General features: G+C 64.9%; 50 protein-coding genes and 1 tRNA gene (1 of these 51 cut by a window edge). 10 read left to right on the top strand and 41 right to left on the bottom strand.

The annotated features are described in order from the left end of the window. The 3 genes from PP1Y_RS10010 to PP1Y_RS09995 all read right to left on the bottom strand — a co-directional run. Positions 1–1,379 carry the 5' portion of an O-antigen ligase family protein gene (locus PP1Y_RS10010; protein WP_013832124.1) on the bottom strand. 19 nt of this gene lie to the left of the window's left edge, so 1,379 of the gene's 1,398 nt are visible here — the first part of the coding sequence; the start codon lies at positions 1,377–1,379; its stop codon lies beyond the left edge, outside the window. A 32-nt stretch (positions 1,380–1,411) separates the two neighbouring features. Then, entirely contained in the window at positions 1,412–3,586 is a 2,175-nt protein-coding gene (locus PP1Y_RS10005; RefSeq protein WP_013832123.1) for a polysaccharide biosynthesis tyrosine autokinase, read from the bottom strand. A 683-nt stretch (positions 3,587–4,269) separates the two neighbouring features. Further along, positions 4,270–5,763, bottom strand: a complete 1,494-nt coding sequence (locus PP1Y_RS09995; RefSeq protein WP_013832122.1) for a globin-coupled sensor protein — start codon at positions 5,761–5,763, stop codon at positions 4,270–4,272. Between the two features lie 597 nt (positions 5,764–6,360). On the opposite strand from PP1Y_RS09995, the gene PP1Y_RS09990 reads away from it, so the two are divergent. From PP1Y_RS09990 to PP1Y_RS09970, 5 genes are all read left to right on the top strand, one after another. After that, on the top strand, positions 6,361–8,304 hold the full coding sequence (locus PP1Y_RS09990; RefSeq protein WP_013832120.1) for a PrkA family serine protein kinase: 1,944 nt from the start codon (positions 6,361–6,363) through the stop codon (positions 8,302–8,304). Positions 8,305–8,339: 35 nt separating this feature from the next. Further along, the gene (locus tag PP1Y_RS09985) at positions 8,340–9,650 is read left to right on the top strand and encodes a YeaH/YhbH family protein (protein ID WP_013832119.1); all 1,311 of its coding nucleotides are present in this window, start codon (positions 8,340–8,342) and stop codon (positions 9,648–9,650) included. Then, positions 9,647–11,185 (top strand): SpoVR family protein, encoded by a 1,539-nt coding sequence (locus tag PP1Y_RS09980; protein WP_013832118.1) that lies wholly within the window; start codon positions 9,647–9,649, stop codon positions 11,183–11,185. The genes PP1Y_RS09985 and PP1Y_RS09980 overlap by 4 nt, the downstream gene beginning before the upstream one ends. A gap of 186 nt (positions 11,186–11,371) precedes the next feature. Further along, positions 11,372–11,590: a hypothetical protein gene (locus PP1Y_RS09975; RefSeq protein WP_007012043.1), complete on the top strand. Its 219-nt coding sequence runs from the start codon at positions 11,372–11,374 to the stop codon at positions 11,588–11,590. A gap of 232 nt (positions 11,591–11,822) precedes the next feature. Next, positions 11,823–12,302 carry an aminoacyl-tRNA deacylase gene (locus tag PP1Y_RS09970; RefSeq protein ID WP_013832117.1) on the top strand — a complete coding sequence of 160 codons (480 nt, stop codon included), beginning with the start codon at positions 11,823–11,825 and terminating at the stop codon, positions 12,300–12,302. Between the two features lie 115 nt (positions 12,303–12,417). Here PP1Y_RS09970 and PP1Y_RS09965 read toward each other — a convergent pair whose 3' ends face one another. The 32 genes from PP1Y_RS09965 to ddmB all read right to left on the bottom strand — a co-directional run bounded on the left by PP1Y_RS09965 (position 12,418) and on the right by ddmB (position 46,275). Continuing rightward, complete coding sequence (locus PP1Y_RS09965) at positions 12,418–14,268, bottom strand: methyl-accepting chemotaxis protein (RefSeq protein ID WP_013832116.1); 1,851 nt, start codon at positions 14,266–14,268, stop codon at positions 12,418–12,420. Positions 14,269–14,665: 397 nt separating this feature from the next. Continuing rightward, positions 14,666–15,601 (bottom strand): NAD(P)-dependent oxidoreductase, encoded by a 936-nt coding sequence (locus tag PP1Y_RS09960; protein ID WP_013832115.1) that lies wholly within the window; start codon positions 15,599–15,601, stop codon positions 14,666–14,668. Continuing rightward, positions 15,598–16,728, bottom strand: coding sequence for a glutamate 5-kinase (gene proB, locus PP1Y_RS09955; protein WP_013832114.1), 1,131 nt, complete (start codon positions 16,726–16,728; stop codon positions 15,598–15,600). The genes PP1Y_RS09960 and proB overlap by 4 nt, the downstream gene beginning before the upstream one ends. A gap of 106 nt (positions 16,729–16,834) precedes the next feature. Beyond that, positions 16,835–17,317, bottom strand: a complete 483-nt coding sequence (locus PP1Y_RS09950) for a GNAT family N-acetyltransferase (protein ID WP_041558741.1) — start codon at positions 17,315–17,317, stop codon at positions 16,835–16,837. 11 nt (positions 17,318–17,328) lie between these two features. Beyond that, the gene (gene obgE, locus PP1Y_RS09945) at positions 17,329–18,384 is read right to left on the bottom strand and encodes a GTPase ObgE (protein ID WP_013832112.1); all 1,056 of its coding nucleotides are present in this window, start codon (positions 18,382–18,384) and stop codon (positions 17,329–17,331) included. A 167-nt stretch (positions 18,385–18,551) separates the two neighbouring features. Next, positions 18,552–18,627 (bottom strand) — tRNA-Ala (locus PP1Y_RS09940). Positions 18,628–18,756: 129 nt separating this feature from the next. Beyond that, positions 18,757–19,479 (bottom strand): hypothetical protein, encoded by a 723-nt coding sequence (locus PP1Y_RS09935; RefSeq protein ID WP_038577668.1) that lies wholly within the window; start codon positions 19,477–19,479, stop codon positions 18,757–18,759. 171 nt (positions 19,480–19,650) lie between these two features. After that, a complete protein-coding gene (locus tag PP1Y_RS09930; RefSeq protein WP_007012052.1) occupies positions 19,651–20,391 on the bottom strand; it encodes a Bax inhibitor-1/YccA family protein in 741 nt (246 codons plus the stop codon). A gap of 145 nt (positions 20,392–20,536) precedes the next feature. Then, positions 20,537–21,358 carry a pyrroline-5-carboxylate reductase gene (locus tag PP1Y_RS09925; RefSeq protein WP_013832110.1) on the bottom strand — a complete coding sequence of 274 codons (822 nt, stop codon included), beginning with the start codon at positions 21,356–21,358 and terminating at the stop codon, positions 20,537–20,539. Positions 21,359–21,476: 118 nt separating this feature from the next. Beyond that, entirely contained in the window at positions 21,477–21,995 is a 519-nt protein-coding gene (locus PP1Y_RS09920) for a YbjN domain-containing protein (RefSeq protein ID WP_138921304.1), read from the bottom strand. 196 nt (positions 21,996–22,191) lie between these two features. Then, the gene (locus PP1Y_RS09915; RefSeq protein WP_232512600.1) at positions 22,192–24,093 is read right to left on the bottom strand and encodes a lipopolysaccharide assembly protein LapB; all 1,902 of its coding nucleotides are present in this window, start codon (positions 24,091–24,093) and stop codon (positions 22,192–22,194) included. Between the two features lie 224 nt (positions 24,094–24,317). After that, complete coding sequence (ftsZ, locus tag PP1Y_RS09910; protein WP_013832107.1) at positions 24,318–25,859, bottom strand: cell division protein FtsZ; 1,542 nt, start codon at positions 25,857–25,859, stop codon at positions 24,318–24,320. A 159-nt stretch (positions 25,860–26,018) separates the two neighbouring features. Next, positions 26,019–27,299 carry a cell division protein FtsA gene (gene ftsA, locus PP1Y_RS09905; RefSeq protein WP_013832106.1) on the bottom strand — a complete coding sequence of 427 codons (1,281 nt, stop codon included), beginning with the start codon at positions 27,297–27,299 and terminating at the stop codon, positions 26,019–26,021. Further along, entirely contained in the window at positions 27,299–28,231 is a 933-nt protein-coding gene (locus tag PP1Y_RS09900) for a cell division protein FtsQ/DivIB (RefSeq protein WP_013832105.1), read from the bottom strand. The genes ftsA and PP1Y_RS09900 overlap by 1 nt, the downstream gene beginning before the upstream one ends. Beyond that, on the bottom strand, positions 28,228–29,199 hold the full coding sequence (locus PP1Y_RS09895; protein WP_083835191.1) for a D-alanine--D-alanine ligase: 972 nt from the start codon (positions 29,197–29,199) through the stop codon (positions 28,228–28,230). The genes PP1Y_RS09900 and PP1Y_RS09895 overlap by 4 nt, the downstream gene beginning before the upstream one ends. Further along, positions 29,196–30,122, bottom strand: coding sequence for a UDP-N-acetylmuramate dehydrogenase (gene murB / locus PP1Y_RS09890; RefSeq protein WP_041558739.1), 927 nt, complete (start codon positions 30,120–30,122; stop codon positions 29,196–29,198). The genes PP1Y_RS09895 and murB overlap by 4 nt, the downstream gene beginning before the upstream one ends. Continuing rightward, positions 30,122–30,346, bottom strand: coding sequence for a hypothetical protein (locus PP1Y_RS09885; RefSeq protein WP_041558738.1), 225 nt, complete (start codon positions 30,344–30,346; stop codon positions 30,122–30,124). Before PP1Y_RS09885 ends, murB begins: the two co-directional genes overlap by 1 nt. Continuing rightward, positions 30,343–31,752: a UDP-N-acetylmuramate--L-alanine ligase gene (gene murC / locus PP1Y_RS09880; protein WP_013832103.1), complete on the bottom strand. Its 1,410-nt coding sequence runs from the start codon at positions 31,750–31,752 to the stop codon at positions 30,343–30,345. Before murC ends, PP1Y_RS09885 begins: the two co-directional genes overlap by 4 nt. Next, entirely contained in the window at positions 31,749–32,933 is a 1,185-nt protein-coding gene (murG, locus tag PP1Y_RS09875) for an undecaprenyldiphospho-muramoylpentapeptide beta-N-acetylglucosaminyltransferase (RefSeq protein WP_013832102.1), read from the bottom strand. Before murG ends, murC begins: the two co-directional genes overlap by 4 nt. Beyond that, on the bottom strand, positions 32,930–34,126 hold the full coding sequence (locus PP1Y_RS09870; protein ID WP_013832101.1) for an FtsW/RodA/SpoVE family cell cycle protein: 1,197 nt from the start codon (positions 34,124–34,126) through the stop codon (positions 32,930–32,932). The genes murG and PP1Y_RS09870 overlap by 4 nt, the downstream gene beginning before the upstream one ends. After that, complete coding sequence (gene murD, locus PP1Y_RS09865; RefSeq protein WP_013832100.1) at positions 34,126–35,460, bottom strand: UDP-N-acetylmuramoyl-L-alanine--D-glutamate ligase; 1,335 nt, start codon at positions 35,458–35,460, stop codon at positions 34,126–34,128. Before murD ends, PP1Y_RS09870 begins: the two co-directional genes overlap by 1 nt. A gap of 10 nt (positions 35,461–35,470) precedes the next feature. Beyond that, positions 35,471–36,541 (bottom strand): phospho-N-acetylmuramoyl-pentapeptide-transferase, encoded by a 1,071-nt coding sequence (mraY, locus tag PP1Y_RS09860; RefSeq protein WP_007012066.1) that lies wholly within the window; start codon positions 36,539–36,541, stop codon positions 35,471–35,473. 16 nt (positions 36,542–36,557) lie between these two features. Then, positions 36,558–38,054, bottom strand: coding sequence for a UDP-N-acetylmuramoyl-tripeptide--D-alanyl-D-alanine ligase (gene murF / locus PP1Y_RS09855; RefSeq protein ID WP_013832099.1), 1,497 nt, complete (start codon positions 38,052–38,054; stop codon positions 36,558–36,560). 6 nt (positions 38,055–38,060) lie between these two features. Continuing rightward, a complete protein-coding gene (locus tag PP1Y_RS09850) occupies positions 38,061–39,524 on the bottom strand; it encodes a UDP-N-acetylmuramoyl-L-alanyl-D-glutamate--2,6-diaminopimelate ligase (RefSeq protein WP_013832098.1) in 1,464 nt (487 codons plus the stop codon). After that, positions 39,521–41,296, bottom strand: coding sequence for a penicillin-binding protein 2 (locus tag PP1Y_RS09845; protein WP_013832097.1), 1,776 nt, complete (start codon positions 41,294–41,296; stop codon positions 39,521–39,523). Before PP1Y_RS09845 ends, PP1Y_RS09850 begins: the two co-directional genes overlap by 4 nt. Continuing rightward, entirely contained in the window at positions 41,293–41,844 is a 552-nt protein-coding gene (locus tag PP1Y_RS09840; protein ID WP_013832096.1) for a hypothetical protein, read from the bottom strand. Before PP1Y_RS09840 ends, PP1Y_RS09845 begins: the two co-directional genes overlap by 4 nt. Beyond that, the gene (gene rsmH / locus PP1Y_RS09835; protein WP_148274934.1) at positions 41,841–42,860 is read right to left on the bottom strand and encodes a 16S rRNA (cytosine(1402)-N(4))-methyltransferase RsmH; all 1,020 of its coding nucleotides are present in this window, start codon (positions 42,858–42,860) and stop codon (positions 41,841–41,843) included. Before rsmH ends, PP1Y_RS09840 begins: the two co-directional genes overlap by 4 nt. Then, positions 42,857–43,354 carry a division/cell wall cluster transcriptional repressor MraZ gene (locus PP1Y_RS09830; RefSeq protein WP_007012071.1) on the bottom strand — a complete coding sequence of 166 codons (498 nt, stop codon included), beginning with the start codon at positions 43,352–43,354 and terminating at the stop codon, positions 42,857–42,859. Before PP1Y_RS09830 ends, rsmH begins: the two co-directional genes overlap by 4 nt. Positions 43,355–43,684: 330 nt before the next feature. Beyond that, a complete protein-coding gene (locus PP1Y_RS09825) occupies positions 43,685–44,470 on the bottom strand; it encodes a GldG family protein (protein ID WP_232512599.1) in 786 nt (261 codons plus the stop codon). Further along, positions 44,460–44,846 carry a hypothetical protein gene (locus PP1Y_RS09820; RefSeq protein ID WP_051010006.1) on the bottom strand — a complete coding sequence of 129 codons (387 nt, stop codon included), beginning with the start codon at positions 44,844–44,846 and terminating at the stop codon, positions 44,460–44,462. The genes PP1Y_RS09825 and PP1Y_RS09820 overlap by 11 nt, the downstream gene beginning before the upstream one ends. A gap of 16 nt (positions 44,847–44,862) precedes the next feature. Next, positions 44,863–45,873, bottom strand: coding sequence for a cysteine synthase A (locus PP1Y_RS09815; RefSeq protein WP_013832092.1), 1,011 nt, complete (start codon positions 45,871–45,873; stop codon positions 44,863–44,865). 84 nt (positions 45,874–45,957) lie between these two features. Beyond that, positions 45,958–46,275 (bottom strand): dicamba O-demethylase ferredoxin subunit DdmB, encoded by a 318-nt coding sequence (ddmB, locus tag PP1Y_RS09810; RefSeq protein ID WP_013832091.1) that lies wholly within the window; start codon positions 46,273–46,275, stop codon positions 45,958–45,960. A gap of 105 nt (positions 46,276–46,380) precedes the next feature. Here ddmB and PP1Y_RS09805 point away from each other — a divergent pair, with 105 nt between their 5' ends. Next, on the top strand, positions 46,381–46,998 hold the full coding sequence (locus PP1Y_RS09805) for a DNA-3-methyladenine glycosylase (protein WP_013832090.1): 618 nt from the start codon (positions 46,381–46,383) through the stop codon (positions 46,996–46,998). Here PP1Y_RS09805 and PP1Y_RS09800 read toward each other — a convergent pair whose 3' ends face one another. Next, positions 46,999–48,105, bottom strand: a complete 1,107-nt coding sequence (locus PP1Y_RS09800; protein WP_013832089.1) for an acyltransferase — start codon at positions 48,103–48,105, stop codon at positions 46,999–47,001. Between the two features lie 18 nt (positions 48,106–48,123). After that, positions 48,124–48,423 (bottom strand): 4a-hydroxytetrahydrobiopterin dehydratase, encoded by a 300-nt coding sequence (locus tag PP1Y_RS09795; RefSeq protein WP_007012079.1) that lies wholly within the window; start codon positions 48,421–48,423, stop codon positions 48,124–48,126. A gap of 47 nt (positions 48,424–48,470) precedes the next feature. On the opposite strand from PP1Y_RS09795, the gene ccmA reads away from it, so the two are divergent. The 4 genes from ccmA (at position 48,471) to PP1Y_RS09780 (ending at position 50,477) form a co-directional block, all read left to right on the top strand. Then, positions 48,471–49,049: a heme ABC exporter ATP-binding protein CcmA gene (gene ccmA / locus PP1Y_RS09790; protein ID WP_013832088.1), complete on the top strand. Its 579-nt coding sequence runs from the start codon at positions 48,471–48,473 to the stop codon at positions 49,047–49,049. Then, a complete protein-coding gene (locus PP1Y_RS09785; protein WP_013832087.1) occupies positions 49,046–49,705 on the top strand; it encodes a heme exporter protein CcmB in 660 nt (219 codons plus the stop codon). Before ccmA ends, PP1Y_RS09785 begins: the two co-directional genes overlap by 4 nt. A 322-nt stretch (positions 49,706–50,027) precedes the next feature. Beyond that, the gene (locus PP1Y_RS26345) at positions 50,028–50,168 is read left to right on the top strand and encodes a hypothetical protein (protein ID WP_232512598.1); all 141 of its coding nucleotides are present in this window, start codon (positions 50,028–50,030) and stop codon (positions 50,166–50,168) included. Positions 50,169–50,171: 3 nt separating this feature from the next. Then, a complete protein-coding gene (locus tag PP1Y_RS09780) occupies positions 50,172–50,477 on the top strand; it encodes a hypothetical protein (RefSeq protein WP_013832086.1) in 306 nt (101 codons plus the stop codon). A gap of 20 nt (positions 50,478–50,497) precedes the next feature. Here PP1Y_RS09780 and PP1Y_RS09775 read toward each other — a convergent pair whose 3' ends face one another. Genes PP1Y_RS09775 through PP1Y_RS09760 form a run of 4 tightly spaced genes read right to left on the bottom strand, consistent with a single transcriptional unit; the run spans position 50,498 to position 57,566 of the window. Beyond that, positions 50,498–50,791: a DUF1294 domain-containing protein gene (locus tag PP1Y_RS09775; RefSeq protein WP_007012083.1), complete on the bottom strand. Its 294-nt coding sequence runs from the start codon at positions 50,789–50,791 to the stop codon at positions 50,498–50,500. 13 nt (positions 50,792–50,804) lie between these two features. Then, positions 50,805–51,686 (bottom strand): transglutaminase family protein, encoded by an 882-nt coding sequence (locus PP1Y_RS09770; RefSeq protein ID WP_013832085.1) that lies wholly within the window; start codon positions 51,684–51,686, stop codon positions 50,805–50,807. Further along, positions 51,686–54,175, bottom strand: a complete 2,490-nt coding sequence (locus tag PP1Y_RS09765; protein ID WP_041558737.1) for a circularly permuted type 2 ATP-grasp protein — start codon at positions 54,173–54,175, stop codon at positions 51,686–51,688. Before PP1Y_RS09765 ends, PP1Y_RS09770 begins: the two co-directional genes overlap by 1 nt. Next, a complete protein-coding gene (locus tag PP1Y_RS09760; RefSeq protein ID WP_013832083.1) occupies positions 54,165–57,566 on the bottom strand; it encodes a DUF2126 domain-containing protein in 3,402 nt (1,133 codons plus the stop codon). The genes PP1Y_RS09765 and PP1Y_RS09760 overlap by 11 nt, the downstream gene beginning before the upstream one ends. Positions 57,567–57,671: the final 105 nt, after the last annotated feature.

Here is a 57,671-nt window from a genome sequence, read left to right as displayed (position 1 = left end):
CGCCCGTAACGTTCCTCGCCCACCGGGAAGTGCACGGTCACCGGCTCTTCTTCCTCGACATAGGGATCGGACCAGTCATAAGTCGGCGCGCGGGCGCTGAACAGCGTATAGCCGCACAGCACGGCATAGAGCGCCAGGCCTTCCAGCTGCCAGAACGGCATCGTGCCCATGTTCAGGATGAGAAAGCTGAGATGGGCCGCTATCAGCATCGGCAGGTCATGGCTGCGCGCGCGCAGCGCGGTGACCGCCATCGTCGCCCAGAACAGGAGCATGACGAACACGCCAACGGCGCCCAGCTCGTAAAGCGTGCCGATGATCGTGTTGTGCGGGTAGACGTCGAAGCCCTTGGACCATGATTCCGGTCCGAACCCGAACAGGTGCTGCAACGGCGTGCCATCCTTGTAGGCAAATATGTATTCGCTCCAGATCAACGGGCGGGCCGAAAGGATCTGGCGTTCGACCTGCGTGAATTCCCGCGGCGGCTTGATCAGCGCATCGGGATTGCTGAGGAAGGTGCCGAGATCGATGAAGCGGTCGTAATTGATCACCGCCACGGCCAGAACTGCCACGAACGCCACGACCAGTGCCGTTGCCGCCACGACCCGGCGCTGGGTCGGACTGACGTGCTGGGTGATCGAGGCCCAGAACACCGTCGCCACCAGCGGAACCGAAGCCATCAGCGTCGTGCGGTAACCGGCAAGGAAGATACCGACAGCGACCAGGGCCAGGTAAGCCAGACGGATGAACGGGTTAAGGCGATGCGCGAAACAGCCCACGAGGAAGGCAAGCAGGAGCGCGACGGAGAAGGCGGCCTCGTGGTTATAGCCGCCAATCCACACCAGCCCGTCCGCCATTTCCGACCCCTTGGGCAAGTTGAGCGCAACCGACAGCCACTGGAACAGCAGCAAGGGTGAAAAGGCCCAGATCATCAGCGGCATCAGCGTCTGATCGCGGTCCTGCCGCAAGGCCTCGAAGGTCGCAATCAGCAGCACGACGAAGTAGCCGTACTTGACTGTCACCGTCATCACGCCCGGAATGTCGGAATTGAGCGCCCCGCTAATCGCGACCAGGAACATGATCAGGTAGGTCGGCACCAGCACCTTGAGCGCCAGGTGCGATGGCCGGATGACCAGGAAGGCCAGCCCGGTGACGAGGATGGACACCAGCGCATTGCCGGACATCCCTGCGAACATCGGCTGGAACATGTAGACGTGGTAGGCACCCAGAATCATGCGCAGCCAGATGGCCAGGAACAGGAACCGCCCCGGCAGGCCATGGATGCGGCGGCCCGCCAATATCGCGATGATCACCAGTACCAGCGTTGCCGGCACCAGGATGGGCAGTCCGAAATGCGGACCGGTGGCGCCCAGTTCATCCATGCCGGTTCATTTCTTCTCGAACCCGATCAGGCTCACGCATAATAGGTCTTGTACGCACCGTAATAGTAGCTGGCATCCTCGTAGCCGATGCTGGCCTGTGCCGAAACGTCGACCATCGAGAGGCTCGCACCGATCACGTTCGCGCCCACCGTCTCAAGCTGGCGAAGCGCCAGTTCGGCTGCGCGTATCGGCGTCTTGCGCCAACGCACCATCAGGATCGTGCTGTCCGCCTTGGCCGCGATCGAGCGGCTGTCATCGATCGTGAGAACAGGCGGCGTGTCGAGGACGATGAAGTCGAACTGCGCGCGCAGGGCCGCAATGATATCGGCGAACTCCTGGGTATCGGCGAAGGGCTGGATATGCTGCTCGTCGTTGCGACGCGGCAGGATGAACAGGCCCGTTTCCGGATCGACGTAGAGCGCCTGGTTCAGCTCGCCCTCGTTCGCCAGCAGCGCGCGCAGGCCAATCGAGCCCTCGAAGCTCGAGCCCGGATTGGATACCCGGCGCCGCAAGTCGCAATCGACGAGGACGGCCCGCTTGCCCGCCATCGCCGCGGAACGCGCCAGCGAGAGGGCAACGGTCGTCTTGCCTTCGCTGGGCAGCGCGGACGTCACGGCCACGACCACCGGGCCGCGCTTGGGCTGGCTGATCTGAATCGAGGTCTGCAACCAGCGGAAGGCTTCCGCGAACGAGGATTGCGGGCGCTCGACCACGAGCTGCGTCGGATGGATCGGCTCGCTCAGGTCTGCCAGCTCGGGCAGGTGCTTGGTGTCCGGAATGGAGTTGAGCACGGTGACGCCCAGCCGCTTTTCCAGGTTGCTGGTCGTTTCCACGCCCCGGTCGAGCAGCTGCATCACGGCGACGACGACAGTCGACGTGGCTATGGCACCGATCAGGCCGATGAGGGCGAAGACGATCACGTTCGGGAAAGCCGGCATGCCCGGGACGCGTGCCAGGGCGACGATGTAGGAATTGCTGCGCTCCAGACCCTTCTGCGCCTGGGTCTGCTTGTAGCGGTCAAGCAGCGTGAGATAGAGCGTGCGAGCGGACTCCGCCTTGCGCTCCAGCTCAGACAGGCCGACCGACGCCGCATTGTCGCTTGCCAGCGTGCCTTCCGCACGGCTCAGCGAGCCCTGGATCGAAGCCGTCCGCTGATGCGCTGCATTAGCTTCGTTGCTCAGGTTGGCGACGATGCGCCTGACTTCGGACTCGATCTGCTCGTCGATGTCGGCCAGTTCCTGTTTGGCTGCAGCAAGCTCGGGATACTTCGGACCGAACTGCTGGCGCAGCGAAGCGACGCGGCCGCTCAGCTTGGCGCGCTGGGCGCGCAAGTTGCTGACCACCGGGGAATCGAGGGACTCGCCCAGCTCCTGCCCGTTGCTGCCGCGCGCAAGCTGCGCCCTGGCCGTGGACAGGCGGGCGTCGGCTTCGGCCTGATCGGCCCGCAACTGCGCCAGCTGACCGTTGAGGCTGGAAAGTTCCGCCTGCGTCACACTGCTGTTCTGACCGATGTCGAACAATCCATGCTGCGCGCGGTAGCGGGCCACGTCAGCCTCGGCACTTTCAACCTGCCCGCGCATCTTCTCGAGCTGCTTTTCGAGGAAGGTACTGGCCCGGCTAGTCGCGCCGGCCTTCGATTCCTTCTGGTTGTCGATGTAGGTCTGCGCCAGCGTATTGGCGACCTTCGCCGCCGTAGCAGGCGATTCCGACTGGTAATTGATGTCGATCGCGTAGGAGAAGCCGTTGCGCTTTACGCCCAGATTGCTGAGCAGTTGGGCGATTGCCCAGTTGCGCTGCGTTTCGACCGGCGCCTCCTCGCTATCGCGCAAGGAGGGATTGAACTCCGGATCCTTGGTGAGATGGAGCTTGTCGACGACCTCGCCCGCAAGTTCGGGAGACTTGAGCACCTCCACTTCGGTATCGACCGAAGCGGAGTCCGGATCGACGTTGGGCACGACCTGATCGACCTTGAGGACCTGTTCAGCCCCACGCTCCAGCGCCACGGTCGTAGTCGCGACATAGCGCGGCGGGATCATGAAGTAGATTGCAGCGACGATCGCGAAAACAATCAGGCTGACAATCATGACCAGCTTCTTGCGCCGCCGCAGGACCTGCATGAAGGCGCGCAAATCGATCAATGCACCCTGATCTACGGGCGCATCGGGGCGAGGCTGATATTTGGCAAGTGGCTGTGGTCTGGCGTACATCAGAGCATTCCCGGGGTCATGCGCAACAGAAAAGTCAAATCTCACGAAGTGGCGAATGGTTCCGCCCGTTCGAAGCTGCAATCTTTGGCTATTCTGATCGCTTAAGTGCTAGCTGTTTCAAGCGACCCGGCAACGCATTGCCTGACGGCATTAAATCAGCAATTCCGCAGTGCAGCAAGCCGGTGCTCGTTGGGGCGTGCGAAACGCGCGGCCTGCAGTAGGGAAGCTTCCCAATGATGTTGCCGAGGCACTAACCCAAAAGGAACATGCGCCCGGGCGTGACGTCAGCGGTCCGCCATGCAATTGCGGAAAGCACACCCCGGCCAAGGTGCACTGTGCGACGCGCGCGCCCGGAGAACTCATCTGTCCGATATATAACCTCCGAAAATACCGCAGGAATCCGCGACCGGCCGGCGACAGGATCCGGCTTCGGGCTGGAGTAGGACATCCCTCTGGCGAACGGAGACGGGCGGTCATTGCAGCGCGGGATCTGACCCCCACCGACCGCCATGGGCCATGCCTGTAACGGGCGCGGCGAAGTGGTCGCTAAGGCCCTAGTATACCCCGATTAATCCCGATGCTTCGCCTAACAGCCCCTCGGGGTAATACCGAATTGTCGGGGCACACGCACTACACTCGACCGACGAAGCGGAAAGCTCTTTGAGCGGCGGCGCTCGATGCCATCAACCGTAGCGACGGTGCAGCGCGAGGCCCTCGTTCTCGGCATGCTCCTGCGCCACGAAGGCCTGCACGGCACTATCGTTCTCATCGCGAACCTTGCTGCGTCTCTCGAGGCGGAAGCGGCCGACGATCTCGGTCAGGCGGCTGGCCTCCTGCGAAAGCGTGCGGGTGGCCGCATTCGATTCCTCGACCATCGCCGCGTTCTGCTGCGTCGAGGTCTCCATGCGCTGCACCTCGTCGTTGATCTCCTGCAGGCTGTCGGCCTGGGTCGAGGCGCTTGTGGCGATGTCGCGCGCCTCGCTGCGGGCAACGGCAAGCCGCGAGATGATCACTTCGAGCGCGGACTTGGTCTGCGCCACGAGATCGACTCCTGCCAGGACATCGCCATTCGACTTGGAGATGAGTTCCTTGATGCTCTTGGCGGAATCGCTGGTGCGATGCGCCAGGGCACCGACTTCGCTGGCAACGACCGCAAAGCCCTTGCCAGCCTCTCCGGCGCGCGCGGCTTCGACCCGGGCGTTGAGCGCCAGCAGGTTGATCTGGAACGCGATGTTCTCGATCACTTCGCTGATCTGGCCGATCTCCTCGGACGAGTGCTTGATCTTGTCCATGGCGCCGATCGCGTCGGTGACGATCTGCCCACCGGCCACGGCCTGGTTGTCGACCTCGGCAATGGATTCATTGACGCGCTTGACGCTCGACACGGTCGACTGGATGCCCAGGTTGACCTCGCTCATCACTTCGGCGGTGCGCGAGATACCGGCGGCCGAACGCTCGGTGCGATCGGCCAGATCGTTGGCGGCCGCACTGATTTCACGCGAGCCGGTGTCGATGTTTCCGGCCGCGTCCGAAATGTCGACGATGATCGAGCTCAATTCGCGGCGCATCTCGTGGAAATCATGGGTGATTTCCTGGTATTCCTCGGGCAGGTCGGAAAGCTGCGCCTGCAGGTTGCCGTCCTTCATCGCCTGGAGGGCCTCGCCCATCGACGCGATGACGGCGCGCCGAGCCCGCTCTTCTTCGCGGAAATAAGCCGACATCGCGGCCTCCATGTCGACGAGGGCGACTTTCACCAGGGTCGCGATCGTCTTGCCGGTCTTGCGCGCGCTGAGCGGATTGTGCAGGCCCGACGTCATCGCCCGCTCGATCATTTCCTCGAGAACGAGAGCATAGCCGCCGATATAGAACGAAGGGTCCAGGCCGACTTCCGAGTGAACGCGCCCGATCTTCTCCGAGCGCTGTACCTGCTCGTCGTCGAAGCGGTGCGAAAAGAGCGCCTTCCAGTGCGCAAGCTGGGCGCTGGCCGCGTGATCGCGGATCTGCTGGTTGGGCAGCAGGCTGCTGGCCTGCTCGTCCGTGGCGATGCGCGCATAAAGCTTCTCGAGCGCCTTGGGCGCGTGCTTCTCCACGATCGCCTTGATCGCAGGATAGCTGGCGTAGTTCTCGCCATCGAGCTGTGCGAAGTCACGGCACTTGTAAGCCTTCTCGTTCGCCATGGTAAATGCATCTCCAGTCATCGCCGCGGCACGGTGTCGCGCATCTCGGATGCTTTGCTTGGCGTACATTCGTTAGCATCGCATTGCGTGACCCCCGAGCAATTGACCAGATATGGCCGATGCCAATGCTGAACGCGGGAAAGGGTCAAGCACGCCCAATGCGCTGTGATGCTTGAAAAAAAGCCTGCCTGAACGTGGTTAAGGAATTCTTCGCGTCTGCCTGTGTGGCATACGAAATCATGGCGTTGGTATCGCCGCCCCGATTGCCGACATGCTCCTGGAAGCGACTCAGCGATGCCACTCGAGCCTTTCGAGGCAGCATATGACGGCGCGGTGATTCGGCACGAAAAACGGCCCGTTTACATCGGAGGAATATATATTTGCAGGCCCGCAGAAATAGTTTCCACAACTATTTGGAAAGCCGAAAACACCCCCGACGGGCCGCGGGAATGGCCGAGTTTCACTGGCTTGCACCGTGCAGCAAGGGCAGCTCCGGCCCCTCAGAGACACCCCGGCACCACATCTAATTACTGGTACGCAAAGGCTAAATTTGTTACTCTTCGATTCTGAAAAGCTGGGGCAGGAGAGGTATTCTCGATGGCCACGAATGATCTCTTTTCGAAGTTCATGCGCTCTTACGAAGCACACCGGGAAACCGAGTGGACGCTGGAGCAATACCTGAGCAAATGTCGCGATGACCCCATGCTCTATGCAGGCTCGGCAGAGCGTCTGCTGGCAGCGATCGGCGAGCCGGAACTCGTCGATACCGCCAAGGATGCAAGGCTCGGCCGCATCTTCATGAACCGGACGATCCGGGTCTATCCCAGCTTCTCCGAATTCTACGGCATGGAAGACACGATCGAACGGATCGTGTCGTTCTTCCGCCATGCCTCGCAGGGGCTCGAGGAGCAGAAGCAGATCCTCTACCTGCTCGGCCCGGTCGGCGGCGGCAAGTCCTCCATCGCCGAGAGAATCAAGGCGCTCATGGAAGCCTATCCGATCTACGTGCTCAAGGCCGGCGACGAAGTGAGCCCGGTGTTCGAAAGCCCGTTGGCGATTTTTGATCCGGACATCGACGGCCCGGAAATCGAGGAAACCTACGGCGTCCCGCGGCGCTACCTCTCCCGCCTGATGAGCCCATGGGCGCGCAAGCGGCTCGACGAGTTCGGGGGCGATGTCTCCCGTTTCACGGTAGCGAAGATGATGCCGTCGCGCGTGCGCCAGATCGCCATTTCCAAGACCGAGCCGGGCGACGAAAACAACCAGGACATCTCCTCGCTGGTCGGCAAGGTCGACATCCGCAAGCTCGAACTGCTCTCGCAGAACGATCCGGACGCCTACAGTTACTCGGGCGGGCTCAACCGCGCCAACCAGGGCGTTCTCGAATTCGTCGAGATGTTCAAGGCGCCTATCAAGATGTTGCACCCGCTGCTGACGGCAACGCAGGAAGGCAACTATATCGGCACCGAGAATATCGGCGCAATTCCCTTCTCGGGTGTGATCCTGGCCCACTCGAACGAATCCGAATGGCAGAACTTCAAGAACAACCGCAACAATGAAGCCTTCATCGACCGCATCTACGTGATCCAGGTTCCCTATTGCCTGCGCATCGACGAAGAGCGGAAGATCTACGAGAAGCTGCTCCAGAATTCCCAGCTGGCCGAAGCGCCCTGCGCACCAGGCACGCTCGACATGCTGGCGCGCTTTTCGGTGCTGACCCGGCTCAAGGCGCCGGAGAACAGCAGTATCTATTCGAAGATGCGCATCTACAACGGCGAGATGCTGCGCGACATCGATCCGCACGCCAAGACGATGCAGGAATACAAGGACAACGCCGGGGTCAACGAAGGCATGAACGGCATGTCCACGCGCTTTGCCTTCAAGGCGCTGGCGGCCACCTTCAACCACGACACCGAAGAGATCGCCGCCGATCCGGTGCACCTGATGTACGTGCTGGAATCGATGGTACGGCAAGAACAGCTCCCGGCCGAAACCGAGGCCCAGTACCTGGAATTCATCAAGGGCGAACTGGCGCCGCGCTTTGCCGAATTCATCGGCAACGAGATCCAGAAGGCCTACCTGGAATCCTACGAGGACTACGGGCAGAACCTGTTCGACCGCTATGTCGCCTATGCCGATGCCTGGATCGAAGATCTCGACTTCAAGGATCCGGACACCGGTCAGATGCTGGACCGCGACGTCATCAATCAGGAGCTGACCCGGATCGAGAAGCCTGCCGGGATCGCCAACCCCAAGGACTTCCGCAACGAGGTGGTCAAGTTCGCTCTGCGCATGCGGGCGAACAACAACGGCCGCAATCCGAAGTGGAATTCCTACGAGAAGATCCGCGAAGTGATCGAGAAGCGCATGTTCAGCCAGGTCGAGGACCTGCTGCCGGTCATCGGCTTCTCGTCGAAGCGGGACAGCGAGACCGAGCGCAAGCACGACGAGTTCGTCACCCGGCTCGTCGAACGCGGCTACACGCCCCGCCAGGTCCGGCGCCTCGTCGAATGGTACATGCGCGTCAAGCAGGCGGAGTAGCGGGAGCGGGAGCGAAGGAGGTGTGCTGACCCGACATGCATATCATAGACAGACGCCTCAACCCACGCGGCAAGAGCCTGGTCAATCGCCAGCGTTTCCTGCGTCGCGCGCGCGATTCCGTGCGCGGTGCGGTCCGGGACTCTCTGACCTCGCGCAAGATCCGGGAAGTTGAGAGCGAAGGCGAAGTCAGCATCAAGACCGGCGGCATCAACGAACCGACTTTCCGCCGCGACAGCCACAGCGGCAACCGCGATCACGTTCTTCCCGGCAACCGGGTCTTTCGCACCGGCGACCGGATCAAGCGCCCCCCGGGCGGCAGCGGTGGCGGCGGCGACGAGGCAGGCACCGGCGATGGCGAAGACGAGTTCCGCTTCGTCCTCAGCCGCGAGGAATTCCTCGACCTGTTCCTGGAAGACCTGGAGCTCCCCGACCTCGCCAAGCGGCGGCTGACCGGCAGCGATTCCTTCGACATCCGCCGCGCCGGCTATACGACGTCGGGATCGCCTTCTTCGCTCTCGGTCCCGCGCACGATGCGCAACGCGATGTCGCGCCGGCTAGCCCTGCGGCGCCCGACCACGGCGGAGATCGAGGAGCTGGAAAAGGATATCGCCCGGCTCGAGGCCAAGACCCGCCCTACAGAGAAGGATCGCGCCACGCTCGATGCACTGCGCGAACGGCTGGTGGTTCTCAACCGGCGCCGGACGCTGATCTCCTACATCGACCCGATCGACTTGCGTTATCGCCGCTTCGAGCAGGAACGCAGGCCGATTTCCCAGGCCGTCATCTTCTGCCTGATGGACGTTTCGGGATCGATGAACGAACACATGAAGGAGCTGGCGAAGATCTTCTTCATCCTCCTCTACCTCTTCGTCACCCGCTGCTACCGCCACGTCGAGATCGTCTTCATCCGTCACACGGATTCGGCGCAGGAGGTGGACGAGGAGACCTTCTTCTACAGCACCGAAACCGGCGGGACGCGCGTCTCTTCCGCGCTCGAGGAGATGCTGGCCGTGGTAAAGGACCGCTACTCTCCACTCGACTGGAACATCTACCTTGCGCAGGCCTCGGACGGAGACAATTTCACCCGCGACAATCCGCAGACCACGGCGCTGATGCGCGACGAGATCCTGCCAATCGTGCAATACGCGGCCTATCTCGAAGTCTCCAACCCGCCCTCCAGCGGCGTCACGGGCGAAGAACGCGCGACGAACCTGTGGCAGGCCTATGCCGAGATCGGCGGTTCCGGCGGCAAGTTCGCGATGCGCCGGGTCCATTCACGCAAGGATATCTACCCCGTGTTCCGCGACCTGTTCAGCCGCCGAAGTGCCACGGCGCGCGCCTCATGAACGCGCCTGCCTCCACCTTGCTCTACTCCGGAAGCGACTGGAACTTCGACACGCTCCAGCGCATCTACGAAGCCTGCGAGACCATCGCCATCGGCGAGCTGGACCTCAACGTCTATCCCAACCGCATCGAGGTCATCACTTCGGAACAGATGCTCGATGCCTATGCCTCCACCGGCATGCCGATCTTCTACAAGCACTGGTCGTTCGGGAAGCAGTTCCTCGCCAACGACCTGCTGTACCGCAAGGGCCTGCGCGGGCTCGCCTATGAACTGGTGATCAATTCGGACCCGTGCATCAGCTACGTCATGGAAGAGAACAGCGCGACGATGCAGACGCTGGTGATCGCCCATGCCGCCTTCGGCCACAATCACTTCTTCAAGAACAACTACGTGTTCAGGCAATGGACCGATGCGGAAGGCATCCTCGACTACCTGGAGTTCGCCCGCCACTACATCGCCCGCTGCGAGGAACGCCACGGTCAGGCCGAAGTCGAGCGGGTTCTCGATTCCGCCCATGCCCTGATGCAGCAAGGCATCCACCGCTATCCGCGCGCGGCACCGCTCAACCTCAATGCCGAAAGACGGCGCGAGGAGGAACGGCGTGCCTATGAGGAATCGAACTACAACGCCTTGTGGCGCACCCTGCCCAACAAGAAGCCGACGCACCGTGAATCGCGTGACATGCGCCAGAAGTCACTCGGCCTGCCGCAGGAAAACCTACTCTACTTCCTTGAGAAGAGCGCGCCGCGCCTGCGCGGCTGGCAGCGGGAAATCCTGCGCATCGTCCGCCTGATCGCCCAGTACTTCTATCCGCAGCGCCAGACCAAGGTGATGAACGAGGGCTGCGCGGTCTGGGTCCATTACAACATTCTCAAGCGGCTTCACGAAACCGGACAGATCACCGAAGGGGCCTTCCTCGAATTCCTGCATTCGCATTCGAACGTGCTCTATCAGCCGACGTACGATTCAGGGCACTACTCGGGCCACAACCCCTACGCGCTGGGCTTCGGGATCATGGAGGACATCGAACGGATCTGCCGCGATCCCTCGGACGAGGACTGCAGGTGGTTCGCGGAATTCGCCGGCTGCGGCGACCCCCTGAACGTCCTCAAGGACGCCTGGGCCAATTACCGGGACGAAAGCTTCATCGCCCAGTTCCTCAGCCCGCACCTGATCCGGAAGTGGCGCCTGTTCAAGCTGGACGACCGCGAGAAGGACGAAGAAGTCGAGGTGGCGGCCATTCACGACGAACAGGGCTATCAGGAGATCCGGCGCACTCTGGCGCGGCACCATGACGTCGCCGGCATCGATCCCGACATCCAGATCGTCGACGTCGACTTCGACAGCGACCGCAAGCTGATGCTCGAGCACAACGTACGCGACCGCGTCCTGCTTCAGCGCGAGGAAGCGCGGCAGGTCCTGCAGCACCTTGCCGACTTGTGGGGGTATCAGGTGATCCTCACCGAAGTTGACGCCGCTGACAGAAAGACACTTAACAGTTATGCAATCGACCCCCGCCCTGGAATATTCTACTAGGCGCGCCTTAGAAGCGATCAAATGTAGCGGTATCGGTTTCCATCGGGGCAATTGTGGCGTAACTTGCCTTTTTTAAGTTGCCGGAAAGATCGCGCAGGCGTAATGCCGCTTGAGTTCCGGCGTGTCCGCCCTCGTTCGACTTACGAGTGACGCCCGGGCGGTAATGATGGATCCGGAGGATGACGAATGGAAAGTAATCTTTCGTCGGCCGAATATATTGAGCGCGCACAGATGCACGATGGGCTTGCCAATTCCACGGCAGACCCGGAAGCCCGCAAGATGCACCGCGCAATGGCAGCCGCCTATCGACGCAAGGCTGAACGTACCGGTATCGAGATGACGGAAACGCCCATCGCACGGGGTCCCGTTCTCGAAGCGGCGATTCCCGTCGGCGCGCGCGCCTGAGGCGCCAGGCCGACCAGCTCACATAACCTGACGCCGTGCCCGGCCACCCCGGCCGCGTTGGCGCGTGCCTTTTTCACGCCAGGCTCTGATTGGCCGAATCGGCGGATTTTGTTATTGTGCTGCATGGAAAGCGCTGGTCCGACCTGGCGCTTCGTACGGCCCCCTGCCCCCGTTTGCCGTACCAGCTATGATCAGGCCGCCCCCGCGCTTCCGCGACACGCAGGAGGACGCCATGGCCATCTCACCCAACTTACGCACATATCTCAGGTCTTGCGGCACGAGCTACGACGAGATCCCCCACTCGCGCACGTTCGCTTCGGGTCGGGCCGCGCATGCTGCCCACGTCTCTGGCAAGAACGTGGCCAAGGGTGTGATGATGCGCGCCGGCGACGATTACGTGCTGGCGGTGCTGCCGTCCTCCCGCCATGTCGATCTCGACCGCCTGGGCGCCAACCTCGGCTGCGATGTCAGGCTGCTGAGCGAAGCCGAGGCGGCCATGAGCTTTCCCGACTGCGAATTCGGCGCAATCCCGCCAATGGGCGAGGCCTATGGGCTGGACTTCGTCATCGACGACGACCTGCTCGACAGACGCCTGCACGAGGATGACGAGATCTACTTCGAGGGCGGCGACCACCGTACTCTCATCGCCATCGAAGGCACCGACTGGCTGCGCATGATGAGCGAGGCACGCCACTGCGCCTTCGCCATCTGAACCGAAGCTGTGAGGCGGCAAGGCTGCGCCACAAACGAAACGCCCCACCCTGCCGGGTCGCAGGATGGGGCGCAGGAGACCGACCGGTGACCGTCTTCGGCCACCGCTCGTATTCCTAGAACTCGGACCAGTCCGCGTCGTCAACGACCTGGGCGACGGCGGTGTTGCCCACGGTCATCGGAGCGCTTGCCCGTCGCGGTGCCGGGGTGGCCGCGCGAGCGGGGCTGGACCTGCCTTCCGATGCCTTGAACGAGACCACGCTGGCATCGCCGATACGGAACGTGCCGACGAGTTCGGCCAGGTTGTCCGCCTCGGTCGCCAGGCTGCGCGCGGCAGCGGTCGATTCCTCGACCATCGCTGCATTCTGCTGGGTGACGACGTCCATCTGGCTGATGGTGTCGTTGGTCTGGCGCAGCTTTTCCGATTGCTCGGACGAGGCATTGCTGATGCGGGTGACGACTTCGGTGGTGTTGTCGATGCGCGCGATGATCGAATCGAGCGCCTCGCCGGTGCGGCGCACCATGTCCACGCCAACCGCAACCTGCGACGAGCTGGTCTCGATCAGCGTGCGTACGTCCTTGGCCGCCTCGGCGGAGCGCTGGGCAAGCCCGCGAACCTCGTTGGCAACGACCGCGAAGCCCTTGCCCGCATCGCCCGCACGCGCCGCCTCGACGCCCGCGTTGAGGGCAAGAAGGTTGGTCTGGAAGGCAATCGAGTCGATGACGGCGATGATGTTGCCGATCTCGGCCGTCGACTTCTCGATCTGCTCCATCGCGCCAACGGCCTGGCCGACGACCTCGCCGCCACGGCGCGCTTCGTTGACCGCGGCATCGACCCCGCGATGCGCTTCGGCAGCACTCTGCGCAGTGTCCTGCAGGGCACGCGACAGTTCGCTCACCGCACCTGCGGCCGTACCGATCTCACTGGCGTGATGTTCGGTGCGCTGGGCCAGATCGTCGGAAGCCTGGCTGATTTCCATCGAACCGGTGCGGATCGCATGGGTCGAGCGCGACACCGACTGCATGGCTTCGCGCAGGCGCACCACCGTCTTGTTGAAGTCCGCACGCAGCGCGGCATAGGACGCGCCCAGTTCCGGAACTTCGATAGTGAGGTCGCCGCTGGCAAGACGGCCCAGGTTATCGCCGACATGCTTGATCATGTCGCGCGCCTCTGCATCGCTGCGCTCCTTGGCCTTGACGGTATCGCGCAGCCGGGCGGCCGCACGAGCCAGTTCGCCGATTTCGTCCTGACGCTCGAGGTGCTCGATATGGCCATTCAGGCGACCCGCCTCGATCTCCGCGATGGAATCGCGCACGGTGCCGAGTTCCTCGCTGATGCTGGAGCGGATTGCGCGGGCCAACAGATAGGAAATCAGACCGGCCCCGAAGGCGATGGCCGAAGAAATGACCAGCACCCAGAAGGTAACGGCACGCTGTTCTTCGTTCAGAATCTCGCTGCGCTTGATGACCGGCTCACGAATCTGCTCGATCCCGTCGTCCACGCCGTTGCCCAGCGCGCCGATGCGATCGAGGCCTTCCGGCGTCGCCGGACCCGCGGCAAAAGTGGAGGCGACCGCGTCGATATATGCCTCGGCCTTCGCTTCTACGTCACCGGCATGCTTGGCTTCCTCGCCGTCGAGGTTGGCCTGTGCATTGCGGATCGACTCCTTCAGGTCTTCGGCATTGCTTTCCCAGTCCTTTTGGGTCTGCTCGGTGCCGATCGCGGCGTGACGGAACACGTCACGCTCAAGGGACGCGAAGTCCTTTTCCAACAGGGCCGCGGAAAGCGCCTGCTCGGAGGTCTTGTCGTCTTTCTTGCTGGTGGCGAGCGAAAGTCCCGATCCTACCACTATCGTTGCAATGAGGCAGAGCGAAAGCACGCCCGCCGTTATCGATTGAATCGTCAGCCTGCGGTTGATCGATTGCCGGCGCAACCAACTCGTACCCGGCCCGGAACCGAACGCCATTCCTAAATCCCTTTCTGTGGACCCGTGCAATTTGCCGTCTTCGCGGAGAGACGGCTCACATTCGGCTCTAGTCGCGACCCCGTGAAAATGGGGCTGTATGAAATCTAGGGGTTAGACCGGATCAGGCATTTCAGATTCGTAACGCTGAAATTCAGGCTTTTTCCGTCACCTGATCGACCGCTCACACGAGGCCAAGGCCGGGATTACGGGGATTCCACGGGGCGGCGGCATGCCTGCGGCGTCCGCGATTCACTGAGCACCAGATAAACGGATTGCCAGTGCGCAGACACCTTGCCATCCGACAAAGGCTCATACTTTTACAGAGTTTGCAAAGAAGACACCGTTGCACGGCGGAGCGATACGAATCGCTGCGCCGCCACCCCCCGCGCTCAGGACGTCATAGCCACTTGTTGTCGCGGTACCATTGCGCGGTTGCCTTCAGGCCCTCGCGCGTTTCGATCTGCGGCGACCAGATCGAGGACGGAACGCGCCCCTTACTGCCGACCACCCAGTCCGGATGGCTGAAATAGGCCGCGCGGTCCGGCGTCATCTTGGCCTTGGTCCCGCGCAGGAAGTGGTCGAGCTTCGCCACCCGCTCCAGCGCAGTGCGCGACATGCCCCAGATGCGCGGACGCTTGCCCATGGCCCAGCCGATGGCGAGGCCCATCTCGTGGTGCTCCCAGCCATCCTGCTTGCCGTCATCGGGTTCGAACAGCTTGCCGGTCACTTCTTCGCCGCCGGGAACAAGCGCCACGAGCAGGCGAGCGAGATCCTCGACGTGGATCATCGAGGCGCGTCCCGCCGAAGGCATGGGAAGCACGCCCCAGCGCGCCGCCCGGAAGAGCTCGAACATCTCCTTGTCGCGCGGCCCGTAGATCGCGGGAGGGCGCACTATCGTCCAGTCCAGCGGGCTTGCCCGGACCAGCTTCTCCGCCCGCGCCTTCGACGCTCCATAAGCCGATAGCTTCGGTTCGCGCGCGCTCAGCGACGAGACATAGACGAAGCGCGGGATCCCCTTGGCCACGACCGTCTCGATGAGGTTGAGCGTGCCGGTGACGTTGCCTAGCTCGAACCCTTCGGCATCGGGGGCATTGACGACGCCCGCCACGTGGATCGTCGCCTCGACGCCGCGCGTCAGTTCGGAAAGCGAGGCGGTGTCCGACAACTCACCCCTGATCCAGCGCACGTGCTGGCGCGGTTCCTGCTCGCGCCGGGTGAGTGCTACGACCTCGTAACCCTGGGCTGTCGCTGCATCGAGCACTGCCTGCCCGACGAAACCGGTCGCGCCGGTCAGCGCAACCAGAGGCCGCTGTTCGAATGCACTTGCGGTCATTTCAGCACCAGCTGGTCGCGATGGACCACGGAGGAACGCGGCGCATAGCCGAGAATGTCGGCCTGCTCGCTCGAATGATGGCCGCGGATCTGCTCACATTCGGCCGCGTCGTATTCCGACAGGCCGTGGGCCAGAACCCGGCCCTGCCCGTCCTCGATAGCCACCGGATCGCCGCGCAGGAAAGCGCCGCTCACCCCGGTGATGCCCTTGGCGAGCAGGCTCGATCCCCGCAGCAGCGCCGCCGCCGCGCCATCGTCGACGATGATGCTGCCCTTGAGGCGCAGGCGACCGCCCAGCCAGGCCTTGCGCGCGCCGGCCTTGCGCCGCGGCAGGAACAGCGTGCCCACGCCTTCGTCGACAATCCGCGCCACCGGTCGGTCATGCTGCCCGTTGCCGATGACCAATGCGATCCCGGCCAGTTCGGCGATCTCGGCCGCCTGCAGCTTCGAGATCATGCCGCCCGAGCCCATGCCGGAATTCGATTCCGCGCTGGCCATGGCGTGGACTTCGGCCGTCACGCCCTCCACCACCGGGATCATCTTCGCGCCCGGCTCCTTCGGGTGCCGGTCGTACAGGCCATCGATGTCGGAGAGCAGCAGGACTGCACTTGCCTGCGCCGCCTGCGCCACGCGCGCGGCGAGGCGGTCGTTGTCACCGAAGCGGATCTCGTTGGTGGCGACCGAATCGTTCTCGTTGATCACCGGCACCGCCCCGGCATCCAGCAGGCGCGTGAGCGTGGCGGTGACGTTGAGATAACGGCGGCGGTCCTCAAGGTCCTCCAGCGTCAGCAGCATCTGCGCGGCAGTGAGGCCATGGCTGCCGAGCAGTTCGGCCCATAGCCCCGAAAGCGCGATCTGCCCGACCGCAGCCGCGGCCTGCGCGTCGGCCAGCGAGCCGCGGCCGCCCTTGTCGAGGCCCAGCGTCGCCGCACCCAGCGCGATCGCGCCCGAGGAAACAACGATCACCTGCTGGCCACGCGCGCGGGCCGCGGCGATTTCGGCGACGAGGCCCGTCAGCCATTCGCGCCGCACGCCTTGCTTCCCGACAAGCAGCGCCGATCCCACCTTGAGAACGAGGCGAGGCGCATGGGACTTGTCTGAAAGATCGAACAGGCGGGAAATGGGCATCGGAGCCGAGCCTCTAGGAGAATTGCGGCGCCCTGAAAAGCGTCCGCTTGCAATCAGGTACGCGGATCGTCCTGTGTGAGCAACGGATGGAAGTAAAGCCCCATCCTCAAAGCTCGCGGTACATCACAAGGGCATCGACCAGCCCCTGCCGGGGATGGGCGAAGGCGCGCGGAAGGCGGCCGACCGTCTCGAAACCCAACGAATGCCAAAGGCCGACGGCGCGCACATTGGTACTCACCACGAAATTGAACTGCATCGCACGGAAGCCCTGCTCGCGTGCATGGGCGAGCGAGTGTTCACACATGCGGCGCGCCACGCCCCTGCCGCTCGCCGAGGCCCGCGTCATGTAGCCGCAATTGCAGACATGCCCGCCTCCACCGGCCTGGTTGGCGCGCAAGTAGTAGGTCCCGAGGATTTCGCCGCCTTGCTCGGCGACGAAAGTCTGCCGGTCCTGCCCCATCCAATAGGCCAGCGCAGCCGCCCGCGTCATGTGCGGGTCGAGCGCGTAAGTCTCTCCGGCAGCGATAACCGGCAGGATGATCTGCGCAATCGCATCCGCATCGCCGGGTACCGCCCGCCTGAGCGTCAGGCGACCTTCTGTCAGATCGGCGACCAGGGCTTTTCCTCGGACTCTTCCTGCTCGCCTTCGGGACGTTCGGTGACAGTCGCGGCAGGCAGGTACTCGATCACCGCGTCGAGCAGCTTCGACATGCCCTTGCCGGTCGCGCCGGAAATCGGGAAGACCTCGTCAGCGCCGCCCTTGAGCAGCTCCCTGGCGTATTCCCGCGCCAGTTCGTCATCGACCAGGTCGATCTTGTTGAGCGCCACGAGGCGCGGCTTGTCCTCGAGCCCGCCACCGTAGGCCTCCAACTCTTCCTCCACGACCTGCATCGCCTCGACCGGGTCGGTGCTGGAAATGTCGATGAGGTGAACGAGCACACGGCAGCGCTCGATGTGGCCGAGAAAACGGTCGCCGATCCCGGCGCCGTCGGCAGCGCCCGCGATCAGGCCCGGAATGTCGGCCAGCACGAATTCGCGGTGCTTGTGAGTGACCACGCCCAGCTGCGGCCGCAGCGTGGTGAAGGCATAGTCGCCGACCTTGGCCTTGGTGTTCGACAGCTTGTTGATGAAGGTCGACTTGCCTGCATTGGGCATGCCGACCAGGCCGACATCGGCCAGAAGCTTGAGGCGCAGCCAGACCCACAGCTCTTCGGCCGGGATGCCGGGCTGGTGCTGGCGCGGGGCGCGGTTGGTGCTGGTCTTGTAGCTGGCGTTGCCCCGGCCGCCCATGCCGCCTTCGAGCAGGGTCACGCGCTGGCCCGCCTCGGTCAGGTCGGCCAGCACCGTCTCGCGGTCCTCGTCGGAAATGATCTGCGTGCCGACCGGAACCTTGACCACCAGGTCCTTGCCGGCCGCGCCATTGCGGTTCTTGCCCATGCCATGGCCGCCGCGCGGGGCCTTGAAGTGCTGGGTGTAGCGAAAGTCGATCAGCGTGTTGAGGCCGGCAACCGCTTCGAAGATGACGTCGCCGCCCTTGCCCCCGTTGCCGCCGTCGGGGCCGCCGTACTCAACGTACTTTTCGCGCCGGAAGCTGACCGCACCCGGGCCGCCTGCGCCCGAACGGATGTAGATCTTGGCCTGGTCGAGAAAATGCATCGTGGTTTCCGGCGGTCTCGCTCGTGGGTCCGTTCACGCAAGGAACAGCCCTGCCCGAACAATGCCGGTGATGGACCAAGCCAATCCGGCACTCAAACAAAAAACCCGGCCGCGCCCGACCGGGTGAGATCCGGAAGCCTTCCGGACCAGCGCAAATCTTCAATTACTGGTGGAGCCGAGGGGGATCGAACCCCTGACCTCGTCATTGCGAACGACGCGCTCTCCCAGCTGAGCTACGGCCCCGTTCCAGCAATCGCGCATAGCGGACTGCCGCCACGCGAGCGGCTCCCTTAGCGAAGAGAACCCGACCATGAAAGAGCAAAAATGCGCGAGGCGGATTTTCCGCCCACCTCGCGCATTCCCGCAATCAGGTTACTGCTGCAGCACTTGCGAGCCGGCCTGCGCCTGCTGCTCGAAAGTAGGGCGCACGGTAATATTGGCATTGCCGTAGCGCGCTTCCCATGCGGCCAGATCGGCCCGGTACTGCTCGTAGCTGTCGAAGAACGACTTGAACGGCGCTTCCATCTTGGCAAGGCCGGTATAGGCGTAAGTCTCGAACTGGCTCGGGTCCACGGTTTCCAGCTCGGTCGTCAGGTCCATGGCCGCCTGGCAGAAGTTGGCATCGACCGGCGGCAGCGAGAAGAAATTGTAGACCTGCGTCTGGTAGCTTTCACGCGCCTTGATCGCTTCACGCCCCTTGTGCTGGGTCTGGAAGCTTCGATCGATCTCGCGGTTCGCGGTATTGAGCGGCTTTGCGTAGACCTTGAGGAAGCGCTTGTAGCCTTCGAGGATCGGCAGGTACTGCGCTTCGACGCAATTGAGTGCGGCCACGTTGTAGGCCGAACGCAGGTTCCACACCGCCTGAGGCGTCGAGATTCCCGAGTTCACCGTATGGCGCACGCCGTTCGCGTCGGCAGCCGGAACCGTCATGTGCTCCGGCGCGCCCATCGGCGGCGTCGGCTTGGGCGGGATCACCACGACCGGTGGCGGTGGCGGCGGCGGTGGCGGCGGGGTCGAGCAGCCGGAAAGGACTGCGATCGTTACGGCCAGGACCGAGCCGGCCAGCAACGGCACGCGGCGAGCAAGTCCTTTCATCTTGTGGTCTTCCACCCTGTAAAACTCCATCAGAACGGCCGGAATCCTATCTCCAGCCCGCGGCAAAAGAAATGCCCGGTGCGACGAACCGCACCGGGCATGATAGCAATGCCTGCCTGGACTGTGGATTACTCGCCCCGCAAGCGGGACGAACCGCCATGTCCGCCTGGATCAGTCCCTCTGGCCGAGGAACGAGAGCAGGAACTGGAACATGTTGATGAAGTCCAGGTAGAGGCTCAACGCGCCGAGCACGACCGCCTTGCCGATGAATTCAGTCCCACGCAGTTGGTAGTACTGGTTCTTCAGCATCTGGGTGTCGTAGGCAGTCAGGCCGGCGAAGATCAGCACGCCGAGGACCGAAATCGCCAGCTGCAGCACCGTCGACCCGACGAACAGGTTGATCACCATCGCAACGAGGATGCCAACCACGCCCATGATCAGGAACGTGCCGAAGCCCGAAAGATCCTTCTTCGTGGTATAGCCGAAGAGGCTGAGACCAGCGAAGGCAGCCGCGGTCGCGAAGAACGTCGTCGCAATCGAGCTGGCGGTGAAGACCAGGAAGATCGCCGAGAGCGAAAGACCCATGACCACGCAGAAGCCCCAGTAGAGCATCTGCAGCGTCGAGGTCTTCATCCTGTTCACGCCGAAGTTCATGGCCATGACGAAGCCGAGCGGTGCCAGCATGACTACCCACTTGAGCGGGCTCGACAGCAATTGCACGGCCATGCCGGACGAAGCGAAAAGCATCGCCACGATCCCCGACAGCAGAACGCCGGAAGCCATGTAGTTGTAGATCGAAAGCATGTGACGGCGCAGGCCCATGTCATAGGTGGCCTGGCCAGCCGTGCGTCCGTCAAGGCTCGGAGACGCACCGAAGCCCGAGCGGGGCTGGGGGTCGTTCCAATTCGCCATTTCTAACTCCCTTTCCCGGCGCGCGCACAATGCCGTGGCCGGTTACACAATGAATATCGGCGCCCGGGGCCCATTATTCAAGAAAAACCGGACGCCGCGGATTGTGTCAAAGTGTATCTATCGGAGATGCAAGCCCCGGCATCGCTCAAGCCTTGCGCGCTTCGGCCGCCATTTCAGCATTGCGGTCGCGCGATGCTTCCATGGCCGAGGCGATCACCCTGGCCAGCGCCTCGTCAGCATCGAGCACGTTCATGCCCGCCCGGGTCGAGCCACCCGGGCTCGCCACCATGTCGGCCAGCTCGCCCGGCGAGACCGGCGGCTGAGCCGCAGCCTGCCCGGCGGCAAGCTGCGCGGCGCCTTCCACCATGGCGATCGCGAGGCGCTGGGATTGCTTCGCATCGAGACCCAGGGCAGCCGCCCCTGCCGCAAGCGAGTCGATGAAGCGATAGACGAAAGCCGGACCACAACCCGCAAGCGCGGTCACGGCGTCGAACAGCTCTTCTCCTGCCAGCCATTCCGGCGTGCCAAGCGGCTGCATGAACGCCGTGACGGCATCGCGCCCCTGGTCGTCGAGCCCGCGGGAATCGAGGGCGATGGGCGACTTACCGATGGCCGCCGCAAGGTTCGGCATGATCCGCACAATCGCACCCGCATCGGGAAAGCGCGCGGCAAGGCTGTCGAACTCGACGCCGGCAAGAATGGAGAAGAGCACCGTCTGCGCGCCGACCGAGGGCGCCAGCGAGGGGGCAAGATCGTCGAGGCCCTGGGGTTTTACCCCCAGCATCACGGCATCGAAGCGCCCCTCCGGCAGCTCGCGCAGCAGGGTCACGCCTTGAGGCACGGCCTTGCGATAGGGATCGACAACCGTGAAGCGCGAGGCCGGGATACCGCCCGCCAGCCATCCGTCGAGCATGGCACCGGCCATGTTGCCGCAGCCAACCAGCAGGATGTTCTGAAAGCGTTCCATGTCTTCTCCTGTAGGGAACGGCTTGAATTGCCGCTTCAACTAGGCGCGCTCCCAATTCCTGCCAAGGCCCAAAGCGCGGTTTTCAAGCGGACCATCCCGATCCGCCGTTATCAACCGATCAGGCTTCTCCGGCCGCGTCGACGAGCGCTGCCGCAAGCGCTTCGGAGGGGGTCTTGTCGCCCCACAGGATGAACTGGAAGACCGGGTAGAAGCGATCGCACTCCTCGATCGCCGCCTCGACCACCATCTGCGCCTGCCCGGGGCCGAGCAGGCCGTCCTCGCCCAGCATCAGGCCGTGGCGGTAGAGCACGACGCTGCCGTTGGACCAGACATCGAAATGGCCGACCCAAAGCTGTTCGTTGATCATCGCCAGTGCCTCGTAAACCGCTGCGCGCTTGGCATCGGTCACCCGGATGTCGGGCAGGCACAGGAGCTGGAGCACCCGGTCCTCGCGGCGCCAGACCGCCTGGATCTGGTAGGTCGCCCAGCTCCCTTTCACTTCCGCCGAGATCTCGTCGTCGGAGGTGTGTTCGAATGGCCAGTCGCGGGCTTCGAAAAGGCAGGCGAGCATCTCCACCGGAGCGGCTTCGTCCTCACTGCCCATCTCGTCCTGCACCGTTCTCATAAATCCTGACATTCATCCTCCGAGATATCTGGAGCATGGATGTCTTGCTTGCCCGGGGCAGCACAATGCGGGAGACCGAAACGCCTGCGCAAAACTGCACAAGCCTGTTTACATGATGTGGATAAGGCTAAACCGAAGATTAACGGCAGCTACCAACCATCCGGAAAATTACTTCGCCTGATCGGTGTTTAGTTTACCCCGAACACCATCACTTGGCCGGCAATTCGTCCACGACCTGGCCTGCCGGACTCGTCCAGGGCAAGGCATTCGCGACGTCTGCCTTGCGGACATCGGCAGCGAACTCGTTCGCCGCCTTGCTGGTCTCGAACGGACCGACGAGGATGCGGTTGGTCCGGCCCATTTCGCTGACATAAGGCTTGCGCCCCTTGAACAGCTCCGGCGTCTCACGCAGATGGCGCCGCCAGTCGAAGGCGATGGCGCTCTTGTCGCGGCCGACGCCGATCTGCACCCAGATCCGGCTCGGATGCGCCGGCGGAGGCGGCGGCGCCGGCTTCTCCGGCTTGGGAGCAGGCTTCGGCTCTTCCTTGGGCTTGGGCTTGGCCGGAATGATCTTGCGGATATCGACTGCGCCGGAGGCGGGCATGGCCTGCGCCGTAGGCTTGCCCAGATCGGCGAAGATCTCCGAAAGCGAAAGCTGGCTTGGCCCCGGCTCAGGCGGCGCTTCCGCCTCTGGTCTGGATGTCAGGGACGAAGCGGAAGTGGCAACGACGGGCACAGACGAAGGACTGGCAGGCGGCGGTGGCGATGCCGAACCGCCGATCCTGGCCAAATCGAAGTTGCCCGACGTCGAAGCCGCAGGCCGCGGCGGCGCAGACGCAGCGGGCGATGGCGACGCCGGCATCGCGCTCGTGGCTGATGCGGCCTGCGCGGGGCGCGGGGGCGGCGTGGTCACGGGTGCCGGTGCAGGTGCCTCAGCGGACGCACGAACCGGTGCAGGAGTGGGTGCCGGAGTGGGCGCGGCGCGGGCCATGCTTGCTGCTGTTGCCGCCTGACGTGCCGAACCCGCGTTCACCGGCGGCAGTTCGCCATTGGCATCGCGCGGCGGCAACTCACCCATTTCGCGCTCGATCGCCGGTTTGGGATCCGGCGGCGCAACGCGGTCCGCCGAGGCCGAGGCGAGCGCGGCCTTGCGCCGGTTCTCGTTGACTTCGGCCTCGCGCCTGACCTGTTCGGCCTTTGCTTTGGCGGCCTTCTGCCGGCTCGCCTTGTCCGAATAGGCTGGCGCCTGCGCCATGGCGGCGGCTGGCATCGCGGCAGCCAGCTGCACCGGTTTGTAGGAAGCGATGCGCGGATCGTCGCGGCCGATTTCCGATGCCTTAGGGAATTTTCCGAGGTTGGCCGCCGCAGCCTGCTGGGCCTTGGTCAGGCGCGGCATGTAGCGCAAGTACGGCGCCACGTTCTGTGCCAGTGGCGCAGGCAGGATACGGTTCGCAAGGTCGACCGCCTCCTTGGTGTCGCCGACGATTGCCAGCGTGAAGGCACGGGTGCGCCAACCCGGCTTGTCCTGCTTGCGCAGCAACGGCATCAACGTCTGCTGCGCCGCCTCGACGTCGCCCGCGATGGCCTGGCTGACGGCATAGCGCAGCCGCGCCTCGTCGTCGCCCGAACCATTGAGCGCGCCGATGTAGTAGCGCTGGGCCGTCGCATTGTCGCCGACGAGGTCAAAAGCAAGGCCGCGGTCGGAGGCGATGTCGCTGGCTCTGGCCCCTGCCCGCTCTGCCTCGGCAAAGACCGGAATAGCCGCGACCGGATCGCCGCTCAGGACCAGCGCGCTCGCCAGGCCCGACTTGATCCGGGCATTGTTCGGAGAAAGGTCTTCCGCGCGGCGATAGAAGCCGATCGAGGCGTCATAGTCACCCAGCGCGCGCGCGGCATCGGCGGCATCCATCAGCGCGTTGACGTCGCGCGGGTCACGGCCGAGCCGGGTCAGCGCATCGCTGAGCTTCTGGGGATCGACGCTGGGGATCGCCTGGACGATGGGCCGTGAAACGACCGGGACACTCTGGGCCGATGCTGCGGCGGGGACAAACGAGAAAGCGGCGAGGCCCACGCCTGCCAGGAACCGCGAAACCCTCAGCTCAAACCGCAAGATCCTGAATACCTCTATCGCGACGGCAAGAAACGCGTTCGCGCACTGTCGAATAGCGTGCTTATGCGCCGTCAAATGAAAAGCCGGGCCGTCCTATGCCGTCCCGTCGATTAACCTGCAGCGAACGGACCGCCGACACAATCGCGCAGAGCGCCAGACGGTGCCGGGAATGGCGCAAGAAGCAGAGGCGGCAACTGCAGTCACCGCCCCTGGCCTTGTGTCCGTTACTGGTTGTTCTGGCGCCCGAGGAAGCGCGGAATGCTGATCGAGGCGCTATCCTCTTCCTCGTCCGACTGCGCGCTGGCTGCCGACTTGGGACGGGACAGGCTGGTCATACGCTCGAACAGGGTGCTGCCGCCGCCGGATGCCGGCTGGGCGGGTGCGGGGCGACGCGGGATCGGCGTGGGCGAAGGTGCTGGTGCCGCCTGCCCGCCGTCGAGCATCAGTTCGTCCTGATTGCGCGCCGGCTCGGAGGCTTCGGCTTCAGCGCCAAGATCCAGCGGCTCCTTGCGCGGCGTGCGCAACCCGGAAAGACTGGCATAGCTGCCCGAAGCGGCTTCCTTCTGCTCATCTGCGCCCTCGATCTCCTCGCTCGCACCGAGCTCGAGCTCGTCGAACGACTCCGGCTCGGGCGCGGCGGCGACCGGTTCGGCCTGCGGCGCAGGCGCCGGCTCGCCCAGTTCAAGCGGTTCGGGCTCGCCGGGCGCTTCGACGGCGACCGGACGGGCAACGGCCGGACGAACCGGGCCGCGCGAGGCACCCAGGCTCATCGGACGCGAAGCCACTTCGGCCTGCTCGGCGGTCTGCTCGATGCCGGTGGCGACGACCGAGACCCGGATCTTGCCCTGCAGGTCCGGGTTGAACGCCGAACCCCAGATGATGTTAGCGTCGGGATCGACCAGTTCGCGGATATGGTTGGCCGCCTCGTCGACTTCGAGCAGCTTCATGTCGTCGCCGCCGATGATCGAGATGATGACGCCCTTGGCGCCCTGCATCGACACGCCGTCGAGCAGCGGGTTGGCAATCGCCTGCTCGGCCGCCTCGAGCGCACGGTTCGGACCTTCACCCTCGCCCGTGCCCATCATCGCCTTGCCCATCTCGCCCATGACCGAACGCACGTCGGCAAAGTCGAGGTTGATCAGGCCCGGCATGACCATGAGGTCGGTGATCGAACGCACGCCCTGCTGCAGCACTTCGTCGGCAAGCGAGAACGCTTCCTTGAAGGTCGTCTCCGCCTTGGCGACGAGGAACAGGTTCTGGTTCGGTATGACGATCAGGGTATCGACGTGCTTCTGCAGCTCTTCGATGCCCGCTTCGGCCGAACGCATGCGACGCGTGCCTTCGAACATGAAGGGCTTGGTCACCACGCCGACAGTCAGGACGCCCTTTTCACGCGCGGCCTGCGCGATGATCGGAGCGGCACCCGTGCCGGTGCCGCCGCCCATGCCCGCAGCGATGAAGACCATGTGGACGCCGTCCAGCAGACGATCGATTTCCTCGAGCGTCTCCTCGGCTGCGGCGCGTCCCACTTCGGGGCGCGAACCGGCACCGAGGCCCTGGGTGATGTCCGGCCCCAGCTGCACGCGGGTTTCGGCGATGGAATTGTTCAGGGCCTGCGCATCGGTATTGGCCACCACGAAATCGACGCCCTCGATCTGGGCCTCGATCATGTTGGCAATAGCGTTGCCACCGGCCCCGCCGACACCGATTACGACAATCCGCGGGCGAAGTTCGTCGATCGCCGGCGGTCCAATGTTAATGCTCATTTCGCTCTCCTGCAGGCACGTGCGCGAAGAAATCACTTTGACTAGCCTGATTGCACGCTTCGACTCGTCCACGCAAAGCGCTCTTAACCTTTGTCCACAGCCGCTGCAGTGCAAGATGCGTCGAATTGCTCCGACGCGAATGCAAGGCGCGCGGCCGCCTCAGAAATATTCCTTCAAGGCACTGACGACGCGACCGACCACACCAAGCCCACTGTACTTAACGGTCTTCTGGTGGCTCTTTCCGAGACTACGGATGTCCACCGGGTCGTCGGCGGCGTATAACACAAGACCGGCCAAGGTTGAAAACCCCGGCTTTACATGGGCTTCGGCCAAACCGGCAAGCTGCGGGACGCGGCCGATCCGTACCGGTTTGCCCAGTGCGGCCTGGGCAAAATCGGCAAGCCCGACCAGCTCCGCACCGCCTCCCGTGAACACCACCTGCTGTCCGCGCTGGCCGCTGAAGCGCATGGCTTTCAGGGCCTTGCTGACTTCTTCCATCAATGCGCCGAGCTGACCGGTAATCACGCCGATCAGCTCGGCGCGCGGGATGCGGTTCTTCTCGTCGGCATGGCGGGCGATGGGGCCCACGCCCTCCTCACCCGGGGCATTGACCGGGATCATCTCGCGATGGTCGGTCGGACTTGCGATGGCCGAACCGTTGACGCACTTCAGGCGCTCCGCCTGGAAGCGACGGATGCCGAAGGCCGAGGCTATCGCATCGGTGATATCGGCCGAGCCCATCGGAATCGGGATCATGTCGGTCAGCATTCCGCCCGAATAGATCGCGACATTGGTGACCTCCGCCCCGAATTCGACCAGCGCAACGCCCAGATCGCGCTCTTCGGGCGAGAGGCAGGCCTGGCCCGCCGCAATCGGTGAACCGACCACGGCCTCGACCTCGAGGTGCGCGCTCTGGACCGCCTCGGTGAGGTTGCGGATCGGTGCACCGTCGGCCAGCATGACGTGAATGTCGACACCGAGGCGCTCGGCATGGAGGCCCTTGGGATCGATGACACCGTGTGCGCCATCGAGCCGGTACTGCGCCGGCTGCGCGTGCAGGACCATGCGCCCGTCGGGCTGGATCACGTCGCGCGCACTGACGAGCAGCTGGTCGATGTCTTCCTGCTCGATCCGGCGGCCGCCGATTTCGGCGTCGAACTGGTCGATACGGCTGGCGAGCCCGGCTCCCGAGCAGCCGATCCAGACTTTCTGGACCGAAGTGTTGGCCATGCGCTCGGCCCGGTCGATGGCATCGCGCACGGCATAAGTCGCCGCCGTCATGTCGGTCACGTAGCCGCGCTTGATGCCCTGGCTGGCGCGGTGCCCGGAGCCCAGGACAATCATGTCGCCGGTTTCCGAAATGCCCGCGACAATCGCGGAAATGCGGAAGGAACCGATATTGACCGCGCCGAAGACGCGGGTGATGCGCGGGCCTGCCATCAGTCTGCCTCCACACTGTGCGGAACCGCGCCCGCCTTGAGCGCGAGTTCCCTGCCTTCCTCGTCGGGCACACGCAGATAGATGCGATCGCGTGCCCGCATGTCGAATGCGGTAACCTTGCCGCCCAGCAGGCGGTTGGTCCCGTCGAGCCGGGCGAAGGTGACCAGCGCGTTGGCCGAAGGCTTGTCGCCCTCGGGAAGCGCGAGCACCTGCCCGGTCTTGAACGTGAGATTCCAGCGGCGATTGCCGATCCACTCCGCCTCGCGCACACGCGGCTTGAGCGCGGGTGCAGCTTCGAGAAGGTGGGCGAGCTGGGTCACCTGCTGCCCGGCGCCGAAGCCCGAGACGATAAGCCGCCCCTGCGCATCCTTGCGGCTGATCGCCTCCAGCTCATGCCCGGATTCGTCGATCAGGACGAAGCGGTCGGCCTTGCGCAGCACCGCGTGCGGCTCGCGCTCGACGATGTCGATCACCAGCGTATCGGGCAACTGGCGCGATACCCGCGCGTCCTTGATCCAAGAAAGTTCGAGAAGTTCGCTGCGCAGCCCTTCGAGATCGACGTCGGGCATCGCCCGGTTGCGTTCGGCCAAGGCCTTTTCATAGACCTTGAGCTTGTTGATGTTCTGCGCCCCGCGCACGACCACGGTCTTGACCTCGAAGCCCGAATGCGCGGCGACCTGGGCCACCTGGTCGCCGACCAGCGCGGGAAGGCCCGCGGCACTGGCGGCCAGCCAGGCCAGAACGCCTGCGCCTGCAAGGATCGCGAAGAGGAAGATGCGGTGAAGCTGGTCTTCCGAGAACGGCAGCCAGCTCATCGCGACGTCCATCGCCGATCCGGTCGTCGCCCGGGCCTGCCGGACCTTGGCCTTGGTGCCCTGCCTTGCGGCGGACTTCCTCGCGCTCTTCGACTTGCGCCGGATCGTCTGGCTCATTCAGCCCCCTTCACTGCCCCCGCAGCTTGTTTCGACCGCGCGTCCTCCAGCGCCTCGGCGATGATCGCCTCGACGAGGTCGGCATATTCCATGCCGCAGGCCCGGGCCTGCTCGGGCACGAGGCTGAGCGGCGTCATGCCGGGTTGGGTGTTGGTTTCCAGCAGGAACAGCCCTTCCACGCCCTGCGTATCGTCCCAGCGGAAATCCGAGCGGCTGGTGCCCTTGCAGCCGAGCAGGCGGTGCGCGCGCAGGGCTAGGTCCTTGCAGGCCTGGGCAATCTCGTCCGGGATTTCAGCCGGGCAGACATGCTCGGTCAAGCCGTCGGTGTACTTGGAATCGAAGTCGTAAAAACCGGACTTCGGCTTCAGTTCCGTCACCAGCAGCGCACGGTCGCCGATCACTGCCGTCGTCAGTTCGCGGCCGCGGATGTAGGGCTCGGCCAGCAGGTGATCGAATTCCTGCCACGGCCCGGCTGCATCGCGGCGGATCGGATTGCCGTAGTTGCTCGCGTCCATGACGATCGCAACGCCGACGGACGAGCCTTCGTTAACCGGCTTGAGGACATAAGGGCGCGGCAGCGGATCGCCGGCGTAGAGATCTTCGGAGGCCACGATGCGCCCGCCCGGCATCGGAATGCCATGGGGGACGAGCGCCTGCTTGGTCAGTTCCTTGTCGATGGCGATGACCGACGTTGCGAGGCCGGAATGGGTATAGGTAAGGCCCATCAGGTCCATCATGCCCTGAACCGTGCCATCTTCGCCCGGAGCACCGTGCAGCGCATTGAACACGACGTCGGGCGCGGCTTCCGACAGGCGCAGCGCGACATTACGGTCCATGTCGATTCGGGTGACCTTGTGGCCCTTGGACTCCAGCGCCTTGGCCACGCCTTCCCCGCTCATCAGCGAAACCGACCGCTCATGCGACCAACCGCCCATCAGGACCGCGACATGAAGTTTGGGAAGGCTCACTGTGTACCTGCTTGCTGTGTGTTGGGCCCGTCGGCAGGCGTGCCGACGCGCTGGATTTCCCATTCGAGCTCGACGCCCGAGTTTTCCCGGACCCTGCGGCGCACTTCCTCACCCAAGGCCTCGATATCGGCGCTTGTCGCGCCGCCGGTATTGATCAGGAAATTGGTATGCTTCTCGCTGACCTGCGCGCCGCCGACCTGCAGTCCCCGGCATCCGGCCTGATCGACGAGCTGCCAGGCCTTGTGCCCCTCGGGGTTCTTGAACGTCGAACCGCCGGTCTTGGAGCGCAGCGGCTGGCTGGCCTCGCGGCTGGCCGAGATCCGGTCCATCTCCGCCTGGATCGCCACGGGGTCGCCGGGGCGTCCCTTGAAGCGTGAGGCCACGACAATGGCGCCCTCAGGCAATTCCGAATGGCGATAGGTATAGCCGAGATCGGCGTTTTGCAGCGTCACCAGTTCACCCGAACGCAGGACGACGTCGCAATCGACGAGAATGTCCTTGACCTCCCCGCCATAGGCGCCGCCATTCATGCGCACGAAGCCCCCGACCGTTCCGGGGATCGAGCGCAGGAATTCAACGCCGGAAATGCCGTTGTCGCGCGCGGTCGAGGACACGAGGATGCCCGAGGCCCCGCCCCCGCAGTCCAGCGTCACGGCATCAACCCGCGCGACCCTTGCGAAAGGCTTGCCCAGACGCACCACCACGCCCGGCACGCCGCCGTCGCGCACGATCATGTTCGAACCCAGGCCCAGCGCCATGATCGGCACCGCGGGATCGAGTTCGCGCAAGAAGGCCTGCAGATCGGCAATGTCCCTGGGTTCGAAAAGCCACTCGGCAACGCCGCCGGACTTGAACCAGACGAGCGGAGCCAGCGGGGCATTGGCAGTCAGCTTGCCGGAAACGGAGGGAAACAGGGCTTCCATCAGAACCGCCACATCCCGAGCCACGCCCACTGCGCACGTGCCAGCCCCTCGGCCGCCTCGCGCGCCTTCTCGTTGGCTTCGCCGAGCAGTTCGCCTGCCTCTTCCTTGCGTGCCGGATCGATCGAGGCCTGGCTCGCCTCGACGTACTTCTGCAGGGCTTCGATGTGGCGGCGATGAGACTCGGAGACGAGCTCCAGCCAATCGAGAGGGTTGAACAGGTTCACGCCGTCCTCCGCGAACGGATCTCGTCGGCAAGGCCCGCGGCCCACTTGGTGATGTCGCCGGCCCCCAGGCACACGACCATGTCGCCGGGCTGGACCGAGGCGGCCAGCGTATCGGCCAGTTCACCCGGACCCGCGATGACCTGCGCCGAACGGTGCCCGCGCGACTTCATGCCCTCGACCATGGCAGCGCTGTCGACGCCCTCGATCGGCTGCTCGCCGGCAGGATAGACCGGGCTGGCATAGACCACGTCGGCATCGTTGAAGGCAGTCTGGAACTCGTCCATGTGATCGCGCAGGCGCGTGAAGCGGTGCGGCTGCACGACGGCGATGACCCGCCCCTTCACGCCCTCGCGCGCGGCGGCCAGCACGGCGCGGATCTCGACCGGGTGATGGCCGTAGTCGTCGATGATGGCGACCCCATCAACTTCGCCCACCTTGGTGAAACGGCGCTTGACCCCGCCGAACTTGGCGAAGCCGCCTTTGATGCACTCGTCCGAGCAGCCCATCTCGACCGCGACGCCAACCGCTGCCAGTGCGTTCTGGACATTGTGCCGACCGGGCATCGGCAGTTCGATCCCCTCGATCCGGCGGAACGAGCCGTCGCGCTGGCGCAGAGCGACATCGAAGCGGTTGCCACCCGGGAAAGGCGTCACGTTCTCGCCGCGGATGTCCGCCTGTGCGGAGAAGCCGTAAGTCACGACGCGGCGGTCCCGGACCTTGGAGATCACGCCCTGCACTTCGGGATGATCGATGCACAGCAGGGCCGCGCCGTAGAACGGCACGTTCTCGATGAACTCGACGAAGGCTTCCTTCACGCGCTCGAACGAGCCGTAATGGTCGAGGTGCTCGGGATCGATGTTGGTGACGACGGCGAGCGTGCCGTCGAGGCGCAGGAACGAGCCGTCGCTTTCATCGGCTTCCACCACCATCCAGTCCGACGCGCCGAGCCGGGCATTAGAACCGTAGGAATTGATGATACCACCGTTGATCACGGTGGGATCGATGCCGCCCGCGTCGAGCAGCGCCGCGACCATCGAGGTCGTCGTCGTCTTGCCGTGGGTGCCGGCCACGGCCACGGTGTTCTTGAGCCGCATCAGCTCGGCCAGCATCTCAGCGCGGCGCACCACGGGAATGCGGTGTTCCAGCGCATAGACCACTTCGGGATTGTCGCGCTTAACCGCCGTGGACGTAACGACGACTGCGGCCCCGGCGACGTTCTCGCCCGCATGACCGATCATCACCTTGATGCCGCGCTTGCGCAGCCCGTCGATGACATAGCCCTCGGCAATGTCGGAGCCCTGCACCGAATAACCGAGGTTGTGCATGACTTCGGCAATGCCGGACATGCCGATGCCGCCGATGCCCACGAAGTGAATCGTGCCGATATCCGTGCCGACGCCCCTCACAGCGCGGGCTCCCGGGCCAGTGCCTCGCTGCCGTTGGCGGGCGCAACCTTCCTGTCCATGCGGATCACGTCCATGATCGGGGCAGCGCCGAAGCTCTCGACGAGATCGGCCAGATCGCGCGCGGCATTGGGATAGCCGCAGTTCCACGCCGCGTGGGCGGCATTGGCGAGGGTCTCGGGATGCTGGGCCATCGCCTGGATCTGCTTGGCAAGCGTGGCGCCGGTGAAGCCTTCCTGCCGGATCGAACGGGCTCCGCCTGCGGAGACGATCTCGCGCGTGTTGGCGGCCTGGTGATCGTCAGTCGCGATCGGCAGGGGAATGAGGATGGCAGGACGGCCGACAGCCGTCAGCTCCGCGATGGTCGAGGCACCGGCGCGGCCGATGAACAAGTGGGCCGAGGCCAGACGCTCGTCCATGTCCTCGAAATAGGTTGCCAGTTCGGCGGGAATGCCGTGGCTGGCATAGCGTTCACGCACCGCCTCGATATCCTCCGGACGGCACTGCTGGATCACCTGCAGGCGCGAGCGCAGCGCGGGCGGCAGCATGGCAAGGCCATCGGGCACGACCTGCGACAGCACGCGCGCGCCCTGGCTGCCGCCGGTCACGAGAATGCGGAAAAGGCTGTCTTCGGTGAAATCCGGGAACGGCTCGTCGCGAAGCGTGAGCACTTCGCTGCGCACCGGATTGCCGACGAGCGTCACCTTCCCGGCATGCCTGGGATCGAGCCGGTCGACTTCCTCGCAGGACGTGGCGATGGCATCGACCTTGCCCGCGAAGTAGCGGTTCACGCGGCCCAGCACGGCGTTCTGCTCGTGCAGGACGGTTGGGATCTTGGCAGCCGTGGCGGCAAGCAACGTGGGCATGGCCGGATAGCCGCCGAAGCCGACGACGGCCGAAGGCTCGAAGCTGTCGAACAGGCGCAGCGCCATCTGGCGGCCATCGAGGATGCCGCGCGCGCCCTTGAGCCAGTTGACCGGATTCTTACCGGCAATGCGGCCGGGCGGCAGCACATGGGCAGGCAGGAAATCGGGTTTTCCGGGAATCGCCGCGCCCCGCTCGTCGGTGATGAGCGCCACGTGGTGCCCGCGCCGGTCCAGCTCGGCGGCAAGCGCGAATGCGGGAATGAGGTGTCCGCCCGTCCCGCCCGCGGCGAGAACGTAGTGGCGGCTGACCTGACTCATGAATTGTCTCCGATGGCGCGAAGCGAAAAGCGTTCACGCTTGATGTACGGATTTCGCCGCGTAATCGCCAGTAGCAGCCCCATGGCAAGACACACTGCGACGGTGGAGGAACCACCGTAACTGATCAGCGGCAGGGTCATGCCCTTCGAAGGGAAAAGCTGCAGATTGACGAGGATATTGATGAAGGCCTGCCCGCCGAACTGCGCAGCAAGGCCCGAGGCGGCCAGCACGGTGAAGAGATCTTCCTCGTCGACGAGGCGCAGCAGGATGCGGGTCAGCACCGCAAGGTAGAGCAGGACGATCACGATGCAGGCGATCAGTCCGAATTCCTCGCCGATGACCGAGAAGATGTAGTCGGTGTGCGCCTCGGGCAGCGCGAACTTGCGCGTGCCCATCCAGAAGCCCAGTCCCGACCAGCCTCCGTTCAGCAGGGTGCGTTCGGCCAGGTCGACCTGGTCGAAGGCGGTGCCGCCGAACAGGAAGTTGTCGATGCGATTGCGGCCGTTCTCATAGGTGAAGTACATCAGGACGATGCCCACCAAGCCCGCGCCCGCGAACATGCCGATGCGCTTGAGCGGAATGCCCGACAGCAGGATCAGCACGAAGAAGGTCCCGCCGAACAGCATGGTCGAGCCGAAGTCGGGCTGGGCCATGAGCAATGCGCCCAGCAGCGCCATGACTGCAAAACAGATCCCGACGACGGGAATGTTCGGATCGCGCGCTCGCCAGGAGAGAATCCAGGCAAGCAGGATCGGGTAGCCGCACTTGAGGAACTCGGACGGCTGGATCGAGACACCGAGACGGATCCAGCGCCGCGCACCGTTCACTTCGGAACCGACGAAAGGCACCAGTACCAGCAGGAAGAGCATGGCCCCCGCCATCAGGATGCCGATGCGCCGAGCACTGTCCTTGGTCCGGGTCGAGGCCCAGAACATCGCGGCAAGGCCGATCAGCTGCCAGCGCATGTGCAGGTAGAAGAAGTGCAGTTCCGGCAGCCGCTCATGCGCCGTCGACAGCCGCTTGGCGCTGGCTGGCGAACCGGCCGCGACGGCGACCGCGCCGATGCCCATGAGGATCAGCACGATGGCCAGCACCGCACGGTCGATTTCCTGCCACCATATCGCCAGTTCGCTGCGGCGATTGCGGTTGTAGCGGGCGGCGCGCGAACTGGAGCCGGTAGCGGCGGTCGCCATCAGGCGTCCTCCTCTTCCTCGGGCGCAAGCAGCGCCTCGACGATCTGGCGGAAAACCTCGCCGCGCGCCTCGTAGTCGCGGAACTGGTCGAAACTGGCGCAGGCCGGGGACAGCATCACCACATCGCCCGGCCTGGCCGCCGCCATTGCCTCGCGAATCGCCTCGGCCATCATCTCGCTGCGGTGGACCTGCGTGTAGGGCGCAAGGATCTCGGCAAACCGCGGCCCGGCATCGCCGATCGTGTATGCCGCCGCGAGGTTGCCGAAATAGGGTGCGCACTCGTCAAGGTCATCGCCCTTGGGCAGACCGCCGACGATCCAGTGGATGCGCGGCTCTGGGTCGGGCGGGAATGCAGCCAGCGCCGGAGCGGCCGAAGCCGGGTTCGTCGCCTTGCTGTCGTTGATATAAAAGACACCGTCAGCCTCGGCCACGCGCTCCATGCGGTGCGGCAGTCCGCGGAAATTGCGCATGGCGCGCTTCCACTGCTCGGGCTTGATGCCGAGCGCCTCGACGATGGCCACGGCGACGGCCGCATTCTGCAGGTTGTGCGGCCCCTGCAGCGAGGGCCACTTCTTCTGCAGCGTCGTGAGCTTGGCGCCATCGACGATGCGGACGTGATCGAGACCGCGCCTGTTCGCCTCGGTGCTGGCGATGGCGGCGGTTTCCGCATCGCCGCTGCCGAAGACCGCGTCATGCTCGGCCCCCTGCATCGTGAAGAGCCTGGCCTTGGACGCCGCATAGGCCGCAAAGCCGTCATAGCGATCGAGGTGGTCGGGCGTGATGTTGAGCAGCGCGGCCACGTCGCAGTCAAGGCTGCGCGTCAGATCGATCTGGTAGCTCGAAAGCTCCAGCACATAGACGCCCCCTTCGGGAAGCGGATCGGTACCGAGAATGGGCACGCCGATATTGCCGCCCATGCGCGCGGGCACGCCGGCCTTTTCGAGCAGGTGATGAACCAGCGAAGTGGTCGTCGACTTGCCGTTGGTGCCGGTTATGCCAACCACGCGATGGGCAGGCAGGCTGGGCCGCGCCAGCGCGAAAAGCTCGATGTCGCCGATCACCGGCACTCCGGCGCGCTGCGCGGCAGAAGCGATGGGATGGCGGTTCAGCGGGATTCCGGGCGAGACGACCACGCCGTCGTAGCCGGAAATGTCCGCCGTCACCGGGTCGGCCAGTTCGACGCGGCCAGCCAGGGCCTGCCGGGGCTCGTCGCGGTTGTCCCAGGCCATGACGTGCGCCCCGCTGGCCAGCAAGGTCTCGACAGCGGTCATCCCCGAGCGGGCAAGCCCGAGGACCGCGTATCGTTTACCGGCAAAGGCGGGGGAGACGATCACGCCTGTCCCCTTATCGCAGCTTCAGCGTGGACAGGCCGATTACGGCAAGCACGATCGAGATGATCCAGAAGCGGATCACGACCGTCGATTCCTTCCACCCCTTCTGTTCGAAGTGGTGGTGGATCGGCGCCATGCGGAACACGCGCCTTCCGGTCCGCTTGAACCAGAAGACCTGGATGATCACCGAGGCCGCTTCGAGGACGAACAGGCCGCCGACGACGGCCAGCACGATCTCGTGATGAGCGGCCACGGCGATGGCGCCCAGCGCGCCGCCAAGTGCCAGACTGCCGGTGTCGCCCATGAAGACGGCCGCCGGCGGGGCGTTGAACCACAGGAAGGCCAGCCCTGCCCCCATGATACCGGCGCAGAAGATCGCCAGTTCACCGGCGCGCGGCACGTGGGGAATGCCGAGGTAGGTCGCATAGTCGACGCGGCCCGCGAGATAGCAGATGATCGCGAAGGTGCCTGCAGCGATGATCACCGGCATCGTCGCAAGGCCGTCGAGCCCGTCCGTCAGGTTCACGGCATTGCCGGCACCGACGATCACGAATGCAGCGAAAACGTAGTAGAACGGCCCCAGCGGAATATAGCGACCCGAAAGGAACGGCACATAGAGGTTGGTGTTGAGCTGGCTGACGATGATGTAGGCGGCAATGCCCGCGACCACGAATTCCATCGCCAGGCGCACTCGTCCGGGCACGCCCTTGTGGCTGCTCTTCGACACCTTGTCGTAGTCGTCCATGAAACCGATGGCGCCGAAACCCACCGTCACGGCCACGCAGGCCCAGACGAAGGGGTTGGACATGTCCATGTACAGCAGCATCGACACGATCACCGCGATCAGGATCATCAGCCCGCCCATCGTGGGCGTGCCGCGCTTGGCGAGGTGAGATTGCGGGCCGTCCTCACGGATCGGCTGGCCCTTGCCCTGGCGGATTCGCAGCATGTTGATGAACTTCGGCCCGATGATCAGACCGATGACGAGAGCCGTCATCAGCGCGGCGCCGGAGCGGAACGACTGGTAGCGAAAGAGGTTGGCCAGCCCTTCGAAATGAAACCATTCTGCGAAAAGATACAGCATCTTGCGGGGTGAACCCCTACCCTTCCTGCTTGCTGAGCGCGGTCACGAGGGAAGCGAGGCCCACCGAATTCGAACCTTTGACAAGGATTGCATCATCCCGCTCAAGTCCGAATGCGCGCAAGGCATCGACAGCTTCCCCTACACTGCCGCAATGCGCGAAAGCCACGGTTTTGCCAAGTTTCGCGCCTTCCGATTTCCCCAATTCCCCTTCGTCGAGGACCTTGGCGAGCGGCGCCATTTCCTCTCCGACGAGCACGGCGTAGTCGACGCCCGCCTCGCGGATCGGTTCGGCCAGGGCGGCATGATAGTCAGGCCCGTGGCTGCCCAGCTCCTTCATCGCACCGAGCACGGCGATCCGGCGACGCGCCGGAGTGCGGCCGAGCTGGGCCAGCGTCGCGCGCATCGAGGCCGGATTGGCGTTGTAGCTCTCGTCGATCAGCAGCGCCTTGCGTTGGCCTTCGTCGTCGGCCTCGCCGCCCGGAACGTCGATCTCGACGCGCGCACCGCGGCCCGGAAGGCCGCCCATTTCGGCGAGCGCCACGCCAGCTGCGCCAAGGTCTCCCTTGACCGCGCGTACTGCCGCCATGACGGCAAGCGAATTCATTACCCAGTGTTCGCCCGGGGCAGCGACGGTGTAGCAGACGCGGCGGTCGCCCATGTCCACCGTTACCAGCGAACCGCCGCCGATGGCCGAAACGGTATCAAGAAGGCGAACGTCGGCATCGGCGGCCTTGCCGAACGACACCACTTTCGCCCCACATGCCACCGCCGCATCGCGCAGGCGCAGGAAATGCGGGCTGTCCGCCGGGATCACCGCCGTGCCGCCTTCCTCCAGTCCCTGGAAGATCTCGGCCTTGGCATCGGCAATCGCTTCTTCGGAGCCCAGCATCTCGATGTGGGCCGGGGCAATGGTGGTGATCACCGCAACGTGCGGGCGCACCTGCCGGGTCAGCGCGGCGATCTCGCCGGCGTGGTTCATGCCCATCTCGAAGATGCCGAAGCGCGCGCGGCTAGGCATGCGCGCAAGGCTGAGCGGAACGCCGACGTGGTTATTGTAGCTCTTGACCGAGCGATGCGCGTCGCCGCGGCTGGAGCGATCGAGAGCCGCGAAAATCGATTCCTTGACGCCGGTCTTGCCGACCGATCCGGTCACGCCGATGATCGGACCGCGCGCGCGCTGGCGTGCGGCTGCACCCAGCTTCTCCAGCGCTTCGGTCGTGTCCTTCACGAGGATGTGAGGGCCGTCCACGGGACGGTCGACGACGACGGCTGCAGCGCCCTTGGCAAAGGCCATCTCGACGAAACGGTGCCCGTCCATGCTCTCCCCCTTCAAGGCGAAGAACAGGTCTCCGGGCTGGACGTCGCGGCTGTCGATCTCGACACCGGAAACGGTGAATTCGGCATTCGCCGTGCCCTTGACCGCGCGCGCGATCGCAACCGCGTCCCACAGCGCAGACGGGTTCTCATCCGACAGTTCAGCAGGCCAGTCGAGAATCCGGGCAACAGCGTTCATCGTCTTCTACCTCCCCAGTGCGCCAGCCATTTCCCTGGCAACCGTGACATCGTCGAATGGCAGGACGCGCACATCTGCGCCGCTGCCGATGATTTGTCCTTGCTCATGTCCCTTGCCGGCGATCAGGACGATATCGCCGGCTCCGGCTTCCCCGAGGGCGGCGCCGATGGCCTCCCGCCTGTCGCCGATTTCCCGGCCCCTGTCCTGCATGCCTGCCAGGACCATGGACCGGATCGCGGCGGGATCCTCGCCGCGCGGGTTGTCGTCGGTGACGATCGCGAGATCCGCGCCATCTGCCGCAACCTTGCCCATTTCCGGGCGCTTGCCCGTGTCGCGGTCGCCGCCCGCACCGAACACAACGATCAGGCGCCCGGCAACGTGAGGACGAAGCGCGGCAATCGCGGCTTCCAGTGCATCGGGCGTATGCGCATAGTCGACATAGACCGGAGCGCCGGACGGCGTGATCGCCGCGCGCTCGATTCGGCCCCGCACCGTCTGCAGGCGCTTGAGCGCGTCGAAGGTGGCATGCGCCTCGCCTCCGGTCGCCAGCACGAGTCCCGCCGCGACCAGGGAATTGGCGGCCTGGTATGCGCCGATCAGCGGCAGATCGATAGTGTGGTTCGTGCCTGCGTACTCGATCTCCAACTTCTGCCCGAGCCCGCCGGGCGTGCGGCCGAGGAGGCGGATATGCTCGCCCTTCGTGCCGACGGTAAACAGCTTCAGTCCGCGCTTGGCGGCATGTTCGATCGCCCTGTCGGACCACGCATCGTCCGCCCAGACGACTGCCGTGCCGCCGTCAACCACCACTTCGTCGAACAGACGCATCTTGGCGGCGAAGTACTCTTCCATCGTCGCATGATAGTCGAGGTGGTCTCGGCTGAGGTTGGTGAAGGCCCCGGCCGCGACGCGCGGCCCTTCGATGCGGAACTGCGAAAGGCCGTGGCTCGATGCCTCGTAGGCAACGTGGGTAACGCCCTCACGCGCCAGGCCGGAGAGGTTGCCGAGGAAAGTGACGATGTCGGGCGTGGTCAGCCCGGTCGAGACCGTCTCGTCGCTGGTGGTCACGCCAAGGGTGCCGATGGAGGCGGCGCGAATGCCGGCCATGCGCCAGATCTGGCGTGTCAGTTCGACCGTGGAGGTCTTGCCGTTGGTGCCGGTCACCGCGACCAGTGCCTGCGGCACGGGCGTGAAGAACTGTGCGGCCAGGCGGGCGAAAAGCCTGCGCGGCTCGGCATCGGCAAAGTGGATTGCGCCTTCCACCGTCGCATCGGGCGCGGCAACCACGGCGACCGCGCCGGCTTCGATGGCAGCAGCGATGAAATCCTCGCCGTTGAACTTCGCACCGCGGAAGGCGCCGAAGACAGTGCCGGGCGCGACCTTGCGATGATCGATGGCGAAGCCGGTCACCGTCGCCTCACCGCTCTCGGTCAGGGCGATGCCGGCTGCAGAGCAAAGATCGGTCAGTTTCATTCGCCGTCAGCCTCTGACGCACGCACTTCGTTGGGGATGAGCGGCTTGAGATCGGAAATGTCGATGTCGCGCGTTTCGTCGGGCATGATGCCCAGGATCGGGCCGATACGCGGGACGACGCGGCCGATGACCGGCGCGGCGTTCCAGGCCGCCGTGCGCTGGAATGAGGTGGCCTGCGTGCCCTGCGGCTCGTCGAGCATGGCGATCACGACGAAGCGCGGCTTGTCCATCGGGAAAGCCGAAGCGAAGGTCGAGATCAGCGAGTGGTGGCGATATCCGCCCGCACCCGGCTTTTCGGCCGAGCCGGTCTTGCCGCCGATGCGGAAGCCCGGGGCATCGCCCTTGCGGCCGGTACCGTAGCGCACGATCATGCGCAGGAGCTGGCGGCTGCGTGCGCTGGTCGAGGCCTTGAACACGCGGTGTCCGGCCGGAATGTCGGACGGATCGAGCTTCTTGAGCGTCGCCGGACGCCAGATCCCGCCATTGACGAGCGCGGCATAGGCGCTGGCCAGATGCAGCGGGGTAACGGCGATGCCGTGCCCGTAGGACACCGTCATCGTGCGCAGGCGCGGCCATTCGCCCTTGGGCCAGATCGGGAAACCGCGCGCGGGAAGCTCGATGTCGGGGCGGCGATCCATGCCCAGCGCTTCCATCGTCTTCTTGAGGCGCACGCCGCCCAGTTCGTCGGCAATCTGCGCGGTCACCACGTTCGAGGAATGGATCAGGGTTTCGGCCACGTTGAGCGAATCGCCCATCGCGTGGCTGTCCTTGATCGTGAAGCGCCCGACATGCAGCGGGTGCGCCGACCAGCGACGGCCAAGATCGGTGATCGTGCCGGCATCCATCGCCGATGCCACCGCCAGCGGCTTGAAGGTGGAACCCAGTTCATAGACCTGGTTGGTGACGCGGTTGAAGCCGTGAGGCACCTCGCCGAGCCTGGCCTGCTCTTCGGAAATGACCATGTCGGTCGGCTTGACGTGGTTCGGGTCGAACGAGGGCAGCGAGGCGAGCGCCAGCACTTCGCCGGTATCGACGTCGAGGATCACGCCGCCGGCGCCCTTGGCCTTCGATTCCGCCATGGCGCGGCCGAGTTCGTCTTCCAGCGCGCTCTGCACGCGAAAGTCGATCGAGAGGACGGCAGGATGAGTGCGCCCCTCGGGCGAGACGAGCTTGTCGTCGAAGGCCTCTTCCATGCCGACCTTGCCCTTGCCGTAGCTGTCGACATAGCCGAGCACGTGCGCGGCCATCGAGCCTTGCGGATAGTAGCGCGTCGCCTCGAGCGGAAATTCCAGCGCCGGTTCGCCCAGAGCGTGGACCTTGTTCGCGTCCTCGGGAAGGATCGACTTGCGGATGTAGCCTGCCTTGCCCGACTTCAGACGCTCAAGCACCTGTGCGCGGTCGAGATCGGGGAAGATGCGCAGCAGTCCGTCGGCCACTTCGTCGGGCGTGTGTATCAGCGCGTCGCCCTCGGTCATCGCGCGCGGATTGAACCACAGCGAATAGGCACGGAACTCGCGCGCCAGCGGCACGCCGTTGCGATCGACGATTTCACCCCGGTCGGGCACGAGCAGGTCGGAAAGGCTGCCGTCGTGCGCGGAAACACCGGTCATCCCGAGATAGACGATCCTGAGCAGCGCGCAGGTGCCCACAAGCACGAAAACGCCCAGGATCCAGAGCGTGCGCAGCTTGGCGACAAGCAGCGAGCGCTGGCGGACGTTGACGAGCTTGCGCCTTCCTGACGATATCGTTGTCGGGATCGCAATCGCGGTCACTGCTGGGCAGCCTCCGCCAGTTCGATGCGGGCCAGGCGCTTGCTCAGGCTGGCAGCGTCATGCTTTAGCGCCTTGAGTTCGGGATCGAGGTCCTTGGTTGCCGTTTCCTGAGACTTTTCAGCCTTTTCCGGCACTGCCGCAGTGGCGCCGCTGACCGGCGAAACCATCGCCAGCAACGAGCTTTCCGAAGCCTTGTCGGCAGGCGCTTCGGCATTGGCATAGCGGATCGGTTCGGGCGCGCCCGGCGCCGCCGCCTTGCCCAGCGCGGCAAGCTGGCGCTCGCCCTCGATGTACTGTCCAGCACCCGGCGCCTTGTAGCCGAACTCGAGATCGTTGAGCTGCTTGAGCGCCTGCTGGTTCGAGCGCGTCTGGAACTCCGTCTCCAGGAAGTCGATGTCGCGCTGCACGTAGACGATGCTCTTCTCGGCATCGTGCACCTGGCTCTTCACCGCATTCACCCGCAGGGTCAGGCCGATCGTCATCGCGCCGCAGACCAGCAGCACCGAGATCCAGCCGATCGAATGTACGCGATCGCGGGTGAGGTTCATGCTGCGCTCCTGTGGGTATCTCTGGCGGGGGCATCGGTGCGCACGGCGCTGCGCAGAGTGGCGGATCGGGATCTGGGGTTAGCGTCGAGTTCGGCCTCGCCAGGCCGGATTGCCTTCGACAGCTTGGTGAAAGTGGCCACCGAACCGCTACCGACCTGCGGCAGGTGACGGGAAGTGGAAGCCCCGCCGCCACTGGCATCGCGCAGGAAGCGCTTTACCTTGCGATCCTCGAGGCTGTGGAAGGTGACGACCGCAAGGCGGCCGCCCGGATTGAGCAGGTTTTCTGCGCCCGAAAGGCCTGCATCGAGCTCGTCGAGCTCTCCGTTCACATGGATTCGTATGGCCTGGAAGGTCCGCGTTGCCGGATCCTTAGGGGCGTTTGCGCCCTTGTACTTCGGATTGTAGCCAAGGGCCTTGCGCACCACCCGGGCCAGTTCCCCGGTGGTGGCCAGCGGCCGTGCAGCGACGATGGCGCGGGCGATCCGGCGCGACTGACGCTCTTCCCCGTAGAGGTAGAGCACGTCGGCGATCTCGGCCTCGTCCGCCTCGTTCACGAAGTCCGCAGCCGAAAGCCCCTGCTGCGACATGCGCATGTCGAGCGGGCCATCGGAACCGAAGGCGAAGCCGCGCTCCGCCTGATCGAGCTGCATCGAGGAAACACCGATGTCCATGACGACGCCATCCACCCCGGAAACGCCGGATTCTCCCAGGCCCTCGACCATTTCCGAGAAGCGCCTGGGGTGCAAGACGAGCCGCGGCGGATCGCTGTCCAGCTCGGGCCATTTTCCACGGTTGCGTTCGACCGCGGCAATGGCATCGGGATCGCGATCGAAAGCATGGACCGTCGCCCCGGCATCAAGCAGGCGCCGGGTGTAGCCGCCCGCTCCGAACGTGGCATCCACGATGACGTCGCCGCCCTGGGGGTTCAGGGCGGCGACGACTTCGTCGAGAAGCACCGGGACATGGGGAACGTGCTCCTCGGAGTGCTCGGGCATATGGTCTTGGGGCGCCGTCATTTCTTGCGCGCCTTTGCCAGTTCCTTTTCCGCAAGGCTGCGGCAGGCGGTCTTTGCCGCCTTCCAGTCGTCTTCCATCGCGTAGAGCTGCTCGGGCGCCCATACGGTGAAGAACTTGCCGTTGCCGCGGAAGTAGAGCTGGTCGGAGATTTCGGCGAGCGCGACGAGATCGTCGGGCAGAACGAAGCGGCCGCTGCCGTCGAAGGGGACCTCGTAGGAGGAATAGATGTCGCTGGCGCGCTTCTCGGCGTCGAATTCCCTGCCCGCGCGCAGGGCGACGTCCTGCATTTCCTTGAGCTCCTGCTCGAAGTCGGCGATGCGCGAAAGGCCAAAGCCCATGAGGCAGGGCCAACGATCGTGCGGCATCAGGCAGACCAGGTCCTTGCCGCTGGATTCGCGCACGGTGCCGCGAAAGACGTTGGGCAGCACGAAACGGTTCTTGTCGCGTTGAAGCGAAAAGCCCTGTCCGTTGTAGATGTATGGCTGCCCAGCCATGCCGCCCCATTTCCCCCTGAGGGTCCAAGTCTCGGAACAATGACTGACCCCGCCCCGACCGCGCGCTCACGCCATCGGGTTCCGTGCTCACGCATGAACACGGCGAGACTCAACCATTCCGATTGGCTGTCTTTGTATCGCGGGAAATTTGGGGACGAAAGGGAAAATCGGGGATCAGCCGGTTTTTTCCGCCGAATTTGCGACGAAATGCGGCGATCCCATGGGATCACCACTCCTCGATGAGAAATCATGACCCATATAAAGTACTGTTTTTAATGTGTATTTTTAGATATAAGCAGGCTCACCCGCGCCATCCCCGGGTCACACCGGTTATTCCCGCCCGATCCCCACCGAAACCCGGGTCAACAGCGCGTCCAGCAGCTTGCCGCGGCTTTCCGCGTCGCGCAGATCGCGCGAATCCTCGAACAGGGCGGCATCCGCCAGCGCGACGACCCGCCCTTTCCCCACCCGGCAATCGGCCAGGAACCCCGCTGCTTCCAGCGTGCAGTATCCATCTTCCTGCCTGAGCCGGAAGCGCCCCGGCAGGTTCACCGGGACCGCACCGGCCTCGAGCTCTACAAGACGCTCACCGGGTTGCTGCGATTCGTCGAACTCGAGCTCAAGGCCCCATCGCCCCAGGATCGGCGAGAGCATCGCGATATCCTGCGGGCGCCGCGCATCGCCCAGCGCGAATATCGAATGAGCCGTGAGCATGGGATCGGCAAAGAGCAGAACCCTGCCCCCGGCATTGACCCAATCGTCGAGCGCGACATTTTCCTGCGGCGTCAGAGGCCGCGGCTGAGCCAGCAAAAGGACGTGATCCTTCGCCAGAGGCAATGCTCCCGAAGCGTCTGCCAGATGGTCCAGCGGCACAAGCCCGGCCCGCGCCTGAACGAAGGCATGCGCCCAGCCCTGATCCTTGTCGCTCGAGAGGAAACCGCGAATGTCATCGCTCTCACCCCAAAGCAACGGAAGGCTCGAATAGACCCCCAGTGGCACAGGCGCTTGCGCCTCCCCACTTTTCCCCGCTGCATCCGATCCGCCGAACAGGTTGCATCCCGCCAAGGCGAGACAAGGCGCCAGCAGCGCCAGCAGCGCCTTGCGACTACTGATCAACGAGAGGTGCGGCCTCTCCGCTCTGCATCGGCGCAGGCCGCGGCCCTGCTGTCACAGTCGGGGTGGGCGTGGGGGTGGGCGTGGGATCGGAAGCCGGAACGACGCCGATGTCGGCCAGCGGATCGGACGCGGCCTTCTTGGGCTTGGCATCGACCGCGACCACTTCGTGGATCGGATCCTCGACATCGGTATTGCGGTCGACCCGGTCGGTGATGATGTTGGCAAGCCCGACCAGCAGCAGCATCGCGCACAGCCCGAAAGCGCCCACCTGCAGGCGATGCACCGCCTGTGAGCGCAAGTCGCGCGCGGAAGGCGGCACATAGTGCTGCGGGGTCGTGATCGGTTCGACCATAGGAGGCGGATAGTGCCCTGCCATCGGCAGGAGTTCTAACTTACCTTGCCAACCAAGGGAAGACCGGCAAGCCCTTCGCTTCCAGCCATTCCGGGTTGTAAAGCGTGGACAGATAACGGAAGCCCGTATCGCACAGGATCGTCGCGACGCGCGCATCCGTATTGCCCTGGGCCACCAACTGCTTGCCCAGCGCAACCGCCCCCGCCACGTTGATGCCGGAGGACAGGCCAAGACACAGGCCTTCTTCGGCGAGCAGGCGCGTCACCCACTCCAGCCCTTCCTCATCCGAGATGCGGAACTGGGTGTCGATCGGAGCGCCTTCGAGATTGGCGGTGATGCGGCCCTGCCCGATGCCTTCGGCAACCGAGGAGCCTTCCGCCTTCAGTTCACCGCAGGCGTAATAGTTGTAGAGCGCCGCGCCGTGGGGGTCGGTCAGGGCAACCGTCACCTTCTCGTCGAGCGCCTTGAGGCCAAGCCCGGTGCCCGCGATCGTGCCGCCGGTGCCGGCCGCGCAGGTGAAGCCGTCGATCCGGCCGCCCATCTGCTCCCACAGTTCGGGCGCGGTCGATTCGATGTGCGCCTTGCGATTGGCGATATTGTCGAACTGGTTGGCCCAGACTGCGTTTTCGGTCTCCTCGGCGATGCGGCGCGAGGTGTGCACGAAGTGCCCGGGGTTCGAGAACGGCGCGGCAGGTACCAGGACAAGCTCCGCGCCGAGCGCGCGCAGCGTGTCCATCTTCTCGCGCGACTGCGTCTCGGGCATGACGATGACGGTCTTGTAGCCCAGCGCATTGGCGACGAGTGCAAGACCGATACCGGTATTGCCCGCCGTACCCTCGACGATCGTGCCGCCCGGCTGCAGGGTTCCGCGCGCTTCGGCATCGCGCACGATCCACAGCGCGGCGCGGTCCTTCACCGAGGCGCCCGGGTTGGCGAATTCGCACTTGCCCCAAATCTCGCAACCGGCAGCCTCGCTAGGTCCCTTGAGCAGGACGAGCGGCGTGTTGCCGATAAGATCGAGCGTGGCGCGTTTGGCTTGCGGTACGGTCATGACCGGGAATTAGGAATTCGGAGCGCAAGGCGCAAACGAATTGCGCCTTACCCCCCTCAATTCAAACTTCCAGCGCGGAAAAGCTCAGTCTTCCTGTGCGATCGTCACCTTCAGGCCTTCGAGGGCGCCGGTGACCGGAATCTGGCACGAGAGACGCGAGTACTCGTTGCGGTGATCCGAGCTGTCGAGCAGGTCGTTCTCGTCTTCGCTCATCTCCGGCAGCTTCTCCATGAAGGCCGGATCGATGTGGACGTGGCAGGTCGCGCACGAGCAGCAGCCGCCGCAAAGCGCCAGAAGTTCGTCGAAACCGCTGTCGCGGATAACTTCCATCAGGGTACGACCTTCGCTGGCCTCGACGCTGGATTCTTCACCCGACTGGTTGACGACGGTAATCTGCGGCATTCTCAGGGGTCCCCTTTAAATCTCGACATAGCGCAATTTGGCGTGTTTCAGCACTTGGCCTAGGCTGCTAATCGCGGTGCAGACCATTTGCAAGGCAATCGAAGCATGGGCCTGAACGCCAACACCATTAAACTTGGACTCGATGCTCTCGCGGCGCGGGAGCCCGGGTTCGCGCGGGCGCTGGACCTGGCGGGCTATCCCGAACCGCGGATTCGCCAGCGCGGTTATGCAACGCTGTTGCGCACCATCGTCGGCCAGCAGGTAAGTGTGGCTGCCGCAGCTTCGGTCTGGTCCCGGCTCGAGGCGCTACTGGGCCAAGGCCTGCCCCCCGATGCGCTGCTGGAGGCCGACTTCGATGCCCTGCGCGGCTGCGGCCTCTCGCGCCAGAAGCAGGGCTATGCGCGATCGCTTTGCGAGCTGGTCGTGGCCGGCGCACTGGACCTGGAGAACCTGCCCGAAGACGACGAGGCAGCGATTGCCGACCTCGTGCGGATCAAGGGCATCGGCCGCTGGTCTGCCGAGATCTACCTTCTCTTCGCCGAGGGCCGCCCCGACATCTGGCCGGCCGGTGACCTCGCCGTGCAGTCCGGGCTGCACCGGATACTCGGTCTCGATGCACGCCCAAGCGAGAAGGAAACCCGCGAACTGGCAGAAAACTGGCGCCCGCACCGCGGCAGCGCTGCCATCTTCACCTGGCACTGCTACAACAACGCCGCCCTCTGATCAGGCCGGAAGGATCGCGACCGGCAGGCTGGCGCGCGCAGGAAATTTCGCCTCGATCCAGCGGCGCAGCCGGGGCGACTGACGCTCGGTCAGGATCGAGATCGCCGCGCAGGCGCCGACGACCAGCGCCAGCAGTGCGGTGAACTCCGGAACGCTCTCGGTCCGACCCAAGCCGTGAGAGAGCAGGAACTGGATGAGCGGCCAGTGGAACAGGTAGAGCGTGAAGGAGAAACCGGCGAGGCCCTGCGCAAGCCCGGCAAGGCGCATGACCTGCGGCTCCAGCGCGGTGACCAGGGGCCGGGCGGCCAGGATCGCCAGCGCCATGATCAGCGCCATCGCAAGATCGGCAACCGCCCAGACCGACCACTGGATCGCGAAAGGCCACCAGGACTTGAGGAAGGGGATCAGCACCTCGCGGTCGATTTCGAACAGCTGGAGCGCCAGAAGCGGGCACAGGACGAGCAGGATCGGCGCGAGCGCAAGCGGCACGCGCCGCACGAGGCCGAAATGAGTCAGCGCGACGCCGACCAGCCAGACCGGCATGAGCAGCAGAATCGAAGGCCCTGCCAGCAGGCAGGCAAGTCCGGTCGCCACATAGCGCCCCCAACCGCGCAGAAAGAAGGCCAGCGCGAAGATCGCGTAGTACCAGACTTCGTAGCACAGCGACCAATAAGGGGGATTCCAGACCGGCGCAGGCATGCCCGGCCAGGCGCTGACGAAAGCAAGCGGCGGAATGAAGCGCTCGGCGACCTCGGCCGCCTCGTTCGGACTGTTGTCTATGGGCACATGCGCAGGCCCCGCCAGCACATAGGCGGCCAGGAGGCCGAACAGTAGCGCCGGGACCGCCACAGGCAGGATCCGCGAAAATCGCGAGATCGCAAAGCGGCGCAGGTCTGACCGCCCGCCGAGCACCGAACTGCTGATCACCAGCCCGGAGAGGACGAAGAAGACGATGACGCAATAGTGCTGCATGCGCACGCCGAAGGGAAAGTCGCCGGCGTACAGGCCCAGTTGCACCGCGTGGCCCAGGGCGACGAGCAGTGCTGCGCCGAAGCGCACGAAATCGAGGACGACCGAAAGCGGCCGATTGAGGAAACGCTCATCCATGGAGCGAGACCGAATGGATCAGGTAGCCGGAGCGAGGCCGTCGATGAACGACGCCAGGTCCACGTCGCGCTGACTGAGGCCGTCGGCATCGTGAGTCGTGAGCGTGATCACGACGCGATTGTAGACGTTGAACCATTCGGGGTGGTGATCGACCTTGTCGGCCTGGATCGCGACCCGGGTCATGAACCCGAAAGCCTCGTTGAAATCCGCGAACTTGAGCTCGCGGGTAATGGCAAGGCCATCCTCGCGAAGCGACCACCCCGGCAGCCCTGCCAGCACCTCGTCCAACTTCGCACCAGATAGTCGCTCGATCGCCATTATGGTCTCCTTGGCAGTTCGCCGCCTTTCCACTATCGACTGCCTCCATGCAAGAGGCCTTTATCGTCGTCCGGGATCTCGCGTGTCGACGTGGGGACAGGCTGTTGTTTCGTAATCTTTCCCTGACCCTCAACGCCGGACAGGCGCTGCAGGTTGCAGGCAGCAACGGCATCGGCAAATCGAGCCTGCTGCGCATCGTCGCCGGTCTTGCGCCCGCCTATGCCGGTTCGGTCGAATCGCAAGGCACCATCGGCCTCGTCGACGAACGCCCCGCCCTCGACCCGCACCTCCCGCTCGGCAAGGCGCTGGACTTCTGGCAGGGGATCGACAACGCAGCGGACAACGGACTGGCGCGCCTTGGCCTTGCCGGCCTGCTGGACGTGCCGGTGCGCTACCTTTCAACCGGCCAGAAGAAGCGCGCCGCGCTCTCGCGCCTGATCGGGCAGAAGGCGCCGATCTGGCTCCTCGATGAGCCGCTCAACGGACTCGACGGACATGCCGTGGAACTGACCGAGCAACTGACAGCGGAACACTGTGCGGCAGGCGGGATCGCCCTGATTGCCTCGCACCAGACATTCTCCCTGCCCGGCATGGAAAAGCTGGCCCTCGCGGACTACGCGGCATGAGCGGCCGCTTCTCAGCCCTGCTGCGCCGCGATCTTGCACGCCTGCTGCTGGGCGGACGCGGCGGCGGCGCGGTACTGCCGATCCTGTTCTTCCTGTCCGTGGCGATGCTCTATCCCTTCGCCGTTGGCCCTGACGCCCGCCTGCTGGAGCGCACCGGCGGCGGGGTGATCTGGGTCGCTGCCCTGCTCGCCGCGATCCTGCCGCTCGACCGCCTGATCGAACCCGACATCGAACAGGGCATGTTCGACCAGTGGGCCCTGCGCGGCATTTCCGAGGAAATGGTGATCACCGTGCGGGTGCTGGCCCATTGGCTCAGCTTCGGGCCGCCGCTCATGCTGGCGGCCCTTCCCGCTTCGGCGCTGCTGGGCATCGATGCCCAGACGCTGCGAATCGTCGAAATCGGACTGCTGGCCGGCACACCGGGCCTTGCGGCCCTTGGCGTGACCGTGGCGGCCCTGACTGCAGGACTGCGCGGAGGCGCGGCGCTCTCGGGCCTGCTGGTCATCCCGATGGCCGTACCGCTGCTGATCTTCGGCGCGGGCAGTCTGTCGCTTGGCGGCGAAAGCGGCCTGGCCTTGACTGCCGCGGCCAGCCTCGTCCTGCTGGCCATCGCGCCCTTCGCCGGCGGCGCAGCCGTGCGCGCCGCGCGCGGCTGAGGCCTGCCAGCCCTTTCCCCCAACTCTCCAGTCCGCATCGATCAAGAGCCGGTGTCAGGCAGGCATCGTGTCGCACCTGGCCGCAGCCTGTGGACAACCTTGCGCAAAAGCCCGGCAGAACCCCGGGATAACGGACTCATAAGGTGGGAAAAGTTGGCCGGGGCATTGGGTGGGTCACTGGAGGGCGGCCCCGGCCAAGGTGCAGGATGAGAACGACAACCCATGACAATTGCCGCTCCTGAGGGGCTTGACGAAGCGCGTCAGCCACGTATCACTAGCTAATGATAATCATTCGCATTTGCAACCCTTTGGAGTCTGCCTGATGTATCAATATGTCGATCGCCCCCTGAGCGCCCTCGATGAAGGCAGCCGCTTCCTCGTCTGGTCGATGCGCGCATGGGTCACGGCCATCGCCAGCAAGCGCTGCCCGGCGCAGACCCTGGCCCCGGCTTTCGCGCGCTAGCGGATGATCGGCGGGCTCCAGCCCTTCCACCGCGCCATGTTGCTGTTCAATCGCGATGCGCTGGAGACGTTCGCCTTCTGCCCGCTGCCCTGCGAGCATGTATCCGAGCACGAAGCGCTGATTCTCAAACTCGTGACCTCGTTGCGCGATCGCGGCCCCGGTGCGACTCGGGATACGCTGGACCTGCTCGTGCTCGAGGATAGCGTTGGCGACGTGCTCGAAACGCTCTCGAAGCTCGGCGCGGCGCTCGCGTTGGCCGGGATCTTCCCGCAGGAGCCAGCCACCCTGCACACACCCCGTTCCTTGTGAACGGGTAGCACGCCGCTGGCCTAGGCAGGCAGGAAAGGCGCCTGAGCGAAAACCAGCCCGATCAGCGCACCCACCTGCAGGGCGGCAATGACGGACAGGCGCCATGAGAACGGCTGCTTGCGGGTCTTGTGCCGGAATGCCCAGCGCGCCGCAAAAGCAGCTGGACTGCCGCCCAGCAGCGCCATCAGCAGTAGATCGAATTCAGGCACGCGCCGCCCACCCTTGCGGGCCCGCACCTTGTCGAAGCCGAAGCTGGCGAACGTCACGAAGTTGATAAGCAGCAACCATGCGGCGCCCGCCACGATCCATTCCATGGTGCGTGAAAGCTCAGTCCAGCGGGGCGACGTCGACGGAAAAGTGCATGCTCTGCTGCGCCCCGCCACGGAACGTCCCGTCGAGCGGCGCGACATCGCCATAGTCGCGCCCCATGCCGATGAAGATGTGGTCGGTATCCGCCAACATCGCGTTGGTCGGGTCGAATCCGACCCAGCCCAGGTCCTCCCCGCACCACAGGTTGACCCAGGCATGCATGGCATCGGCCCCGACCAGCCGCGCCTGCCCCGGCGGCGGAATCGTGCGCAGGTAGCCGCTCACATAGGCGGCGGGTATGCCGTGCGCCCGCGCGGCGATGATCATGATGTGGCTGAAGTCCTGGCAGACCCCGTGGCGATTGTTGAACGCCTCGATCGGCGGCGTGTCGGTTGCCGTGGCCTTGGCATCGTAGGCGAACTGCTGGTGGATGGTGTCCATCAGCATGCGCCCCGCTTCCATCACCGGCATCGTTTCGGTCAGGAACCCGCTCGCCCACAAGGCAATGTCACGCTCGGGCGCGGCGATCGGCGAGGCATAGATGTACGAGGCCGGACCCAGCGGCGAAAGGTCGGGCAGCTTCATCGCGGTTTCGCGGATCTCCGCCAGATCGGGGCCCGGCGCCCCGGTCACGAAGAAGGGAAGCGATTCCTTCTCGACCGTGAAACGGCTCTCGATCTGCAGGTGACGGATCGGCTGCCGCAGCGTGAAGCGCGATTCGTTTATGTAATAGCCGCCGTCGCTGTCGACGATCTGGGCCGGCTGCGGATCGACGCTCAGGGTAAAATCGCCCACCGCCTGTCCCGGCCACGCCGCCGGACGCAGCCGCACGTTGAACTGCGCAAGACTGACCGGCGCTGCGTAATCCAGCGTCGTGATATGACTGACGGAATAGCGCATTACAAAAGTCGCGTTCGCTTCTCTGCCTCGTCGCGATCGAATTGCAGGAAATAGCGCACGGAGATGGCATCGGAAAGCTCAAGCAGGCGCGATTCGATGTCGGCCAGCCGATCCGAGGTCATGTCCTGCGCCGCCGCGGCCTGAAGTTCGCCGAAAAGCGCCCGCGCCGCGCGCAAGGGCGGCTCGGGCAGATTGTCGTCGCTGACGCTTGGCAAGGCTTCGAGATGAGCGACGATCTCGGCCACCTGGAAGACAAGCGCGCGCGGATTGTCGGGGTCGAGCAGGACGAGGTCGCGCACCGGATTGATCATCGGCTGCGAGAGATAGCGCGAGCCGTAGATGATCTGGCTGTCGCACAAGTCCAGCAAGGCGCCCAGCACCTCACTGTCATCCTCGTCGCGCACCAGGCAGTTGACCGTGCGGCACAGCGCCTGCGCGCGCTCAAGCCGCTTGCCGATCTCGAGGAAACGCCAGGCAGCGCTGCGCACCATGTTTTCCGAAACGAGCCCGGCCAGCGCGCTGAAATGTTCGGTCAGCCAGCGCACCGTCGAAAGCATGCTCTGCGGCCTGCGCATGTCGACCATCGGCATCGGCCGGCTGACGATGCGCCAGAAGTCACGCGCAAAGCGCTCGCGCAGGGAAAGGCCCACTTCCTGGCGGCGATGCAGCAGGGCGGCGGCACTGCCCGGTTCGGCGGCATCGGACAGTGCGGCGGCGCAGATGGCCGCGGCGGGCTGGCCGGACGTCTTCGGCGCGATTGCCCCGCGCGCGACGAGCATCCCGATCAGGCCCTGCAGCACGTTGCCCTGCGCAGATAGGCTGCCGTCGATCTCCACCGAACTGTCGAGGATGGTGCGCACGATCCGCACCGTCATTTCCGCCCGCTCGTTGTACCGTCCGAACCAGAACAGATTGTCCGCCGCCTGCGATGCCAGGATACCGCCACCGCGCGATATCGGCGGCTCCTCGTAGAGCATAGCGCGCGAATGCGCCTCCATCGGCCTGTCGTCGACGATCCAGACATCGGCGGAGAGGTCGCCCGCGCCCATCAGCGTCGTCGGCAACCCGTTCGAGGAGGACAGGCGCGCAAAGCCGCCGGGCATGACCGTCCAGCTGCCGTCGGCAGTCCGGGCCACGAAGGCGCGTACCGTGAAGGGGCGCGGCACGATCTCGCCGTCGATGACTGCGGGCGTGGTGGACAGGTGAACGATTTCCTGGCCGCAATAGTCCATCGGCCGCCGCCACAGCGCCTCGAGCAGGGCCGTGCGTTGCCTGTCATTGAGCGAACGCCCTTCCACCGCGCGCCGCGAGGGCAGGCCCTCCACCCGCTGGCCGAAGGCCGGGAGCAGCGTCAGCTCGTCGAGCCGGGCGGCGACCGCCGAGCTTTCCGCCGCCTGCCCGCACCACCAGGTGGCGATATTGGGCAGCAGCGGCTCCTGGCCCAGCAGCACCCGGCACAGGCGCGGCATGAAGGCGGCGAAGGCTGGGGACTCGAGGACTTCCGTGCCCGGCCAGTTGACCATTTCCACGCCGCCCGCGTCCCAGGCGTCGTAGAGGTTGGCCACACCGATCTGCGACTTGGCATCGAAAGTCAGCGGATCGAGCGAATTGGTATTCATCCATCGCCAGACCGCATCGACGCGCTTTGGCCCGGCGATGGTGCCGACGTAGAGCCGCTGGTCCAGCACCGAGAGATCGCGCCCTTCGACCAGCGGAAAACCGAGGTAGCGGGCAAGGTGGGCCTGCTCCGCGTAAGTCTGGTTGAAGCGCCCTGGCGTCAGCAGGGCGACGCGCGGTTGATCGCGGTTGCAGGCCGCAGCCATCCCCTCACGCATGTGAACGAAGAATTCGGTCAGGCGGCGAACGCGCGTCTCGACCATCAGGTTGTCGGTCGTGCGCCCCATCGCCAGCCGGTTCTCGAGCGCATAGCCCACGCCGCTGGCAATGCGCACCCGGTCGTTGAGGATGCGCCACTGCCCCTTGGGCCCACGGGCAAGATCGGCGGAATAGACATGGATGAAGCGGCCCTGCCGGGGCTTCATCGCCATCATCTTGCGGGCGAAGAAGGGGCTGCCGGCAATCACGCCAGCGGGCAGATGGCCCTCCTTGACCAGCCGCTGCGAGCCATAGATGTCGGCAGCGAGCTGCTCCATCAGCGTGGCCCGCTGGACGAGGCCGCGCTCGACCTTGGCCCATTCGTCGGCAGCGATGATCAGCGGCATGACGTTGAGCGGCCAGGCCCGTTCATCCTCATCGCCGGTTACGCGGAACGTGACGCCAAGGTCAGCCGCATGACGGGCCGCTGCATCCTGCAGGGAGGAAGGATCGCCATCTGCCTTGCTGGCCAGGCTTTCTACCACGGCCTTCCAGCGCGCGGCCATGGGCTCGGTCGCATCGCGGAACAGATCGCCGCGGGATGCCTCGGCAGGATATTCGTCAAGCCAGCCGGGCGGCCTCTCCCTGGCCTCGCTGGGTGGACTAGATGACACGCGGCGGTCGCCTCAGGTCCAGCGAATAGGGGAATTCCCCCGGAGACTCCTCGGGTGGCATCGGCTGGGGGCCCGGAGAATGGCCATGGTCCTGGAAGCGCGCCTTGCGGCGGGCTTCGGCCTCGTAGCCATTGACCGGAACGCTATCGTAATTGCGTCCCCCGGGATGCGCGACGTGATAGACGCAGCCGCCCAGCGAGCGGTTGTTCCACAAGTCGAGGATGTCGAAAGTCAGCGGCGCATGGGCGGCCATCATCGGGTGCAGGCACTCCGCAGGGGCCCAAGCCTTGTAGCGCACGCCGCCCACGCCTTCGCCCGAGGCGGTCATCGTCAGCGGTACGCGGCGCCCGTTGCACGAGATGACGTGGCGGCCGGGAACGAGTCCGGTGGCCTTGACCTGCAGGCGCTCGGTCGAACTGTCGACATAGCGCACCGTCCCGCCGATCGCGCCGGTTTCCCCAAGCACGTTCCACGGCTCGAGAGCGTGGCTGATCTCCAGCGTCACGCCCCCGCCCTCGACTTCACCGTGAACCGGGAAGCGGAACATGCGCTGGGCCTCGAACCAGGCCGGATCGAAATTGTAGCCGGCCTGTGCAAGGTCATCGAGCACGTCGAGGAAGTCGGCCCAGACGAAATGGCCCAGCATGAAGCGGTCGTGCAGCTGGGTTCCCCAGCGCACCAGCGAGCCATCGAGCGGCTGCTTCCAGAACCACGCCGTCAGCGCGCGCAGGAGGAGCTGCTGCGCCAGCGACATGCGCGCGTCTGGCGGCATCTCGAAGCCGCGGAACTCGACAAGGCCAAGCCGTCCGGTCGGACCATCGGGCGAGAACATCTTGTCGATGCAGATCTCGGTGCGGTGCGTATTGCCGGTCACGTCGACCAGCAGGTTGCGAAACAGCCGATCGACCACCCAGGGCGCGGGCTGCTCCCGATCCGGGCCGGGCACCTGGGCCAGCGCAATCTCCAACTCGTAGAGCGCATCGTGGCGCGCCTCGTCGATGCGCGGAGCCTGGCTCGTGGGGCCGATGAACAGGCCGGAAAACAGGTAGCTGAGCGACGGGTGGCGCTGCCAGTAGGTAACGAAGCTCTTGAGCAGGTCCGGACGGCGGATGAAGGGGCTGTCCAGCAGGCTCGGCCCGCCCAGCACGATATGGTTGCCCCCGCCGGTGCCGATGGAGCGGCCATCGACCATGAACTTGTCGGCGGTCAGGCCCACTTCCCGGGCGCAGTCGTAAAGCGTCTCGGTGATCTCCACCGTTTCGCGCCACGATGCCGAGGGATGAATGTTCACTTCGATGACGCCCGGGTCCGGCGTGACCTTGAGCACCTGCAGGCGCGGGTCGGGCGGCGGCGCATAGCCTTCGATGCGCACCGGCAGGCCTTTCTCCTCGGCCACCACCTCGATCGCGGCGACAAGTTCGAGATAGTCCTCCAGCCGCTCGGTCGGCGGGATGAAGACGGCCAGGTAGTCCCCTCGCGGCTCCACGGTCATGGCCGTGCGCACCGCGCCGTCGATGATCTCCTGCTCGACGATCGCCTGCGCCTGCGGCCCATCGGCGCTGGCGACGCGCTCGGCCCGCTGGCTTTCGCGCGAAGCGGGGCGGTCGCCGCCGGCAGCGCCCACTTCACGCATGTCCTGCCCCTTGGCGACCACTTGCGCGCGGAAATCGGCCAGCGGCTCACGCGGCTCGGCCGTGTCGCGCGGGTGGATATAGGGATAGTCCGAGGGCGGCACGAACGGCAGCGCGCCGAGCGGCAGGCGATAGCCGATCGCGGAATCGCCCGGCACGGCCGTCAGCAGGCCCTTGCGCACTTTCCAGCGTTCGCTTTTCCAGCGCGGGATCGACTGATCGGCCGAATTCCAGCGCTGCACCGGCAGGACATAACCGACCGGCTTGGTCAGACCGCGCCGATAGGTCCGCCTGAAGCGGCGCGCCAGCTCCTCGTCGTCGATCCTGGGCTCGAGCGGCGTGACGTTGACCGGCAGGTCCTGCTCCCGCTCGTTCCAGGCGGGAATGTCCTCGAAGACGGGCTGGACGAAATCGTCCTCCAGCCCCAGCCCCCGTGCCGTCTCGCGCAGCAGGGTTTCCGCGGCGGAAACATCCATCGTCGGCACCGGATCGGGATCGCCGCCCTTTTCCAACGGGCTTTCGGCCGCGATCAGCGACTGGTCCTTCCAGATCGGCACGCCGTCCTTGCGCCAGTAGATCGAGAATCCCCAACGCGGCAGGCTTTCGCCCGGGTACCACTTGCCCTGCCCGTGGTGCAGCAGCGATCCGGGCGCGAATTTCTCACGAAGGAGACGGATCAGCTTGTCGGCATAGACCGCCTTGGTCGGGCCGACCGCACCGCCGTTCCATTCGTCCGCCTCGAAGTCGGTGGCGGCGATGAATGTCGGCTCGCCGCCCATCGTCAGGTTGACGCCGCCGGCTTCGAGGTCGGCATCGACCTTGTCGCCCAGTTCGAGCAGCGCGTCCCAGCGTTCGTCGGTGAAGGGCTTGGTGATACGCACTGCCTCGGCAATGCGGCTGACGTCCATCTCGAAATGGAAGTCGACTTCCGCCGGCTCCGCCATGCCCTCGATCGGGGTTGCCGAGCGATAGTGCGGGGTCGCGCACAGTGGGATGTGCCCTTCGCCCGCGAACATGCCCGAAGTGGCGTCGAGCGCGATCCACCCGGCCCCGGGCACATAGGCCTCGGCCCAGGCATGCAGGTCGGTCACATCCTCAAGAACGCCCTTGGGGCCTTCCTTGGGAATGACATCGGCGACAAGCTGGATCGAGTAGCCGGAGACGAAACGCGCCGCGAAGCCGAGGCGGCGCAGCAGCTGGACCAGCAGCCAGGCCGAATCGCGGCATGAGCCGGTGCCCACCTGCAAGGTTTCCTCCGGCGTCATGACACCCGATTCCATCCGGATGACGTAGTTGATCCGCTCCTGCAGCTTGCGGTTGATCTCGACCAGGAAGTCGACCGTGCGCCCCTGGTAGTTCGCATGGCTGGCGACCAGTTGCTCGAACAGCGGACCCTGCGGCTCGGTTTCGAAATAGGCGGAAAGATCCGCCTGCATCGCCTCGGAATAAGCGAAGGGATATTCCTCAGCGTCCGGTTCGACGAAGAAATCGAAGGGATTGATGACGGCCAGTTCGGCCAGCAGGTCCACCTCGATCGAGAAGTGATCGACCGGATCGGGAAAGACGACCCGCGCCAGCCAGTTGCCGTGCGGATCCTGCTGCCAGTTGAGGAAATGTTCGGGCGGACTGATCTTGAGCGAATAGTTCGGCACCTGCGTGCGACTGTGCGGCGCCGGCCTCAGCCGGATCACCTGAGGGCCGAGATGCACCCGCCGCGAGTAGCGGTAGCGCGTGAGATGGTGCAGTGCCGCTTTGATCATCGACGCAACATTGCGGCAAACCATGTTGCACTGCAACGATGTTCGGTGTTCAATGGCAGATAACGGGCAGGTTTTCGCGCCAAGTGACGCAATTGCCGCAGAACT

This window comes from Novosphingobium sp. PP1Y (assembly GCF_000253255.1).
In the GTDB taxonomy this organism is placed as follows: Bacteria; Pseudomonadota; Alphaproteobacteria; order Sphingomonadales; family Sphingomonadaceae; genus Novosphingobium.
The sequence above is the reverse complement of the archived record's forward strand: the minus strand, read 5'-3'. Positions and strand labels throughout refer to the sequence as shown.

Coding starts and splice junctions, on each gene's coding strand:
- PP1Y_RS10005 (WP_013832123.1), bottom strand. CDS start 3,586: ATGTACGCCAGACCACAGCCACTTGCCAAATATCAGCCTCGCCCCGAT.
- PP1Y_RS09995 (WP_013832122.1), bottom strand. CDS start 5,763: ATGGCGAACGAGAAGGCTTACAAGTGCCGTGACTTCGCACAGCTCGAT.
- PP1Y_RS09990 (WP_013832120.1), top strand. CDS start 6,361: ATGGCCACGAATGATCTCTTTTCGAAGTTCATGCGCTCTTACGAAGCA.
- PP1Y_RS09985 (WP_013832119.1), top strand. CDS start 8,340: ATGCATATCATAGACAGACGCCTCAACCCACGCGGCAAGAGCCTGGTC.
- PP1Y_RS09980 (WP_013832118.1), top strand. CDS start 9,647: ATGAACGCGCCTGCCTCCACCTTGCTCTACTCCGGAAGCGACTGGAAC.
- PP1Y_RS09975 (WP_007012043.1), top strand. CDS start 11,372: ATGGAAAGTAATCTTTCGTCGGCCGAATATATTGAGCGCGCACAGATG.
- PP1Y_RS09970 (WP_013832117.1), top strand. CDS start 11,823: ATGGCCATCTCACCCAACTTACGCACATATCTCAGGTCTTGCGGCACG.
- PP1Y_RS09965 (WP_013832116.1), bottom strand. CDS start 14,268: ATGGCGTTCGGTTCCGGGCCGGGTACGAGTTGGTTGCGCCGGCAATCG.
- PP1Y_RS09960 (WP_013832115.1), bottom strand. CDS start 15,601: ATGACCGCAAGTGCATTCGAACAGCGGCCTCTGGTTGCGCTGACCGGC.
- proB (WP_013832114.1), bottom strand. CDS start 16,728: ATGCCCATTTCCCGCCTGTTCGATCTTTCAGACAAGTCCCATGCGCCT.
- obgE (WP_013832112.1), bottom strand. CDS start 18,384: ATGCATTTTCTCGACCAGGCCAAGATCTACATCCGTTCGGGCGCAGGC.
- PP1Y_RS09935 (WP_038577668.1), bottom strand. CDS start 19,479: ATGAAAGGACTTGCTCGCCGCGTGCCGTTGCTGGCCGGCTCGGTCCTG.
- PP1Y_RS09930 (WP_007012052.1), bottom strand. CDS start 20,391: ATGGCGAATTGGAACGACCCCCAGCCCCGCTCGGGCTTCGGTGCGTCT.
- PP1Y_RS09925 (WP_013832110.1), bottom strand. CDS start 21,358: ATGGAACGCTTTCAGAACATCCTGCTGGTTGGCTGCGGCAACATGGCC.
- PP1Y_RS09920 (WP_138921304.1), bottom strand. CDS start 21,995: ATGTCAGGATTTATGAGAACGGTGCAGGACGAGATGGGCAGTGAGGAC.
- ftsZ (WP_013832107.1), bottom strand. CDS start 25,859: ATGAGCATTAACATTGGACCGCCGGCGATCGACGAACTTCGCCCGCGG.
- ftsA (WP_013832106.1), bottom strand. CDS start 27,299: ATGGCAGGCCCGCGCATCACCCGCGTCTTCGGCGCGGTCAATATCGGT.
- PP1Y_RS09900 (WP_013832105.1), bottom strand. CDS start 28,231: ATGAGCCAGACGATCCGGCGCAAGTCGAAGAGCGCGAGGAAGTCCGCC.
- murB (WP_041558739.1), bottom strand. CDS start 30,122: ATGGAAGCCCTGTTTCCCTCCGTTTCCGGCAAGCTGACTGCCAATGCC.
- murG (WP_013832102.1), bottom strand. CDS start 32,933: ATGAGTCAGGTCAGCCGCCACTACGTTCTCGCCGCGGGCGGGACGGGC.
- PP1Y_RS09870 (WP_013832101.1), bottom strand. CDS start 34,126: ATGGCGACCGCCGCTACCGGCTCCAGTTCGCGCGCCGCCCGCTACAAC.
- mraY (WP_007012066.1), bottom strand. CDS start 36,541: ATGCTGTATCTTTTCGCAGAATGGTTTCATTTCGAAGGGCTGGCCAAC.
- murF (WP_013832099.1), bottom strand. CDS start 38,054: ATGAACGCTGTTGCCCGGATTCTCGACTGGCCTGCTGAACTGTCGGAT.
- PP1Y_RS09850 (WP_013832098.1), bottom strand. CDS start 39,524: ATGAAACTGACCGATCTTTGCTCTGCAGCCGGCATCGCCCTGACCGAG.
- PP1Y_RS09840 (WP_013832096.1), bottom strand. CDS start 41,844: ATGAACCTCACCCGCGATCGCGTACATTCGATCGGCTGGATCTCGGTG.
- rsmH (WP_148274934.1), bottom strand. CDS start 42,860: ATGACGGCGCCCCAAGACCATATGCCCGAGCACTCCGAGGAGCACGTT.
- PP1Y_RS09830 (WP_007012071.1), bottom strand. CDS start 43,354: ATGGCTGGGCAGCCATACATCTACAACGGACAGGGCTTTTCGCTTCAA.
- PP1Y_RS09820 (WP_051010006.1), bottom strand. CDS start 44,846: ATGGCAGGGCACTATCCGCCTCCTATGGTCGAACCGATCACGACCCCG.
- PP1Y_RS09815 (WP_013832092.1), bottom strand. CDS start 45,873: ATGACCGTACCGCAAGCCAAACGCGCCACGCTCGATCTTATCGGCAAC.
- ddmB (WP_013832091.1), bottom strand. CDS start 46,275: ATGCCGCAGATTACCGTCGTCAACCAGTCGGGTGAAGAATCCAGCGTC.
- PP1Y_RS09805 (WP_013832090.1), top strand. CDS start 46,381: ATGGGCCTGAACGCCAACACCATTAAACTTGGACTCGATGCTCTCGCG.
- PP1Y_RS09800 (WP_013832089.1), bottom strand. CDS start 48,105: ATGGATGAGCGTTTCCTCAATCGGCCGCTTTCGGTCGTCCTCGATTTC.
- PP1Y_RS09795 (WP_007012079.1), bottom strand. CDS start 48,423: ATGGCGATCGAGCGACTATCTGGTGCGAAGTTGGACGAGGTGCTGGCA.
- ccmA (WP_013832088.1), top strand. CDS start 48,471: ATGCAAGAGGCCTTTATCGTCGTCCGGGATCTCGCGTGTCGACGTGGG.
- PP1Y_RS09785 (WP_013832087.1), top strand. CDS start 49,046: ATGAGCGGCCGCTTCTCAGCCCTGCTGCGCCGCGATCTTGCACGCCTG.
- PP1Y_RS26345 (WP_232512598.1), top strand. CDS start 50,028: ATGTATCAATATGTCGATCGCCCCCTGAGCGCCCTCGATGAAGGCAGC.
- PP1Y_RS09780 (WP_013832086.1), top strand. CDS start 50,172: ATGATCGGCGGGCTCCAGCCCTTCCACCGCGCCATGTTGCTGTTCAAT.
- PP1Y_RS09775 (WP_007012083.1), bottom strand. CDS start 50,791: ATGGAATGGATCGTGGCGGGCGCCGCATGGTTGCTGCTTATCAACTTC.
- PP1Y_RS09770 (WP_013832085.1), bottom strand. CDS start 51,686: ATGCGCTATTCCGTCAGTCATATCACGACGCTGGATTACGCAGCGCCG.
- PP1Y_RS09760 (WP_013832083.1), bottom strand. CDS start 57,566: ATGATCAAAGCGGCACTGCACCATCTCACGCGCTACCGCTACTCGCGG.